A 57,671-nucleotide genomic window follows, 5' to 3' on the forward strand; every position below is an offset into this window, starting at 1 on the left:
CTATTTTTTATATGCGGATGTGGCGGAATTGGCAGACGCGCTAGAATCAGGCTCTAGTGTCCGTTAAGGACGTGGGGGTTCAAGTCCCTTCATCCGCATCTTTTCATTCTATTCCGAGCGGAAGTAGTTCAGTGGTAGAACATCACCTTGCCAAGGTGGGGGTCGCGGGTTCGAATCCCGTCTTCCGCTCCATGGGGCCTTAGCTCAGCTGGGAGAGCGCCTGCTTTGCACGCAGGAGGTCAGCGGTTCGATCCCGCTAGGCTCCATCTTTTAAAAAAAGAGTCCTTTTATAGGGCTCTTTTTTTTGTTGTTTTATATCACCATACAATAAAATCATATAAGGTTTGATGTTTATGCATTTCATCTCATTTCACTTCCCGCCGATTGCCTTTCGCATTAATCAATTAGCAGTTCCTTCCTAATGCCAACATAGCCTTTGATAAAATGATAAGCTTGCTAAAGATATATTCAGGAAAGTAAATTTATAAATATTGAAGGAGGCACCGCTATGAACATTCTAATCGCAATGGACTCTCTTAAAGGCAGTCTATCCTCAATTGAAGCTAATAAAGCATGTGAGGAAGGATTTTTGCAAGCTGACTCTCGCTTTAGGATAGAAACCGTTCCGGTAGCAGATGGAGGGGAAGGGACTGTAGAAGCGCTTGTCTATGCGGCAGATGGCCAGTTTTTTGAAGCAGAAGTAACTGGGCCGCTCGGGAAAATAGTGAAGGCAAGGTACGGAATACTCGGAGGAGGCAGGACAGGAGTGATTGAAGCTGCTGAAGCTTGCGGGCTGCCTCTTTTAAAAAGGGATGAACGGAATCCGATGGAAGCGACTGCCTTTGGTCTTGGCGAGCTGATTCATGAGGTCATTGAGAAAGGATGCACTGAAATTATTGTAGGCCTTGGCGGGAGTGCAACCAATGATGCAGGAATTGGCATGCTTCAAGCGCTTGGGTACCGGTTTTTGGATGATAACGGCGAGGATGTCCGCTTTGGGGGGAAAGAGCTGATTCGCATCTCGGAAATTGATGACAGCGGAGTTTCAGAAAGGCTAAAAGACATTAAGTTTCGGGTAGCGTGCGATGTTACCAACCCATTATACGGAATGCAGGGGGCTGCACATGTTTTTGCTCCTCAAAAAGGAGCGGATCCGGAAATGGTGCTGGAACTTGATAAAGGGCTGGAGCACTTTGCGCAGGCAGTCCTTTCCCAGCTGCAGATAAACCTGCAGGAGATAAGGGGTGCAGGGGCAGCAGGAGGCCTGGGAGCAGCATTCGCCGGGTTCTTGGACGCAGAACTTGAGTCAGGCATTTCATTAATTTTAGAGCAGACAAAATTAAAGGAAAAACTATTAAAAACAGAACTTGTGATTACAGGGGAAGGCAAGCTTGACGGGCAGACGTCCATGGGAAAGGCACCGGCAGGGATTGCTCAGCTGGCAAAAGAAAAAAATATTCCAGTGATTGCTCTTGCCGGTGATGTTTCGGAAGGGGGAGCAGCACTTTACGAGGCAGGAGTGACAGCCTTTTTTTCTATAGTAAGCGGCCCTGTTGATCTTGAGACAGCCCTGGATCCAGAAGTAGCGCGTTCAAATATAAAAAGAGCAGCAGAACAAATCGGCAGAGTATGGCGGCTAAACAAGAGTGCAGGGCTGTAATGCCCTGCACTCTCTGTATGTTTATACATATTTTTGTCGAGTTGAGTCAAAGCCCTCAGAATAGTTAAAATTGTTATACAAAGGTAAGAGGAGGGTTTAGAAATATGACAACTAAAATTTCGATCATCGGTGTTCCGATGGATTTAGGGCAGACAAGGCGCGGGGTTGATATGGGGCCAAGTGCTATTCGTTATGCGGGGGCTGCAGAGCTTTTGGAAAGACTTGATTTTACGATTGAGGACTTAGGCGACATTCAAATAGGGAAAAGGGAAAGAAACAGCGAAGAATTGAATCACAAGCTGAAAAATTTGAAAGCGGTCGCAGAAGCAAGCGAGCAGCTGGCAGCGAAAATTGACCATGTGATTGCAGACGGTTCTTTTCCGCTTGTATTCGGAGGAGACCACAGCATTGCAATTGGGACACTGGCAGGGGTAGCGAAGCATTATCAGAACCTCGGCGTCATCTGGTATGATGCCCATGGCGATTTAAATACAGAGGAAACTTCTCCATCAGGGAATATTCATGGCATGCCGCTCGCTGTCAGCCTTGGATGGGGTGATAAAACCCTTACGGAGATAGCGGGGGCGGGACCGAAAATCAAGCCTGAGAATGTTGTGATTATCGGGGCCCGCTCACTTGATGAAGGAGAACGCGAGCTGATTAAAAAGCATGGCATCAAAGTATACACCATGCACGAAATAGACAGGCTCGGCATGACCGCTGTGATGGAGGATGCCATCCGCTATTTGAAGGACAAAACAGACGGTGTTCATCTGTCCCTGGACCTTGACGGGCTTGATCCGCTTGATGCTCCAGGTGTTGGAACCCCTGTTATCGGCGGCATCAGCTACAGGGAAAGCCATCTTGCCATGGAGATGCTTGCGGAAGCCGGCATTATTACTTCTGCTGAATTTGTTGAAGTGAATCCGATCTTGGATGAACGGAACAAAACAGCAACTGTAGCCGTTGCTCTTATGGGTTCTCTTTTCGGAGAAAAACTGCTGTAATGAATAAAAGCCTGGCTTTAAGCCAAGGCTTTTTGCTTTATATTGAAAATCTCCAGCATTTTCCGCCATTTCCTTCACAAAGGAGTAATAATTTCAGTCTCCGCCCCTCACCATAATTTGTTAAAATATTTCTATAATACCTTGAAACTATTTTATATGAAAATCGTATACAAACAGACCCGCTAAGAGATGAGGGCAATAAAAATGGAAAATTTAGTTAAGGCTCGTATATTACAGGTGAAAAAGGGCGACAAGAACGCATTTGCTGAAATTGTCAGCCTTTATAAAGACAAAATTTTTCTGCTGTGCTACAGGATGCTTGGAAATGTTCACGAAGCAGAGGATATGGCACAGGAAGCTTTTATTAAAGCCTATATTAATCTTCATACATTTAAGATGGAAAAGAAATTCTCTACCTGGCTCTACCGGATCGCGACGAATCTGTCGATCGACAGGCTGAGGAAAAAGAAGCCTGACTTTTACTTGGACCAGGAAATTGCGGGTACAGAAGGGCTTACGATGTACTCTCAGGTTGCTGCAGACATTGCTCTTCCGGAGGATGAAGCAGAGTCGAGAGAGATGGCGTCAGCTATTCATAATGAAATTATGGCGCTTCCGGAAAAATACCGAAGTGCGATTATTTTAAAATACCTGGATGAACTGTCATTAAATGAAATCAGTGAAATTCTCAATATCCCGGTTGGAACCGTGAAAACAAGAATACACAGAGGAAGGGAAGCATTAAGAAAGAGGCTGAGGCATTTATGATTGAGGTGAAGAAAAAGTGAGCTGCTTGAAAGAGATCGTTCCCCTTATGCATAAAGAACTGGATGAAGAGATTACCGAAGAGGAGAGAAAAACCCTTCACCGCCACTTGCGAAGCTGCGGGCCCTGTACCCTTCATTTTGCAGAATTGAAGAGGACGATCGCTCTAGTAGAATATGCCCGTTCTGCTTTTGCAGCTCCTGATAGCTTTACTCATACTGTGATGAGCGGTCTTCCACAACATAAAGAAAGAAGCGGGGCGGTGATCTGGCTGAAAAATCATCCGATTTTGTCAGCTGCTTCCCTGTTTCTCTTTTTCATGGCGGCAAGCTTTCTTTCAGCCTGGTCGGATGACCACCATTTCAGTGTAAGCAAGCAGCCGAATCTTTTAGTGAAAAACAAGGTTGTTACCGTTCCGGAAGGCGAAACAGTAAAAGGCGATGTGACGGTGAAAAATGGCATGCTGCGGATTGAAGGCACTGTTGACGGGAATGTAACGGTTATAAATGGCGAAGAATATAAAGCGTCAGCGGGCCGGGTTACCGGCAAAATGGAAGATGTAGACGAACTTTTTGAATGGCTCTGGTACAGAATCAAGTCAGCGGAAAAAGAAACAGCAGCCATGTTTCATTAAGCAGAAAAGGCCTTTTCACCAGGCCTTTTTCCGCATTTCTATCCATCTCTGGAAATGTGCTATAATGGGGTAGTTGGTGAGAAATGAATTTATTTGAACTTATGGAGGAACGAGAATGGCAACAGTATTTGAGGCGAACCCGATACTGCATTACCTCGTCAATGCCGTTGATATTCTCCTTGTTTGGTTCGTTATTTATAAATTGATAATGGTTATACGGGGAACCAAAGCCGTCCAGCTTCTAAAAGGAATAACGGTCATTGTACTCGTTAAATTCCTTAGCTCCACTCTTGGGCTTAATACCTTGAGCTGGTTAATGGACCAGGCGATAACATGGGGTTTTCTGGCGATCATCATCATTTTTCAGCCTGAACTTCGGAGAGCATTGGAGCAGCTTGGCAGGGGAAGCCTCTTTTCCCGGAATGGGGTTCCTCAGGAGGAACTGCAGCAGCAAACCGTTGAAGCCATTGTGAAAGCAACCTCCTATATGGCGAAGCGGAGAATCGGTGCATTAATGACAATAGAAAAAGATACCGGGATGAGCGATTACATAGAAACCGGTATACCAATGAACGCTAATGTGTCTTCTGAGCTGCTGATTAATATCTTTATTCCGAATACTCCTCTCCATGACGGAGCGGTTATTCTGCAAAAAGGTCAGGTAGCGGCCGCAGCGTGCTATTTGCCGCTTTCGGAGAGTCCTTTTATTTCAAAGGATTTAGGTACCCGCCATCGAGCTGCAGTCGGCATCAGCGAGGTTACTGACAGCGTGACGATTGTCGTTTCAGAGGAAACAGGCAATGTCTCAGTAGCAATCAACGGCGAGCTGCATAAGGAATTGGATGATCAAGCGCTAAGAGAACTGTTAACAGAAGACAGTTCTTCTTCCTCAGCCCGCTGGCAATGGAGGAGGAAGAGAAATGGATAGGTGGATCAATAACAACTGGTTTGTCAGGATCATTGCGCTGTTCCTTGCACTCCTGCTGTACATATCTGCCCCTGAGAATACCAATCCGCTTGTGCCAAGAACCCAGCAGCAGGAAAGAGGCGAGGTTCAGCAGCAGAGCGGCAAAAGCGCAGACCCTGCATCCTATACAGAACGAGTGGTCACAGGCATCCCAATTAAAGCTGTATATGACGATGAACGCTATATTGTGTACAACCTTCCGAGTGAAACAGCCGTTACACTCAAAGGACCGATCAGCGATGTCACAAAATCGTCTGTGCAAAAGGATTTTGAAGTGTATGCTGATCTTGAGGATTTAAAACAGGGAACTCATAAAATTAAGCTGAAATACAGAAATCTTAACCCTAACTTGAAAATGGATATGAACCCTTCGGATGTTTCTGTCACGATTGAGAGAAAGGTTACGAAATCATTCCCTGTGCAGGTTGACATAGTGAATGCAGACCAGATCTCACCCGGCTATGAAGCAGGTACTCCTGCAGTAAAGCCAAAAACAGTCGAAGTAACCGGCCCTGAGCGGGACATTGAACGGATTGCAGAAGTAAAGGCAAGAGTGAATCTGCAAGGGGCAAAGGATGACATTTCTCAGACAGCCGATATTACGCTGTATGATAAAAATGGCAATATTGTTCCTGCAACAAAGGTTTCTCCATCATCTGTTTCCATTACGGTACCGGTTTCCAGTCCTGGAAAACAGCTGCCGGTCAGCATCGTACAGAGCGGCACTCCTAAGGACGGAATTACCATTAAAGAGATAAAGGCTGAGACGGATCAAATCACGGCATATGGTCCTGAAAAGGTACTGAGTGACCTGAAAAAGATTGATGATATTCCGCTTGATGTGAGCGGCATTACGGATAATGCAACAGTAACGCTTGATGTACCGGTTCCTGACGGGGCCACTGAAGTTTACCCAAAGCAGATTAAGGTGAGGGTAACCGTTGACAAACAGCAGGCAGAAGGAGACGTCCCGGCACAGGCAGAAAAACAGGAGACAAAGGTTTTAAAAGGCATCCCTATTAAAACAACAGGACTCGAGTCTGACAAAACGCTGGATTACATCAGTCCTTCTGTTGATGCCGAAGATATAACTGTAACAGGAACAGCAAGCGAGCTGAATAAAATATCCTCAGCCGATTTCAGTCTTTCCATTGACGCATCAGGACTTGAAGATGGTGATCATACAGTGAAAATCAATGCATCCGGACCTAAAACGGCATCCTGGAAGCTTTCCCAGGAAGAAGCGAAAATTCAAATATCTACACAGCAGACAGATTCTTCACAATCTTGATGAACAGATAAAAGGAGCGATTCTAAAATGGGCAAGTATTTTGGAACAGATGGAGTAAGAGGAGTGGCAAACAGCGAGCTGACACCTGAGCTGGCTTTTAAGATCGGACGCTTCGGCGGCTATGTGCTGACAAAGGACAAAGACCGTCCGAAAGTTATTATCGGCCGTGACACGCGCGTTTCAGGACATATGCTTGAGGGTGCGCTTGTTGCGGGTCTGCTTTCCATTGGAGCAGAGGTCATGCGTTTAGGCGTTATTTCTACTCCAGGAGTGTCCTACTTGACGAAGGCACTTGGCGCTCAGGCAGGCGTTATGATTTCAGCCTCTCACAACCCGGTTCAGGATAACGGCATTAAGTTCTTCGGCCCTGACGGCTTTAAGCTGTCTGACAGCCAGGAGCTTGAAATTGAAGGATTGATGGATCAAGAAGATGACGGTCTGCCAAGACCTGTCGGAAAAGACCTAGGCCAGGTGAATGATTATTTTGAAGGCGGCCAGAAATACCTGCAGTTCCTTAAGCAGACAGTAGATGAAGATTTCACAGACATCCATGTTGCGCTCGACTGTGCACACGGTGCGACTTCATCTCTTGCGACACATTTATTCGCGGATCTTGAAGCGGATGTTTCCACAATGGGCACATCTCCAAACGGACTGAATATCAACGATGGAGTAGGCTCTACGCATCCTGAAGCACTCGCTGCCTTTCTGAAGGAAAAAGGAGCAGACGTCGGTCTTGCTTTTGACGGAGACGGCGACAGACTGATTGCAGTGGATGAAAAAGGCGAGATCGTTGATGGCGATCAAATCATGTACATATGCGCAAAGCACTTGAAAGATCAGTCCCAGCTTAACCAGGATACTGTTGTTTCAACTGTGATGAGCAATCTTGGCTTCTATAAAGGACTTGAAGCAGCAGGCATCAAGAGCATTCAGACTGCTGTCGGCGACCGCTATGTAGTAGAAGAAATGAAGCAGAACCAGTACAATCTTGGCGGAGAGCAGTCAGGGCATATTATCTTCCTTGACTATAATACAACCGGTGACGGCCTTCTTACGGCTATTCAGCTGGTGAATATTATGAAGGCAACAGGAAAGCCCCTGTCTGAGCTTGCAGGAGAAATGAAAAAATTCCCTCAGATCCTTGTTAATGTGAGAGTATCTGATAAATACCATGTAACCGAAAATGAAAAAGTAAAAGCGGTTATTGAAGAGGTAGAGAAAGAAATGAACGGAGACGGACGCATTTTGGTTCGGCCTTCAGGCACAGAGCCTCTTGTAAGAGTAATGGCAGAAGCGCCGACAGAAGAGCAGTGCCGCGGCTATGTTGACCGGATCGCTGCTGTAGTAAAAGAAGAAATGGGAATTGAATAAGTGGAAGCACACAGAGCGGGCCTGTCCCGCTCTCTTCCTTTTTTAAATGGGAATTATGGGAATTTCGCCCGTCCATTCTCCCTTTTTTAAAAGAAAAAGCAAGACCCTTTGCCAGGCAAAATGCCCCTTGCAAAGCAGTGCCGCGGCAGTACTTTAAAGATTTACACAAAATATAGGTTTAATCGGGATAAAAATCGGGAATAAAACATCTTGTCCTTCCAGAAAGACAGGTTTCACGGAACTGGCTGCAGAAGCATATACTAACGGGACAGTGTGAAATCCTAGCTTTGTAAGGAAATATTACGATTGACGTTTTTCTTTGTTGTATTGTAAGATAAACCTTGTATTTCACATTAGTCAAATACAGAAAGGTGGACCCGAGGTTACAGAGCTTCATAAAGCGCCTGGACTTTTACCCGAACGGAATGGGTTTAAGTTGACGAGGAGGAGGGTTATCGAATTTTCGGCGGATACCTCCCGGCTGAACGGTTACAGCCGCAAGTCCTTCCTTAAAACGCTGAGGCAACTCATCGTACAAAGGGAAGGTCATCAATCGATACCAACTAATTAAACTAAACATGTGTGAGGGGACATGTGAAGGTCCCCGACTGTCGGTCTTCCTGTCCCCGTACACACTACTGGGAGGAACTTTATTATGTGCGGAATTGTAGGATATATTGGACAAAATGACTCGAAGGAAATCTTGCTTAAAGGCCTTGAGAAACTGGAGTACCGCGGATATGATTCAGCTGGTATCGCTGTATCAGACGGTAAAGAGGTCCATGTTTTCAAAGAAAAGGGCCGGATTGCAGAGCTTCGTGAAATTGTTAACAATGATGTCTTTGCTACAGCTGGGATCGGTCACACACGCTGGGCAACACATGGTGTGCCAAGTACGCTGAATGCCCATCCGCATCAAAGCGCATCAGAGCGTTTTACTTTGGTTCATAACGGTGTCATTGAAAACTACGTTCAGCTGAAACGCGAATATCTGGAAGATGTGGAACTGAAAAGTGAAACAGACACAGAGATCGTGGTTCAAGTCATTGATAAACTGGTTAATCAAGGCAAAGAAGTGGAAGAAGCGTTCCGCGAAACTCTTTCCATCCTGAAGGGCTCATATGCCATCGGCCTTTTGGATAACCAGAATCCTGATACAATTTATGTTGCGAAAAATAAAAGTCCATTGCTTGTCGGCCTTGGAAATGGCTTTAATGTTATTGCTTCAGATGCAATGGCCATGCTTCAAGTAACGGACCAGTATGTTGAGCTGATGGACAAAGAAATCGTTCTTGTCACCCGCGAAGCAGTGGTCATCAAGAATCTTGCCGGAGAAGTCGTTGAACGCGCTCCATACAAAGCAGAACTTGATGCAAGCGATATTGAAAAAGGAACATATCCTCACTACATGTTAAAAGAAATTGACGAGCAGCCGCTTGTTTTGCGTAAAATTATTCAAAAATACCAAAACGAATCCGAACAGCTTACAGTAGATCCGGAAATCGTAAATGCGCTGCATGAAGCAGACCGCGTCTATATCGTAGCCTGCGGAACAAGCTACCATGCAGGACTTGTCGGCAAACAGTTCATTGAAACTTGGGCAAAAACACCGACAGAAGTGCACGTAGCAAGCGAATTCTCTTACAACATGCCGCTATTGTCTGAAAAACCGCTGTTTGTATTCATCTCTCAAAGCGGTGAAACAGCAGACAGCCGCGCTGTGCTTGTACAGGTGAAGGAGCTTGGCCACAAAGCGCTGACAGTAACAAATGTACCTGGTTCTACCCTTTCTCGCGAAGCAGACTACACATTGCTATTGCATGCAGGCCCTGAAATTGCTGTGGCATCTACCAAAGCTTACACAGCACAGCTTGCCGTTCTTTCTATCCTGGCAGCAGTAACAGCTGAAGCAAAAGGCCTTGTATCTGAAATCAACCTTGTAAAAGAGCTTGGTATCGTTGCAACTGCAATGGAAGCTTTATGCGACCAAAAAGAAGAGATGGAGTACATCGCACGCGAGTACCTGTCCACAACACGCAACGCCTTCTTCATCGGCCGCTCTGTTGACTACTATGTTGGACTTGAAGGAGCTCTGAAACTGAAAGAGATTTCCTACATCCAGGCAGAAGGATTCGCAGGCGGAGAATTGAAGCACGGTACGATTGCATTGATTGAGCAAGGAACGCCTGTTATCGCACTTGCTACTCAAGAACATGTCAACCTGAGCATCCGCGGAAACGTAAAAGAAGTAACAGCACGCGGTGCAAACCCATGCATCATCTCTATGAAGGGCCTTGAGCAGGAAGACGACCGTTTCGTTCTTCCAGCCGTTCACCCAACTCTTTCACCACTTGCAGCGGTTATTCCGCTTCAATTGATCAGCTACTTTGCTGCACTGCACAGAGGCTGTGATGTTGATAAGCCGAGGAATTTGGCGAAGAGTGTGACAGTGGAGTAAGAAGTTTTAGCTTATTTAAAAAGCTGTAGTTTTATAAAAAAGATTAATCACTTTAAACAAAGTTCGCTTATTTAAAAATATAGATTGATTAAAAATAACCTCAATGGATGTGATATCCATATGAGGTTATTTTTTTGTTGTCTTTAGGTCATGCAACAATACAAATAACCCCTATTTATATCGATCGTTGGTCTTAAGTGTCCAAATAGAAATGAAAAACATGCAATATATTAATATAATTTAATAATAAATAAAACTCGCAATAATATAGTAAATATAAATTAAGTGATTAACTGTGACTAAACAAATGGAGAGGATATTTTTAAAAGTAGAATATCCTTTCTTTTTTACAAGAAGGTAAATTACAAGGAAAAGGCTAACTATAACAAATTGTATGATGATGGTTTTATAATAATATGGTTGTATAGATTGCCCTCCTCCAATGTAACAACCTACAATCGCTAGCCCTATACCTGCTAATCCAAGTATCGCAGCAATATTATTAAGGCTGTTACTTTTAAATTGGACTATCCTAACGGAAAAGATTGATATTCCTAATGTACATAAACTTATCAGTATATCCAGTATAAGCCCTGCCACAATACCCCCTTATCTTCTCCGAATCCCATTCGAAGATCTAATTAATTTAGTCTTTTAAGATTTCTTTTCGCTTTTTTTATTCTCTTCTTAACAATTCTAGCATAATATTTTGATAACTAGCTTGGTTTTTCCATTTATTCACTTGCGAGTTGGCTCTCCTAGAGGGACCATTCACAGTTTAATCGCTTAGCAAAAATTGAAAAAAAATCCCCTTCTGCGGAGGAATACAGCTGGATGAGCCGAATAAATCAATGTCGGAGTAAATTTGAAGCTGGATGATTGGATCCCCTTGTGTATCCCTTTTTAGATACATAGTTAGAATGATGAACTCTTCAACTGTTAAAAATGATATTAAATCGTGAGGAGATGGGTATTATGCAGGTTATCACCAATATGTTTTTAGAGCAGCTCGACATGCATTTCAATGAAAATGAGTGGTTTGCCTCCATAAAGCAGGGGCTGAATGAAGTCAGTGCAGCCGAAGCAGCATGGACAAGCCCTGGCAGCAATTCAATTTGGCAGATTGTCAATCACCTGATATTTTGGAATGAAGACGCGATCCATAGAATTAAGGGAACAGAGAATCCGCATAAACCAAAAGATAATGAAGAAACCTTTGGACACCCGGGGGATCCAGAAGACGAAATGGGATGGTCCGAATCAGTGCAGCGCCTTGATGAAGTCATGAATAAATTAAGAACAGTCATTGCAGAACTGGACGACGAAAAGCTAAAAGCGCCGTATGCAGCTGACAGGTACTCTATTGAGCGTTTACTCAACAATATCATGATGCACGATTCGTATCATCTCGGCCAAATTGTGCTGCTCCGAAAGCAGCAATCCTCTTGGGTCGGTGTGTAATTCTAACGCCATATAGTTCAGCCGCCAGCCTGCATTTGAAATCGCGAACTCCTGCAGCGGAAATCAACAGAAAATTAGAAGTGAGCTCAATATATTAATAAAACCCGGAGGGCATCATTCAATGATGTTCTCTTTTTCTTTGCCTTTATGTAAAGTTCCGCTATCGTATTCAGATTCTTCGAAAAATTGTATATGATAAAAAGAAAACAGTCCTTTTGGAGGGGTCAATTTGATAGCTGAAGAACTGTGCAGAGTATTAATTGTGGATGACGAGCAGTTAATCAGAAGAGGAATGATTCATTATTTGGATTGGGAGCGGGAAGGTTTTACGGTCGCCGGGGAAGCGTCCAACGGGCAGGAGGCGCTTCAGCTGATTGAGCAGGTTCGTCCTCATATCATTATCACGGATATCGTCATGCCTGTGATGGACGGGGAGGAGCTGACGAGGCTTGTGAAGGAGCGGTATCCGGAGATAGAAGTGATCGTGCTAAGCAGTTTTGGAGAGTTTGATTATGTGCGGTCCACCTTTCAAAATGGCGCGGTGGATTATATATTAAAGCCTAAATTGGATGCCCAGTCCCTGCTGAAGGGGTTGAGAACAGCTTCAAGAAGAATTCCCTCGTTTCATTCTTCAGCTGGCAGGGTGCAGCAAAACCGCTCCTTCGGGCAGCTGCTCCAACGGATGATAGAAGGATATGAAACGGCAGAGCCCGGTAAATTGCCTTTTTCGCTGGATACTTTCTGCTTATTAGGGGTTGATTTCGCCCCTGACGAAATCAAAAAGAAATTGGAGCCGATTTTTCAGGAGCTGAAAACAGAGGGGTATTCCTTTATAGCGGATCAGAAATGGCTGATATACCTCATTAACACGGACGATTTTCAAGCAGTTTATGATAAAATCAGCCGTTTTGCTGCTGCTGAGCCCAGCTGCCGTTTTATTTTATCCGAGCCGTTTCATGACGTTTCAAAGCTGCGGCAGGTTTATCTGGAAAATGTGCCGAAACTGCAAAACGCCCATTTTTATTTTCCCGGGCATGCGGTGCTGACAAAGGCTCATCTTCCTGAAGCAAAGCAAGCGGTTGAACAGTTTAATTTGGAATGGTTTACAGAGGAGTTAAAGCGCAGCCGCTTTGAGGATGCCTTTCAATACCTGAAGAATCATGCCGGGAAGCTTTCAGGTGCTTACTGGATTGATCTTGCTGACTTCAAAGCGTTTTACACCAATATTATCTTCACCATCACCATTCTCCTTGGCAATATGAAATACAATACGGCAGAACTTGAAAGTTCTAGATATGTTTATTTAAAAGAGATCGAAGAAGCAGAAACGGCGCAGAAGACGATTAACCTGCTCAGCGCCTTTTTGGAAGAGGCAAAACATAGTCTAGAGGGCATCCATCCTGAAAATCGCCAAATCAAAAAAGTGGCCGCTTATATTAAAGAGCATTATGCAGAGCCGCTGACCTTAACAGACATTGCGAAGCAGTTTCACTTTCACCCTTCGTATCTCTCAAGCTCTTTTTCCAGCCATATGCAGGAAGGGATGATTGAATATCTTAACAAGGTTCGTATTGAAAAAGCCGCTGAACTTCTGATTGAAGATGAAAAGACCATTTCTGAAATCAGCGAGGCCGTCGGTTTTTCGGACCATAGTTATTTTTGCAAGGTTTTTAAAAAGGTGAAAGGACTGCCTCCGAGCAAGTACAAAAGGCAGCATGCCATCAGGTAACCCATATGATGAAAACCCTTAAGCGCATTCGGCATGTGCGGCTGTTCAGCATCATGTTTCTTTTTACCGTGATCATTATCATAGGGGTTTCTATTACGATTACGTGGACAACGATCAACATGTCGGAGAATTTTTTTATCGAAAAGTACAGCTTGATGAACGGAAAAGTCATGAATCGGATTCAAAACAACCTGGAGTCATTTGATAACCAGGTGGTACTGGCTTCGAACAATCTGCTGCAGAGTGAAACCATTAAGCAGATGCTTACCGAAAAGCATTCTGACTCGGAGAAGATGAGCGCCTACTACACTCTTGGGCAGAAGATGCAGTACATTCATTCTCTTTTGCAAACAGATCAGCTGGGCATTTTCATTTTAGGGAAAAATGGTACGGTTTATGCCTCAAATCGATCCTTTTGGCCTGTTACAGATGAGCAGCTAAAAATTAACCCTGTTACCCGGAATACGCTGGACAAGCCGAAATGGCTGCTCTATCAGTATGATGATAGTACTCAAAGCTTCGGCAGCGGGAAGTACATTGTGGCTTCGAGAGCTTTTATGGACAGGGGTTCAGGGCAGTTATACGGCTCTATGTATTTTGCTCTTCCGGAAAGCCTGTTCAAAAATTTTTACTCGAGTTATACAAGTCTTGGGAACAATGTTTATTTGGTCAATAAGGAAGGAATCGTTGTTTCAAGCAGTGATTCAGAGCTTATTGGGCAAAAACAGCAAGCCCTGCTTAACTTTTCAGAAGAAATGAAGAAAAACGGCCAAAAATTTATGATCCAGCATTACAGGGGGAAGGATCAGATCGTGCTGGCAGACGAAATTCCCTACTTGAATATGTATCTCATCAACCTGGTTGATAAGCAGGAAGCAATCGGCGATTTAATTGATAAAAAAGCGATTGCCATGATTGTGATGCTGATCGTCCTGGCCGCATTGGCAATGGTGTATTTCTTCTCAAGGAGGCTGACAAATTCCCTTTCCCGTCTTGTCAGGCAAATCAGCAATTCTCCAAAATCGGATTTTACTCAATATGTAGCCGAGTCAGGAATTTATGAAACGAGGCAGATTGGAAAAGCATTTAATACGATGCTGGATGAGTTAAAGGAGTACGTTGACAAGCTTTTGCTCGCCCAAAAGCAGCAGCGGAATGCCGAGCTTGCCGCCCTGCAGCAGCAGATCAATCCCCACTTTTTGTACAACACGCTTACGACCATTAAATTCATGGTGCATCTTGGCGATAAGGCCGGGATGGAAGCAACCATTTCAGCCTTGATTTCTCTTTTGCAGAACACGATTGGCAGTGTCAGTGAAACGATCACGGTTCAGCAGGAGCTGGACAACCTGAAGAACTATGTTTTGATTAACCAAAAGCGCTATGGAACCAGAATTAAAGTAAACTATTTTGCCTTCCCCGATAGTCTGGACGTTCCGATTCCAAAATTAATCCTGCAGCCCTTCGTGGAAAATGCCTTCTTTCATGGATTTAACAAAAAGCAGGAAGGGACGATTCACATTCTTATCTGGCAGGAGGAAGAAAAGCTGATCTGCGAGGTCGTGGATAACGGCGATGGCATGGAAGCCCATGCTGAGGGGGAGCTGCCAAAGACGAAAAGAAAGCAGCAGCTTTTTTCGGGAATCGGCATTAAGAATGTGCACGAGCGTATTCAGCTCATATATGGAGATCCTTTCGGCGTATCTGTCACAAGTGAGCTTGGCAGAGGGACAAAGGTTCGAATTGAACTGCCTATTCCTCCAAAATAAAAAATCTCCTAAAATCCAAAAAATTTACCAATGGGCTTTTTGGACATATGAAAATAGTGCAGGAACAGCGAAAGATATTCCTAACCTCCCAAAAGCAGGCGGTGCTAACATAGGTATATGAAAGCGTTTGCAATATAAATGGGGGGATACGATGAAAAAGCTATTGGCCATTTTCTCTGTCTTGGCACTGCTGTTACTGGGAGCCTGTTCAGCAGGCGGCAGCAAAGAAACGTCAGGAGATTCCAAGGATGTAAACACGATCACCATTTGGGCATGGGATCCGAATTTCAACATCAAAGCGCTTGAAATTGCAAAAGAGGCTTACAAATCGACAGACGCAAAACTTAAGGTCAATGTTGTCAACATGGCGCAGGCGGACATTGTTCAAAAATTAAACACGAGCTTAAGCTCTGGAACAACAAAAGGTTTGCCGAATATCGTCCTAATTGAAGATTATCGTTCTCAAAGCTTTTTAAAAGCCTATCCGGATATGTTTAAGGATGTAACAAGCTCCTTTAAAGCAGATGACTTTGCAAGCTATAAAGTGGCAGCTGGAACATACAACGGCAAAAATTACGGCGTTCCTTTTGACACAGGTGTAACAGGACTTTATGTGAGAAAAGATTATTTACAAAAGGCAGGCTATACAGTTGATGACCTGCAAAACATAGATTGGAATCAATACATTGAAATTGGTAAAAAAGTAAAAGCTGCAACCGGCAAGGATATGCTTACACAGGATCCAAAGGACCTCGGGCTGATCCGAATGATGATTCAATCAAGCGGCTCCTGGTATTCAAAAAAGGATGGAAGCGCTCCTGATCTCGCCGGCAACGAATCATTAAAAGAAGCGTTCAAAACATACAAAGCCTTAATGGATGCGAAGATTGTCAAGCCGATCTCTGACTGGAGCCAGTTTGTTGCAGGCTTTAATAAAGGAGATGTAGCAAGTGTTCCAACAGGAAACTGGATCACGCCTTCTATTAAAGCGGAAGCCTCCCAGTCGGGCAAATGGGCGATCGTGCCGCTTCCGAAACAAGCGGGTGTGCCGAATTCCGTTAACGCCTCCAACCTTGGCGGAAGCTCCTGGTATGTTCTGAACATTCCAGGCAAAGAAAAGGCAGCGGATTTCCTGGCAAAAACATTTGGATCTAACGTTGATTTCTATCAGGATATCGTCAAGCAAATCGGGGCAATCGGCACTTATAAGGCTGCTTCTAAATCAGAGGCCTATAACGCTCCAGATCCTTTCTTTAACAACCAAAAAACGATTCATGACTTTGCAGGATGGACGGAAAAAATCCCGCAGGTCAACTACGGCTTAAACACATATGCCATTGAAGACATTCTTGCTGTCAGCGCGCAGAATTATTTAAAAGGAAAAGACTTGGATCAAGTTTTAAAAGATGCCCAAACCCAAGCAGAGCAGCAAGTGAAATAAGAGAAGCAGAAGCCCCGGCGAGTTCCATTTCCTGAGAAAGCATCAGGCGAGGGCTCCGGGGCTTTTTATTAGGAAGGGAGCTGATCAACATGATGCCAGCACGGGTAAGCCAGGATATGGCCGTTTCAAAATCAGGACGGAATCTTAAGATGAAAAGCACGCTGATCGGATGGTCCTTTATCGGGATTGCGGCGATTATGATCGGACTGTTTTACTTTTATCCAATGATCAAGGCATTGCTGCTGTCTTTGCAAACAGGAACAGGAACAAATTTAAGCTTCGTTGGTTTGGCCAATTACGGCAGGCTTTTTAAGGATCCTGTCTTTATAGAAACCGTTAAAAATACAGTCATTTATCTCATCGTGCAAGTGCCGGTTATGATCGTCCTGGCTATGGTCATTTCCGTTTTGCTGAACAATAAAAAATTAAAGCTGAAAGGGCTTTTCCGTACGGCCATTTTCTTGCCCTGTGTCACTTCATTGGTTGCCTATTCCGTTATTTTTAAATATTTATTTGCCGATGATGGCATGATCAATCTGCTGCTATTAAAGGTACATCTGATATCAGGGCCCATTCCGTGGCTCACAGATCCTTTTTGGGCGAAGATGGCCATTATAGCAGCCATCACATGGCGCTGGACAGGCTATAACATGATTTTCTTTTTATCAGCGTTGCAGAACATTGATGAATCGATATATGAAGCAGCGAGAATGGACGGCGCATCAGCTATTCAGCAGTTTTGGAAAATTACTGTTCCGCTCTTAAAGCCGATCATCCTGTTCACAACCATTACCTCCACCATTGGCACGCTTCAATTGTTTGATGAAGTGATGAACATCACAAAGGGCGGACCGGGAAATGCGACGATGACCATTTCTCAGTATATCTATAATATTTCGTTTAAATATACCCCTGATTTCGGTTATGCAGCGACTGTTTCCTATGCGATTGTGATCTTGATTGTCTTCTTCTCCATTATCCAGTTCAGAGCGGCGGGTGAAAAAAATGCATAAAGTTCAGCAAGCAGCAGGCTATCTGTTTTTGATTGCCGTCTCGGTAGTATCTGTTTTCCCGTTTTTATGGATGATTGTCAGTGCAACGAATAAGTCACTGGATGTGACGAAAGGAACCCTTCTTCCAGGAAGCCACTTTGCTGAAAACTTACAGCATCTTTTAGAGCAGGCAGATATGGGAAGGGCCTTGATGAACTCAGCTGAAATTTCGATTATCACAACAGTCCTGTCTCTGGTTATCGCCTCATTGGCAGGCTATGGCTTTGAAATTTACAGAAGCAAAGCGAAGGATATTGTCTTTAACATCCTGCTTCTGTCCATGATGATCCCGTTTGCCTCGCTCATGGTGCCCTTGTACCGGATGTTTGCCTCTGTTTCGCAAACCTTTCCGGTGATTGGCATTGATACCTTTGCAGCGGTTATATTGCCGACAGTAACGACTGCTTTTCTCATCTTTTTCTTTCGCCAAAGCACAAAAATGTTTCCAAGGGATATTCTCGAGGCGGGAAGGATTGACGGGTTATCAGAGATTGGGGTGTTTTTCCGCATTTATGTGCCGACAATGAAAACCACCTATGCCGCCGCTGCCATCATTACGTTCATGGCGAGCTGGAACAGCTATTTATGGCCGCTCGTTGCGCTGCAGTCTCCGGAAAACCAGACGCTGCCGCTGCTGATTTCCAATCTTGGATCAAGCTATTCTCCTGACTATGGCGTCATCATGACAGCCATTGTGATTGCCACCCTTCCTGCTGCCATTTTATTTTTTATAATGCAAAAACATTTTGTAGCTGGTATGTTAGGGTCAGTGAAGTAATAGGGAAGGAGTTTTAGATATGACGAATATTCCAAGCATTAACTGGCTAACTGATTTGACAAAATTTGCGGTAAACCGGCTTCCTGCACATTCAGACCACCGTTACTATGAAACGATGGAAGAAGCTGCAGAGAAAAAAGAAATGCCGCTGCGGCACAGCCTGAATGGACATTGGAAATTTCATTATTCGGAAAATCCTCAGGTTCGTCCGGAAAACTTTCACCAAGTTGAATTTGATGTGAGCGGATGGGAGAGTATTAAAGTTCCTTCCCATATCCAGCTTCAAGGGTATGGAAAGCCGCAATACGTTAATACGATGTATCCTTGGGACGGGCATAATGATATTCGGCCTCCAGAGATTCCAATGGACCACAACCCAGTTGGAAGCTACGTGAAAGCGTTTTCTGTTCCGGAAAATATGAAAAACAAGCCTGTTTATATCTCCTTTGGAGGAGTAGAGTCTGCCCTTTACCTTTGGGTAAACGGCGAATTTGCCGGCTACAGCGAAGATTCCTTTACACCTTCAGAATTTGATCTGTCTCCTTTTCTAAAAGAGGGAGAAAACAGGCTGGCAGTCGAAGTTTACCAGCGCAGTACAGGGAGCTGGCTTGAGGATCAGGATTTTTGGAGGTTTTCCGGCATCTTTCGTGATGTTTATCTCTTTACTGTACCGGAAGTACATATTTATGACCTGAAAGCAGAAACCGAGCTTGATGATGCGTTTACAGAAGGAAAGCTAAAGCTTTCGATGAAAACGCTGGAGGGAGCTAAATCTCCTGGAAGAGTAACGGCCCTGCTTTATGATGCAGATGGCCAATTACAGGCTGAAAAAACAGTTGAGGGCACAGAGGCTCTTTCGCTTGAGATTCAGCAGCCGAAGCTTTGGAGTGCAGAGGATCCTTATTTGTACAGATTGCTTCTGCAAGTATATGACGAAGATGGGAAGCTAACCGAGGCCATTCCTGAAAACATCGGGTTCAGAAGGTTCGAGATGAAGAACCGCGTTATGCTGCTTAATGGCAAGCGGATCGTTTTCAAAGGCGTCAACCGCCATGAATTTAATTGCCGAAGCGGGCGGACTGTCACAAAGGAAGATATGCTGTTTGATATCAAAACAATGAAGCAGCATAACATCAATGCCGTTCGGACCTCTCACTATCCAAACCAAACCTATTGGTATGAACTGTGTGATGAATACGGCCTCTATGTGATTGATGAAATGAACCTGGAAACGCATGGCTCGTGGCAGAAGATGGGCGAGGTTGAGCCATCCTGGAACATTCCGGGCAGCAAGCCGGAATGGCAGGAGATTGTCATGGACAGGGCTGTCTCCATGCTTGAGCGCGATAAAAATCATCCATCCATTTTAATTTGGTCCTGCGGGAATGAATCCTATGCAGGAGAAGTGATTCTGAACGTTTCAAAATATTTTAAACAGGCTGATCCGTCAAGGCTCGTTCATTATGAGGGCGTCTTTCATAACCGTGCTTTTAACGAAACGAGCGATATGGAAAGCCGGATGTATGCAAAACCGGCCGATATTGAGAAGTACTTGTCTGAAAACCCTGACAAACCGTATATCAGCTGTGAATACATGCACGCGATGGGCAACTCTCTAGGCGGCATGCATAAGTATACCGATCTCGAACAGAAGTATGAGCTGTATCAGGGCGGCTTCATTTGGGACTACATTGATCAAGCATTGATGAAAAAGGACCGATTCGGAAAAGAGTACTTAGCCTATGGCGGAGATTTTGATGACAGGCCGACAGATTATGGCTTTTGCACAAATGGGCTTGTGTATGCGGATAGAGGCTTGTCACCGAAGCTGCAGGAGGTCAAGTATCTGTATCAAAACGTGAAGCTCCTTCCGGGGAAAGAAGAAGTGGTCATTAAAAATGAGAATCTTTTCACCAGCACAGAAGAATATGATCTGGAAAGCATTCTGTATTTTGAAGGAAAAGAAATTTATCGTCAAAAAAGCTCGGCTGTGGTTGAGCCGCAGAGTGAAAAGAGAGTGGCGCTCCCAAATTTTGAGGCTCTTGCGAAAAAACCTGGAGAGTATTGTGTTCACACAGTGCTGAAGCTGAAAGAGAGCACGCTTTGGGCTGAAGCAGGACATGAAACAGCATTTGGGCAGTACGTATTCCGGAAAGAAGGGAACGCGGAACCAGAGGCAGTCAGCGGACAGCTTCGCACTGTTCAGGGAGATGTGAACATAGGGGTGCACGGCCCTGATTTCTCCGTAATCTTTTCAAAGCAGGCAGGCAGTCTTGTATCACTGAATTATGCCGGTAAAGAAATGATTTCACTGCCTCCTGCCCCGTTGTTCTGGAGAGCATCAACGGACAATGACAGGGGCTTCGGACAGGATTATCATTCCGGCATGTGGTATGCAGCAAGCCTTGCCAGAAAATGCACCAATATAGAGGTAAAAGAAGAACAGGATCATACTAGTGTGCTGTTCAGCTACAGCTTTTCTGTGAGCAGAGAGGTAAAAGCAGCGATCAAGTACACGGTTTACCCTGACGGCCGTATTCTTGTGAAAGCTGATTACCATGGAGCAGCCAATCTTCCACAGCTTCCGATTTTTGCGGTTTCATTTAAAATTCCGGCTGATTATGAGCACTTGGAATGGTATGCAATGGGACCTGAAGAAAATTATGCTGACCGGAACAAGGGAGCGAGACTTGGAACTTTTCAAAATAAAGCTGCGGACAATCTGTCAGGTTATTTAATGCCGCAGGAAACAGGCAACCGGACCGGCGTCAGAAGGGTCGCTATCCAAAACGGAAACCAGGAAGGAATCTTGCTATCTTCTACCGAAAAGCCGCTGGAATGCTCCATTCTGCCTTATACAGCATTTGAACTGGAACATGCCAGGCATCAGTTTGAATTGCCAAACGTGCATTACACCGTTGTTACAGTAGGGGGCAGGCAAATGGGTGTTGGCGGGGACGACAGCTGGGGGGCGCCTGTGCAGGAGGAGTATCTGCTGCAGGCTGAAGAAGATCTCAGCTTTGAATTCTTAATAAAGCCACTTTGAAGGATGAAGAGTTCATTTTGAGCAATTAAAGTGAACTCTTCTTTTTATAGGGATGGTATAATTTTGAAATAACAGGTGGAAAGCGAGGGGATTGGGTTGAAACAAGCACTGCTCGTTATCGATGCACAGCAGGATTTAATAGAGGGAAATCACGAGGAACAGGAAGTCTTTCAGAAAGAAGTCCTGATCGCAGCCATTAACAAAGTGATAAAAGAAGCAAAAGCAAACGGGGCATACATTGTGTTTGTCAGGGATCTGGACGTAGCAGGCGGAGAAGGAGCGGGCTTTCAAGTCCATAGAGACATCGAGGTTCCAGACGATGCGGCAATTTTTGATAAACAAGCAACCAACTCTTTTTACAAGACAGGCCTTCTTCCATATTTAAAGGAAAAGGAAATCAGCCATCTCGTCATCATGGGATGCAAAACAGAGCATTGCATTGATACAGCGGTTAGAACAGCGACAGTTGAAGGCTTTGACGTAACACTTGCAGGGGACGGCCACTCTACGGCAGATACAGCCGTTTTGTCAGCTGAGCAGGTGATTGCCCATCACAATCAGGTTCTTCACGGCCACTATAACGTAGATCACTTTTCCATCGTTAGACATTCGGATGAAAAGCTGTTTGAGCCTGAGCATGATAAGTACCGAGAGTAATACTGCAGATCCCATTGCTTGAGCAGTGGGATTTATTTATGCCGGGATACAACCTTTTGGATGGGTTTCTTATCTAACAGAGGTAGAAATGGTAAAAGGAGGGGAAGGGTTGAAGCCGGTTAGTGTTTTAGTAAATAAGGCAAAAAAAGGGGATGGAGAGGCATTTGTCACGCTGGTCAAGCAGTATGAACAGGTTCTATACAAAGTGGCAAGCAGGCTTCTAAGAAATGAGCAGGATGTGGCAGATGCGATGCAGAAGGCCGTGATTAAAAAGCCGCATATAAATGCTGAAGCCTGCACGTAACCGCCTCAACCTGCATGGGAACGCCACAACCCGCATATAAAATTCCAAAACCCGCATATAAAATTCCAAAACCCGCATATATTTTTCCAAAACCTGCAAATAAATTCTTCATACTTGCAAATAAAATCCGCTAACCCGCATATAAACCGCCTTTTTTAAGTGCTGAGCAAGCCTAAAACTTGGAAGCAGGCTTAAAATGGGTTCCTTTTTGAACATTTTTGCTCTTTTTTGTTAAAATTCCCTTTAAATTCAGTGAAAATCAACCAGAATTAGCGACGCAGCCTTTTGCTTCATTTTCCGCTAATAACTTCCGCCCCTTTAACAAACAATATACTTGATATTCCTTTAGAATATCAGCTTTCTAAATCCTACCCTTGAGGTGATGAGGCAATGAGTTACCGTGATCAGTTAGATATGCAGTCAGAGAAATTTCATCATAACTGGACAAGGCCGAAGCGTTCCAAGTCACAGGTGAATGGGCATACGGAGATGTCACAGACGAACATCATCCTGCGCAGCAATGCCAAAGCCCATCGCTGGTAAGGAAATAGATAGGTGCATAAGGAATAACAGCTGACCAGGGGAAACTCCCTGGTCTTTTTGTGTCATACAGCCTGCACTTGTTGAATAGGCTTTAAAAAAACAAAGGGGGTATGCAGGCGGTGGCAGAATCAAAAGGACGCTTATGGGTTTCATATGTTTTCAGCTGGCTGGTTATTCTCTTTATGCTTTTTGATAGCATAATGAAGTTTGTTAAACCTGCCGAGGTTGTGAAGGGTACGGCAAGTCTCGGGTTTAAGGAGCATCACCTTGCCGTTATTGGTTTACTGGGTCTCATTTCTGTCATCCTTTATCTTTTGCCGCGGACTTCCTTTTTTGGCGCTCTGCTGCTGACAGGTTATTTCGGAGGGGTAATGGCTGTACAGGTCCGGCTGGATGCGCCGCTTTTCAGTCATATTCTGTTTCCGGTTTACTTGGCCATTCTCATGTGGGGAGGATTATGGCTGAGAGACAGCAGGGTAAGAAATTTATTTTTACAAGGAAGGCAAAAATCAAAGGGGTTATAAAGGAAAGGAAGCATCGCCTAGGTGCTTCCTTTCGCGTTTGATGAATAATTTCCACCAGCAGGAAAATAATACTTCCAAAGTGAACGTGTTGGAGGATATCAGGATGAATGGCAAACAGAGAATGAATGCAGCAGAACTTGGCGCCCTATGGATGACCTATCAAAAAAAGACAACTATCCTGCGGTTTTTGGATGTTTTTATTGCAAAGTCAGAGGAGCAGGAAGCTAAGGCATTGATGATTGGGCTAAGAGATAAGCTTGATCCAAAGGTAGAAGAGCTGAAAAAACTTCTTCAAAATGAAGGAGCAGATATTCCAGTTGGTTTTACCATGTCTGATATAAATTTGGAAGCACCGAAGCTATTTGCAAATGGATTTGATATTCTGTTTGCAAGAATACTGAAGGAAATCAGCATGGGGCTCTACTCCTTGCATTTGGCGGTTTCGTACCGCACGGATATTATCAAGCTGTATATGGAGCTGACCCAGCTGACACAGTACTATTATCAGCAGTTCACCCATTACCTTGTGAAAAAAGAATATTTGCTCATGCCGGCTGTGATTTCCATGCCTCAATCAGAAGATTCCATTGATGATAAAAGCTATCGCAAAGGAACAAATCTGTTTGGAAAAAAGCGGCCATTAACAGCCATTGAATACAGCTATTTGTATCACAGCATTGAAACTAACCAAACCGGCATGCAGCTTGTGGCTGGTTTTGCTCAGACAACGAAGAATGAAGAGCTGAAAAAATACTTTCTTAAAGGTAAAAACTTAGCACAGGAAATTGCAGCAGGAACAAGAAAAATGCTGGAAAAAGAAGGGTTCCCGGTCCAGGATACTTCAAGCGGGATCGTCACCGGCTCAACAGAAGCGCCGTTTTCGGACAAGCTGATGATGTTCTGTGTCTATCTCCTGAGCAACTTCAGTCTTGGAAGCCAAAGCTTTGGCTTCGGTTTCAGCCTTCGCAATGATCTGGATATCCAATTTGGTTTGTTTGGGAAAGACATTGTGGCCTATACGCGCGAAGGGGTCAGTTTGATGATCAAAAACGGATGGCTTGAAGAGCCGCCGCGGATGGAGCAAAGCTGACGATCAGCTTGAGATTGGAAGATGCGATATGCATAATAACTGGGTCTCCATTATCCCTTTTTTAGTTGCCATCCCTATTGCGATGAAAACAAAGCAGGTGCTGCCGGGCCTGTTTGCCGGTCTTTTGGCAGGATCTTTTCTGATTGCTCCAGCGCCGCTCGGCGGGTTGTACAAAATGATTGATTTGCTTGTAAAAGGAATCATTGATCCAGGCAATATTAAAATCTTTCTCTTTCTTTACGGATTTACCGGATTGATCAGTATGATCAAAATTGCAGGCGGAGTCCGCGGGTTTGTTGAAGCAGCTTCCTCTAGAATTCAGACAAAAAAGCAGGCTCTTTTTTTGACGTATGTTTCCACCATCGGGACTTTTGCCGCTCCGAGCTTTCGGTTTGTGACGATCGCACCGATTATGCGGTCTCTGCTGAAAAAGGTGAACATGTCCACACAGGAGCTTGGATTTGTCATTGAAACAACGGCGACGCCAATCATTGTGCTGATTCCAATTGCGACTGCTTTTGTCGGATACATGACATCTCTTATTGATATGGCGCTTGTAACAGAAAAGATTAAAACAGATCCATATCAGCTGTTTTTGCAGAGCATTCCGTTTAATTTTTTCTCGCTCGTGTTAATTCTAGTCGGCATTTACCTAAGTTTTTTCCATCGTTCCAAATCAACGGAAAATAGCGATCCGGAGGAAATAGGCGGGGAAGAGGAGGATTGGCACACTTGCGATCCTTCTGTAGGGAAGGATCTCCCTGAGAAGCCATGGAATTTATTTTTGCCGCTCCTGCTTGTCATCGGCCTGACCTTTCTGATTACCTGGTGGGACGGGCATCAGAAAACAAAAGGGTTTTTTGCCGCGTTTGTCAAAGCGGATGTCATGAATGCCATGCTGACAGCATTGCTTGTTTCACTGATTATCACGTTTTTGTTTTACCGGTTCCAAAAACTGAAAACAGGGGAGATGCTGAACAGCTTTATAGCAGGCGGGAATGAGCTCATGTCGGTTATTGTGCTGCTTTCCTTTGTCTGGGGGCTGTCGTCAGCCAGTGAAGAGCTTGGGTTTTCAGCTTTTGTGACAGGGTATACACAGTGGATTCCGCCGAGCCTTCTTGTCCCAATTCTGTTTTTGTTCGGCGCGGCCGTCTCGTATTTTATCGGATCTGCCTGGGGCACGTGGGGAATTCTTATGCCGCTCGGTGTTTCTGTTGCTCATGCTTCGGGTATTCTTATGCCGCTTGTCATCGGCACCGTTTTTGCGAGCGGGACGTTCGGTGCCTTTGCTTCGCCTCTTAGCGATGACACGAATACGATTGCGAGAATTCTCAATTTGTCTGTCATGAAGTATGCCAGATATAAGCTGAAGCCCGCTTTGATTGCAGCAGGGATTACTGTTGTTCTTTACGGAGCTGTTTCCTTTTTTCTTTGAAAAAAGACTGGCCGGGTTATGTTCATCCGGTCAGTCTTTTTATGCATCTTCACAATTTTACTTTTTGTAGCCTTAAAGCATTCAGCACGACCGAAACAGAACTGAACGCCATGGCAGCACCTGCAAGCCACGGGGCGAGAAACCCAAGAGCTGCAACAGGGATGCCGAGCACATTGTACCCAAGAGCCCAGAATAGATTCTGCTTAATATTCCGAATGGTTTTTCGGCTCATTTCAAGCGCATCTGCCACACTGTTCAAGTCGCCGCGCATAAGCGTAATATCAGCTGCTTCCATGGCGACGTCGGTTCCGGTGCCAATGGCCATGCCTGTATGCGCTGTTGCGAGGGCCGGCGCATCGTTGATTCCGTCACCAACCATGGCAGCCTTTTTGCCGTTATTCTGCAGCCTGGCAATTTCTGCTGCCTTTTCATCCGGCAGCACTTCGGCAATGACATGGTCGATGCCAGCTTCACGGGCAATGGCCCGGGCTGTTTTTTCATTGTCTCCTGTCATCATGATTACGGAGAGTCCAAGATCCTTCAGCCGCTGTACTGCTGCTTTAGAAGTGACTTTAATCGTATCAGCAACAGCAATGAGTCCGCTGTATTCGCCATTCATGCTGACGAGCATGGCGGTCTTGCCTGCAGCTTCTAGTTTAGTCAGTTGTTCTGCTGCTTCAGAAAAGCTGATTTCATAGCGTTCCATCAATTTTCTCGTTCCAATAAGAATAACAGTGCCTTCAATAGAAGCTTTAATGCCATAGCCTGGCATCGCTTCGAATTCTTCTGTTTCCAAGAGCTTGATGCCTTTTGCTTTTATGCCGCTCACAATTGCATCTGCAATCGGATGCTCTGACTGACTTTCGCTGGAAGCAATCAGTGACAGCCATTTTTCTTCAGGCATGGTGCCGGCAGGAAAAAGATCTGTCAGCTCAGGCTTCCCGTTTGTGACAGTTCCGGTTTTATCCAAAACGACGGTATCAATCAGGTGAGCCTGCTCCAAATGCTCGCCGCCCTTAAAGAGTACGCCAAGCTCTGCCGCACGGCCGGAGCCGGCCATGATGGAGGTCGGTGTCGCAAGACCGAGGGCGCAGGGGCAGGCGATGACTAGAACGGCAATCAGCTTTTCAAGTGCTGCGGTAAAATTCCCCGGATCGGCCCAAATAAACCAAATCAGAAACGTGACAGCAGCGATGCCGACGACTATCGGGACAAAAATGCCGGAGATATTGTCAGCGAGCCGCTGGATCGGTGCTTTGGAGCCTTGAGCTTCTTCCACAACGCGGATAATTTGAGAAAGGACAGTATCCTTTCCGACTTTCTCTGCTCTGATTTTCAAAAATCCATTTTTATTAATGGCAGCTCCTGTAACGAGATCACCAGGCTCCTTATCAACAGGGATGCTTTCCCCGGTAAGCATGGCTTCATCAACGGAGGAACGCCCTTCAAGAATCACGCCGTCCACAGGGATTTTCTCACCGGGTTTTACAGTGAGGATGTCACCTGGAAGTACCTCTTCAAGCGGCACTTCTGTTTCCTTTCCGTTCCTGATCACAACAGCCGTTTTTGCCTGCAGTCCCATAAGCTTCTTGATTGCCTCAGAGGACCGGCCCTTTGCTCTTGCTTCAAACAGCTTTCCGAGAAGAATCAGGGTAATCAAAATGGCGCTCGTTTCAAAGTAAAGCTCAGGCATATAGCCGGGATTGCTGAGTGTTTTTATCGCCTGATACAGGCTGTAAAAATAAGCGGCAGAGGTTCCGAGCACAACGAGCACATCCATATTGGCACTTTTGTTCCGAAGCGCTTTATAGGCGCCTCTGTAAAACTGCCAGCCGATCAGAAACTGTACAGGCGTGGCAAGCGTGAACTGCAGCCATGGGTTCATTAGCACATCCGGAAGATAGAGGAAGGATAAAAACTGAAAATGGCCGGCCATTGCCCAAAGCAACGGCAAAGAAAGAACAGCAGATAAAATGAACTTCCACAGCTGTTTCCTTAGCTCTTTTTCACGGTAATCTGATCCTTCGTTTTTATCTTCCTTCCGAATGGCCCCGTACCCGAGCTTTTCTACCCTTTTGATAATGTCGTCAGGTCCTGTGATTGAAGGGCTGTATTCAACAGACGCGTTTTCAATGGCAAGGTTAACAGCTGCCTTATGAACGCCTTCCAGCTTGTTCAGTCCTTTTTCAATCCTTGCGGCACAGGCGGCACAAGTCATGCCGGTGATGGCGAACTCTGCTTTTTCAGCAGGCACATCATAGCCGAGGTCTTTAATTTTTGTTTCAAGATCGCCGGCTGAAACCTGTTCAGGGTCATACGTAACGGAGGATCGCTCAAGGGCCAGGTTAACATTGGCCGCTTTTACGCCATCCATTTTCTTCAGCCCTTTTTCAATCCTTGCCGCACAGGCGGCACAGGTCATGCCGGTTATCGGCATCGTGGTTTCCTTTAGCTGTTCTGCCATTGTCTATCACCTCTCATACCTATAGGGGGTATATTGATTTCCGAAAGAAGCGTGCTGTTATTTCAGCACGCGGCTCACTATTCTACATCATACCCCTGGTCATCAATTGTTTCTTTAATCTGTTCCAGTGAAACCTGATCTGGCTTAAACTGCACATCAACCGTCCCTGATTCAAGATTTACCTTTACAGATTCTACACCGGAAAGCTCTCCAACGCTTCCTTCAACTGCTTTCACGCAGTGTCCGCAGCTCATGCCGCTTACATTTAATGTTGTATGCATCATGTATCGCTCCTTCTTATTTTTTCATCAATTTGCCGATCGTTAAGATGAGTTCGTCCAAAATTTCCGGATCGCCTTCACCGATCCGTTCAACAACACATGTTTTAATATGGCCTTCCAAAAGCAGCTTTCCCACACTGTTTAAGGCAGATTGGGTAGCTGATATTTGTGTAATAACATCGTCGCAGTACGTATCCTTTTCAATTAAGCCTTTGATGCCTCTGATCTGGCCTTCAATCCGGTTCAGCCTGGTGATCAAATTTTTCTTTACTATTTCAGAATGGTGGCTTTTTCTGTCACTGGTCAGGCAATGTTCGAGGTTTTCGTCCAATTCGTTTTCCAAGAGAATCCCCTCCTTGCATTTAATATACCATACCCCCCTATAGTATGCAAGATTCAAAAAGGGAGACCCGTTTAGTTTTCTAAACTGAGGGAGACCCTGTTATTGAAGATTTGATTCTTGTTTTTAAAAACAAAGCTGTTATTGGAGTAATCAATGATCAGTTCATCGTCAAAAAAGTGGCTGAAATTCTCCCCTGTGATAAAGGTAAACCCATCTGCTTCGTACTTTTCTTCATAGCTTTCAGCCTGCCGTTCTTTTATTCCTTTTATAGTAGAAACAGTATTGGAAATATCGCAGCTGGATGGATCAAATGGCAGCCAGAAAACGGTGCCCTCAGGTGCTTCACTGAGCTTTCCTTTTGCGGCATCTGTTAACGTAATCATTGATTGAATCCTCCTCTGAATAACGATTTTAATTTTATTGTGATCCTGATAATAAGATTCGTCAACGAATACGCTTTCCCTTATAATTTCCATTTTTTATTGCATTCATCCAAATAACCTTTGTCAGGACCATGGGTTAATCCGTATAATAGAAACGGGCTGATGAATACTGAATTGATTTGCAAGATAGATAAAGATACATAGAGATGGTAACAAAGAAAGCTGCTTTGGGAGGAAAAGAGATGAATACATTAAGGAAGATTTGTGAATATGCTGGATAGTACTGCTGCAAAAAGAGAGTTCCTGCTTCTGATCATTCCGCTTTTAATCGTTGAATTTGTCAGAGGCGCTTTTATCATCAGCTATGTGCCTGACTTGTCAGTCCGCAACTATGGCATTTCTATTGCAGTTGTAGGGCTTGCCGTTTCTATACATTTTATCAGCGATGCGATTACAAACCTTGTCATTGGCTATGTGATCAAACGGATTGGAACAAAGCGCGTCATTCAATACAGCTTTCTGATTTCAACGATAGGATTGGTTCTTGTCTGTATCTGGATGAATAACTTTACCGTGCTTTTAGGCTCGCTGCTTCTTGGCATCGGCATCTGCCCGCTTTGGCTTGTGATGCTGACAAAAGCAAGCGGAGACAAGCGCGGTCAGAACATGAGCCTTGTGTATCTTGGTTGGCTTGGCGGACTTGGCGCCGGAACCATTCTCATGAACTATCTGCTGGAATTTAATAAGTTTCCGATTCTTTGGCTTCTGCCGTCTCTCATGGTTGTTGGATGGATTATTTTCAACATTGTTATAAGGGATGAAATTGATCCTCACCAAACAAGCTTGAAATTGCAATGGCATGCGACGATTGAACTTCTTAAGAAAAGCAGGCCTGTTATTCCGGGAACGTTATTACAGGGAATCTCTATGGGAATGCTGATTCCAATTCTTCCTTCTTTTATCATTAAGCAGATGGGGCTTTCCCACACGGAATATTCGCTGCTTCTTTTGCTCGGCGGGGGAATTGCTGTCGGGTTTCTTGTCCCGATGGGGAAGGTGGCAGATAATGCCAACAAAATTGCGATGGTCGTTCTTGGATTCGGCGTGAGCGGCACTGCTCTTTATCTCCTTGCCACAAGCAAAAGCTTTGGCGCAACCCTTTTGTATATCATCCTTCTCGGGCTGTTCTTTGCTGTGGTCCTCCCTGCATGGAACGCTTTTATCGCCGGTTTTATTCCGGAATCATTGAAGGAGGCAAGCTGGGGAATTTTCTCTGCTCTGCAGGGAGTGGGCGTTATGATCGGACCTACCCTCGGAAGTTTGCTTGCCCTGCAGAACAAAGCAGCCGGCACCATCCAGATCAGTGCGCTGATTTTTGTCGGCATCGCCATTTTTTACTTAGGATATTATGTGTTTGGAAAAGTAAAGCATAGAAGCGTTTCGCATTGAAAAAAGCTCCCGATTGGGAGCTTTTTTTCATTATGCAGGGCTTATTTCTGTTTCTGTAACCGTAAAAGTATTGGCTATTGTATTTAAATTAGCCAGAGCCCCGATTGGAATGGCAGCTTTGTAAAACCCATGAGCAGTTGTCACATTTGTCATGAGCGGCTTGCCTAATGGAACGACAAACTCATTGATCAAATCCTCATACGATTTTCCGTAAGCTGACCGGCATCCGGTGCATTCCCCAAGTACAATTCCGGCACAGTCATCAAATTTCCCAGCAGCCTTTAAATGGTTCATTAACCGGTAAACCTTGTTGACAGACTCATGGGTTTCTTCCAGTACAAGAATTTTTCCAGCCGTATCAATTTCAAAGGCAGTGCCGAGGCTATCCACAAAGGAAGCAAGATTTCCGCCCACAATGTCGCCCGTCACATTGCCGGGCACTCTGCTCACTTGAGGGATCCCCGGCGGATTGACAATCTGTCTTGGAGAGGTAAGGGCAGAAACGGCCTGGAAAAACTGATCATAGTTATAATCCGGTGTACCCGGCGCAAAATCAAGAAGCAGAAGACTTTGAAAGCTGATTAAATCTGCAAACTGATAAAGAACATTTAAAAGAATCGTAATGTCGCTGTAGCCAGATAGTATTTTCGGATTTTGATTAATCACCGTAAAATCAAGGAAAGGGAGAATACCAAGGACTCCGACACCGCCTCTTGTCGGAAGAATCAGCTTCACCTCATCCCGCAAAAACATTTTCATTAAATCAGAAGCACGGTCCTCATCCGTTCCGGCCAAATAACCATTTTTAGCATACACATGATCTCCGAGCACAACCTGATAGCCCAAATTTCTCAAAGCAGCGATTCCTTGATTAATCGTCCGGTCAGCAAGCGGGCTTCCGAGCGTGACAATTCCGATCGTATCCCCTTTTTGAAGAATAGGCGGCTTAATTGGCATATCGCATTCCCCTCTGCAGAAATTTGGACAGCTTATTTTAATCATATTAGGAGGGGGCGGGATTTATGCCGGGAGCAGGCAGGGCGGTGATTAGATGCTGCCGTGTAAAGAGGGGGAGGGAACCCGCATATGGGAGAGCTGGAACCCGCATATGGGAGAGCTGGAACCCGCATATGGGAGAGCTGGAACCCGCATATAAAAAAGCTGAACTGCATGGAAATGCTCTAACCCGCATATCCCAGCCTATTTCCGCATGTAAATTTTCAAAACCTGCAAATAAAATTTCAAAAGCCGCATATAAAAAACGAAAACCTGTAAATAAAACTTCGAAACCCGCATATAAACGCCCCCTGGAAGAGGATTTTTGCTGCTAAAAAGTGCTTCATTGAGGTAAAACAGCTCTAAAACGGTCGATTTTGAACAGATTTAGCTTAAAAGAGGCTAATTTACCCCTGAATCGATGATAAAATGGCAAAAACATGAAAAGAGAGAGAATATGAAATTTGTTTTGATATTTGGACCGCAAGCAGTTGGTAAAATGACAGTCGGGCAAGAATTAGACAGAATAACAGATTTAAAACTTTTTCATAATCATATGACGATTGATTTAGTCAGTCACTTCTTCGATTACGGCACGAAAGAAGGTCAGAGATTAGTCAATTTGTTTCGCCGGGAGATTTTTGAAGAAGTATCAAAGAGCCGGTTGGATGGAATCATTTTCACTTATGTTTGGGCATTTAACAGTCAGGATGACTGGGATTATATGAATCAAGTCTTTCAATTGTTTGAGTCCAGAGGAGGGACTGTTTACCTCGTGGAGCTTGAAGCAGATTTAGATGAAAGACTTGAGCGGAATAAAAGTCCAAATAGACTCCAGCATAAACCATCTAAAAGAAATCTGGAATGGTCTGAAGGCGATTTGATAAAATCGATGAAGGAATTCAGGCTGAATTCACTTGAAGGGGAAATGAATTATCCAAACTATATCAAAATAAACAACACAAACATCAGTGCAGAGGCCGCCGCTAAGTTAATAAGGGGAAAATTTCAGCTATAGAAAAAAGCGCCTGGATGCCCATGCGCTTTTTGAACGTAATCGATCTGATCTAAATCTCACTGCTTCCAAGTAATCCGCACTGGCTTGTTTTGCTTTTGTTCAATCGTGCGGCGGTCAATGATCTTTGTTTCAGAGGGAATCCTTTTGGTTCTTACAGAGCTGGTGACATTATGCAGCACTTCACCTACATCCTGAACAGATTCCAGAAGGGGATCAACGGTTTTCATTTTATCTTTGACGTCTTCTGTTACTTGGTTGGCTGTCTGGATAAACTGTTCTGCTTCGATTGAAATCCCGCCTACGGCATGGCGTACTTCAGCAAGGGTTTTCTTCGTTTCATTCAGCGTTACCATTCCTTTGCGGAGTGTCTGGATTAAGTAAACGGTGAGGAGAAGAAAGCCAATGGTGACAGCTGCGATGCACAATTGGATGATCATGGAGCAGCCCCTTTCACTTTGCTTACTGATAATGTATTCGGGAGCTGTCCATGTCATTCGGTAAATTAAGGCTTCAGAATAAAAAAGCAGGGTATCCAACTTTCCCAGATACCCTGTTTTCTACTTGTTCATATCGCTTAATCCAGGAGCATGCTCGTTCGGCAGCTCGCCAAGCTCAGGTACCGGGAAGCCTTGCGGTGGATCAATGACCTTCAGCTCTCCGCCGTTTCTGCTTGGAGATGTTTCTGAATATATTTCAGCTATTCTTGTCTGATCTAAATGGAAGTTGAATTGAGCGTTGTGATAGCCCATCTCAACAAACTTCCGGAATTCAGGCAATTTGCACGGATTCCCATTATAATGGATACATAACCAATTTTTATTGCATAGGGGGCAGGTTATGGAATTTTTGATTGTTGTTCTGATCGCGGTCATTTTCATCATATTTGCAGGGGTCTCTAAAAAGAAAAAACAGCCTGGGAAGAATTCCTTAGCAGCTGGAAATCTGCCTTCTCGTCTTGGAATCAAGGATGGCATGAACCTGGAGCATATCGTTGACAGGTTAGATGCTGCGTGGAACCAAGAATACTTTCAGCAGGTGAAAGCGCGCCTTATTGAAAAAGGCGAAATCCATCCTGCGGAATATGACTGGTATGAGCTTGAACTGAAAAGGTTCTTTATCTTGTCTGCCTTACTGAAAAATGTACCGATGTATAATGAGAAAACCGATAAGATTTGGCATGAAATGATGCTGTTCACTAAAAGCTACAGCAGGTTCTGCGAGGAGTTCTTTGGCCGCTTTCTCCATCATGAGCCGGAAACAGGGGAAAAGCCTGAAGAGCAAAAAGGGTTTGAGCGCGGACTGTTTGAATTTGTCTACATGCAGCTCTTTGAAGCACATATCAATTCAGAGAATATTTACGGGAAGTTTTTATCAAACAAGCTAAGCAGTGAGCAAATAAGAGCGATCGAAGAAAAAAGCGAAGCAGAACTGCTGAGGGATTTATTTCATCCGAATGTAGCAGAAGACTCCGAGACGGCAAGATTAACTGCTTCCAAGATGAAAGATGATATAAAAGAAGCCAGAAAAATTAATTTGCACAAGAGCTCTGATCAGCCTGTCCAAAGCAGAATCAGCAGCAATTCCGATGATTATTTAATTAACAATCTGCTCGTCTTTTCGATTTTTCACTATATGCCTGAAAATAAGGATGATGGAGGCTCGTACTTCGACCCGAATTCTGCCATAAACCACCATAATCATACCCATCATCACTCAGGTGATTCGTCAGGCTGCAGCAGTTCACATCATTCCTGCAGCGGAAGTTCATGCAGCTCAGGCAGTTCCTGCGGAGGGAGCTCGTGCGGCAGCAGTTCATAGAATCCATAAATAAAAGGGAGGAGCAGACGCTCTTCCCTTACTCTTTTTTTCCTTAATATAAGGGATTGGTCTCAGCTTTAATCCAAAGCTCTGATTGCTCAATCTGTCCGGCAAGCCTGAACAATAAATCCTCTCTGCCCCTGGCTGCCATGACTTGAACGCCGAGAGGGAGCCCGTCCTCTGTCAGATGGAGCGGAAGTGTCATTGCCGGCTGGCCTGTTAAGTTGGCAAGCTGGGTAAAAGGTGTCCGCTTCAGGTTGTTTTCAGCAATCTGGTCAACGATGCCGATTTTTTTCAGCACTTTGCCGGCACGAAGCTGTCCTGAAAGTTTAATAAGCATGGCTTCAGCTTTTCCGGGATTGAGTTCTCCAATCTTAGGTGCAGGGCAGGCAGTAGCTGGAGTTAGGTAAAAATCATAGCTTTCGTGGAAGGTTTCCATTTCATATGAAGCTTTATCCCATTCTCTTAGCGAGAGAATGAGTTCTTCCGCAGTCAGGGCTCTTCCAAGCATCCCCATCATCCAGGTGACAGGCTCCACGTCACTTCGCTTCGCTTTTCTGCCCAATACGCTTTCAAGTGAGGATAGCGAAGCAGCGACCTCCCCGAAGCACATCGTTAAATAGCTTTTGGCAATGATATTTCCATCTGGCGGGGCGGCTTTTTCAATAACAGTGTGCCCCTGCTCTTCAAGCCATGCCACGGTTTTTAAAACAGCTTTTACTGCTTCTGAATCAACCTCTGTGCCCATTGGCGATCGTGTGCTGTAGGCAAACGTATAAGCTTCCTGTTTCAGCTTGCATTCATTTAAATAAGAGCCATGGTAGGGAGGAGCGTGAAATGCGGCTCCTTTTTCATGAGTATGAATGGCGTCAAGCATAGCGGCGCTGTCCCGGACTGATCTGGACAGAATATGATCGATGGAAGCACCTTGCCAGTGCCTGCCGAGAGAAGGGCCGGCCGGTGTTCTTCCCCTTGTTGGCTTTAAGCCGAAAAGTCCTGTATAGGAGCCTGGAATTCGGATCGATCCGCCGCCGTCGCTTGCCCCTGCGATCGGCACCATCCCGCTCGCAACAGCTGAAGCGGAGCCGCCGCTTGAACCGCCTGGTGTATGGCCGCTGTTCCAGGGATTTCTCGCAGGTCCGTGATAAACAGATTCCGTAATGCCGAGCAGGGCAAATTCCGGCACATTCGTCTGGCCTGTGATGACAGCGCCTGTATTCCGAATGCTTTTTACATAGTTGGAATCCCGTTTTGCCCGGTAGTTATGAAAAACTTTAGATCCTGAGGAAATTTTCTCTCCTTCAATCTCCTGAATAATATCTTTTAAGAGAATAGGAACTCCTTTAAACGGCCCTTCCGGAAGCGGCTCTTTTAAAGTCTCTTCTGCCTGGGCATACATTTTATTAATAACGGCGTTTAAGCCTGGATTGTGCTGCTCAATACTTTCAATAGCTGCCGCAAGAATCTCTTCTGCAGAAACTTCACGGCTTTCAATGAGGGCAGCAAGCCCAAGACCATCATAGCTTTTATATTCCTGAACATTCACTTCACTGTCACCTGCTTTCTTTTCCTACTAATTCTTTAAGTAAGTGAAATACTCCTTTTTCATCAAATGCTTTCAAATTAAATAATTAGGGAAAAATAAAACAAACGTTTAATTGAGCTTTGCAAAACAGGATAGTTGAAGGATTTTAAGGAAATCTGGCACAATAGTGGACAAGAAGAAGGGAGCGATGGAAATGAAAGTTTTAGTTGTTGGAGCAAATGGACAGATTGGAAAACTGCTGATTGATAAGCTGAAAAACGACGGCAAACACACCCCCATTGCGATGGTGCGAAAACAGGAGCAGGCTGATGCTTATGCGGACAGCGGGGTAGAAACAGTAATGGCCAACCTGGAAGATTCAGTCGAAAATCTTACAGAAGCTGTGAAAGGGAAGGATGCCATCGTCTTCACCGCAGGATCAGGCGGCAGCACGGGAGCCGATAAAACATTGCTCGTTGATCTGGATGGTGCAGTAAAAGTGATGGAAGCTGGAGAAGCAGCAGGAGTGAAGCGATTTGTAATGGTCAGTGCGCTGCAGGCGAATAACAGGGAAAACTGGAATGAAAAGTTAAAATCCTACTATGTTGCCAAACACTACGCAGACAAAGCCCTTCAAGACAGCAGCCTGAACTATACAATTGTCCGGCCGGGAGGACTGCTGAATGATCCTGGCACAGGAAAAGTTTCTGTTGGGGAGCAGCTTGAGAGAGGCTCTGTTCCAAGAGAAGATGTTGCAGCGGTAATTGCAGCTTCTCTTGAAGAGGAGAAGACGTATAAGCGTGCGTTTGATCTTGTATCTGGGGATTCCTCTGTAGAGGATGCTGTAAAATCGCTATAAGTTTAACGAAAAAACCGTCCGCAGCCTGTGGACGGTTTTTTTTGTCGTGATGATGGGACGAATGTCTCGGCTCTTTTAGAGAAAGACAAGGGTATTAAAGTGGAAAACAGGGGTTCAAGAGGGGTGTTCAGTTTGGGGAGAGGGATTGCATCGGCAGCTGCCATTATCCTTTTTGGAGCAGTTGTTTTTCTGCTGCTGATCTCATATGAAAGGGTCAGGATCGATGAAGCGGGAAATTTGGTTACAGAAGGCAGGGATTACTTTTCTGGAAATGCGTATTTATTTTATGGAAGCAAAGCAAAGCCTGCCAGCTGGAAACTAACGGATGGCTGGGGTTCAGGCACACTTGAGACCAGGGGAGAAGGAACGCCGTTCGTACAAGCGGGATATGAACGGTTTAGAGAGACGGTAAGGGATGCTGCAGGCAAGCAGGGCTATGCTTTTACTGGCGTTCTGTTCAGTCTTCTTGTACTGCTGATTTCGAATCTCTATCAGCATCGCTTTAATGATAAAACGAAGTATTTCCAACTTAAGAGGCTTGCGATGATCTTTGGAGTCATTTCCCTTCTTTTGCTCATCCACTTCACTGCAATCACTTCCGTAAAAGCTAAATCTATTTATGAGAATATAGGTGATGCCTTTGAAAAATGCAAATAAGCTCTTGCTGAAGATACCGGCTACCATTATCAGTCTGCTTGTCTTAGCTGCTGCCATCTATTATTTATTCCATGCTACATCAACGGCGGAATTTAAAAACGGCACTTACATATCAAACGGAAAGGATCTGTTTTCTCAAGCAGGCTATCAAATCAAATTATCTCATAAAAATGAGTGGATCATTCGTCAAAAGGATGGCCAAACTGCCTCCTTCAGCGAAAATGACTATAATAAAAAACAATTAATGGAATTCAAAGAACATGTGGACCTTACTGTTAAAAATGAGATGGATGCAATAGTTGGGTGCTTAGTACAATTCCTTTTGCTTCTGAATCTTTTTATGTACAAGCCTAATCTTTTCAAACAAAGCGGCAGCACAGCTGTTGTTGCAGGATTCGCTGTTTGGATCTGCCTGAACGCACTCCTTTCCATCCATTCGGCCTCTAATGAAAGTGTAAAAGCTGAATACACCAGTAGGGTTCTAATGAAATAAATGAGTTCCGAAAGCTGAAAACATCTCTTATAATAAGAATAACTGATAACAAAGGAGACCGTCCCAATGTAAAAAAGCCCCTTTAAATAAGACAACAATTGAATAAAGGGGCTGGAACGATGAAATCACCATCTTTTCGTTATCTCTGGATCGGCCAGACGCTTGCTAATACCGGAGATATTTTCTACATTGCCGGACTGATTGCGGTTCTATACCAATTGACTGGTTCAGCCATGATTCTTGCAGCTGTTCCCTTGTGCATCACGATCGCCAAAATGATCAGCGGCCTTTTGGCTCCGTTATTGCTGGATAAGTTCCGGCTTGAGTCTTTGCTGTTTTATTCGCAAGGGGGGAAAACACTGCTGCTCTTAGTTCTTGCGGCGGAGAGCAGGAGCATGCTGTTTGTGCTTTTTACTTTGGTGTTCTGTATCTCTTTTTTGGATGGCTTTGCCGGTCCCGCCAGGAATGCAATGCTTCCATCATTGGTTGAACGGGAAGAGCTAATGAAGGCGAACAGCTTTGTCGCGACTTTAGATCAGGCGGTACAGCTCGGAGGCTGGGCTTTAGGAGGCGTTCTCGGAGCAGCTGTTGGGGGAATGCCGCTTCTCTGGATTACCATTCTGCTTTTTTTCACTTCCACTGCATTGATGAGAGCTGTCCGGATAAAGAAAAGCCCACAGGAGGCAGTCCCAGCTTCAAAATGGGAATCTGTGAAAGAAGGGTGGCAGGTTATTTGGAAAGTTCCGGCGTTAAGAACGATCCATATTCTCCTTATTTTAGAAACAGCTACAGGAGCTGTATGGATTGCCGCCCTTCTGTACATCTATGTGAAAGAACAGCTGCAAATGGGAGAAGAGTGGTGGGGCTACATTAATGCCAGCTTCTTCCTTGGCTTAATTGCAGGCGGTTTAATTAGTTTCCGATGCGCAAATTTCCTTGAACGGCATCTTAGGTTCTTAATCCCTGCTGGCGGATTTGGGATCGCCCTTTCCACATTATGGTTCGGTTTGACGGTATCGCCTGCAGCGGCTCTTACTGCCTCTGCACTCTTTGGTATAATGGAACAAGTGAAAACAGTCTGCATGACAACGGCACTTCAGCAATCAGCAGCACTGCATCAGATGCCTAAGGTTTACTCGGCTCAAGGCACCCTTATCGCTCTGGTGTTTGGAATGTGCTCGGCCATCACCGGCTTTGCAGCCGACAGAGCGCCGATTGGGTTTGTCTATGCTGGAGCAGCAGCTATCCTTGGTCTTTCTGCCTTATATTCAGCGGCAAAAAGACGGCAATTCGCTTAAATTGAGAAAGCGGCCGCCATCCTGATGGCCGCCGCTTTCTTTATGTCCAATTCATCCGCTTCCTAAGCTCAACAATATGCGCCAAATGGTGCTCACTATGCCAGGCATACAAAGCCAGCGTCACATCAAGCGGAATCACAGTCTCCATCTCAGGATGATAAAACCCTCTCTGAAAATCTTCCTCTGTCATCCCGTTGAGAAGGAAAACCCATCTCTGATGAAGTCCTTTCAAAAGCTGAAGAGACCAATCGGGATCAAGAGCTTTCGTATCTGGAAGCTCAGCCCACATAGCCTCATTGTAGCCTTTGATTATAGGCTCCTCCTCTGTTAAAGCAAGCTTAAACCGGATAAAGCTGTTCATATGGCTGTCTGCTGCATGGTGAATGACTTGCCGGATGGTCCAGCCTGAGGGGCGGTAGGGAGTGTCCAGCTGTTCAGCATTTAAATCTTTTACCGCCAATTTGAATTTTTCCGGTGCTGCCTGCAATACTTGAATCCATTCTGCCCGCTTATCTTGCGAACAGTCTTCAGGCTTTTGAAACTTACCAATGGGGTACTGAAGGTTTTTCATGGCCGTGTCTCCTTTATTAAAGTTTTTCTGCCGGTACATGCGTCTCTATTTCGCTTTGCACAACCGTGATGAACTTCACACCTTCAGCTAATTTTTTGTCAATCTCGATAGCAAAGGCTCTTGGCGTGGCATCAGCTGTGCACATGCCCTCTGGCTTTGACAGAGGAACCTTCAATGTTTTTTGATCATGGCTTTTTTTGATCTCATCAATGGTGTAAGGACAGCTCCCAGACTCCTGCACGCCGATGAAAAAAATATCTTTTTGATTCAGGTCCGGTTTCGGCATCTTCTCTTCAAATCCATACATAGCCCATCCCTTTGCAAATTCCGATGAAGTTGTGGCTCTTCTAACCAAGTATTCAAAATTAGGAGGAGTTTTTCTTTTAAAGGAAATATCGTAAAAGTTATCAGGCAAAGTTTTTTCGCTTGCTAGTATCCTAAATTTCTGATGTGCTGGGTGTTTCGATAAACCTGTGCATGCTGTTAAAGCTAAGAAAAGAGCAGCAGAAATGAAAAGAGTTTTTCGGATAGGCATGCTTCGTTTCCTCCTATTTACAAAGAATTAGTCGGGGAAAAAGGGATAAAGTTTCCATTAATATATAAAAGCAGAGCAGTCATTAGTCCAATATTCGCACCAAGCATAGCGTCTTCTTCATCCTTCTTTTCAGCCTGAAGAGAAGCTTGCTTTTCAATGCACCTGTTTCGGGTAATAATATAGTGCATCCAAATCCAGCAAACCAAAGTTATGTCGCACTAATCTATGACAAAGTTAGATTTCCTATTTATTGTATGTAACCGGTTAAAGGCCTAAGATTGAAGTAGGCTAGCATCAGTATATTTTAAGAAAGGAAGCGAGCAAAAATGGCTCAATCTAACATAAAAGTCGGCGTTCAGCGGTTTGGGAATTTCTTAAGCTCAATGGTTATGCCGAACATCGGTGCATTTATTGCCTGGGGTTTGATTACAGCACTATTCATTCCGACAGGCTGGTGGCCGAATGAAGCGCTAAATAAACTAGTAGGTCCTATGGTTACCTACTTGCTGCCGCTCTTAATCGGGTACACAGGCGGTAAACTGATTCATGACCAAAGGGGAGGCGTCGTTGGGGCCATTGCCACCATGGGCGTTATTGTAGGAACCGATAGCCCAATGTTCCTCGGTGCCATGATCATGGGTCCTCTCGGCGGTTATGTGATTAAAAAGTTTGACAAGGCTATTGAAGGAAAAATAAAAGCTGGCTTTGAAATGCTCGTCAATAACTTTTCAGCAGGTATTCTTGGCGGCCTTCTTGCTATTCTTTCATTTTTAGCAATCGGCCCAGGAGTCAGCATCTTTACCAGCTGGCTTGTCGCAGGGGTAGACTGGCTGATCAAGCTTGGTATTTTACCGCTCACAAGCATCTTTATTGAACCGGCAAAAGTATTGTTCCTGAACAATGCGATCAATCACGGTGTGCTTTCACCAATCGCAATCGATCAGGCGAAGCAGCATGGCCAATCTGTTCTGTTCCTTCTTGAAGCGAACCCGGGACCAGGCTTTGGTATCTTACTCGCTTACTGCTTCTTCGGAAAAGGTTCAGCGAAATTGTCAGCACCTGGTGCAGCAATCATTCAATTTATCGGCGGTATTCATGAAATTTATTTCCCTTACATTCTAATGAAGCCAATGCTGTTCATTGCAGCGATCCTTGGCGGTATGAGCGGTGTGTTCACACTTGTACTTTTAAACGGCGGATTGCTTGCACCTGCATCACCAGGAAGCTTTATCGCCCTGCTATTGGCAACACCGCATAATCCAGCAACCTACATCGCGAACATTTTAGGCGTTGCTGTTGCGGCTGCCGTATCCTTCATCGTTTCTGCTATCGTGCTTAGAACAAGCAAAGCAGAAGCAGGAGATCTTGAATCTGCGGCAAACAAAATGCAGGAAATGAAAGGCAAGAAAAGCAGTGTTGCCGGCACATTTGCTGCTAAAAATAGCGGTGAATTCCCTGCAGATGCATCAAAAGTTATTTTCGCCTGTGATGCAGGTATGGGTTCCAGTGCGATGGGTGCTTCTATTTTAAGAAAGAAATTGAAGGAAGCTGGATTAGATATCACATCTGTTAATTCTGCCATTTCAAATCTTCCGGCAGATGCTGAAATTGTCATCACACAGGAAGAATTAACACCAAGGGCTCGTCATAAAGTACCGAATGCGTATCACATTTCAGTAGATAATTTCCTTCAGTCTCCGGAATACGATAAGCTGGTAGAAGATCTGAAAAGCGGCGGTTCAGAAGCAGCAGCAGCGAAAGAAGCTCCTGAAGCACCTGCCGATCAGCCTTCACCGGAAACAGACGAAGTGCCTGCTCCAGAAGCAGATGATCAGGTTCTGCTCGAAAGGAACATTTTCATCAATCAATCTTTCAGCAGCAAAGAGGAAGCTATCCGCTTTGCAGGCAGAGTATTAGTGGACGGGGGCTATGTCAACGAATCTTATATTGACGCCATGATTGCAAGGGATGAACTGACATCTACCTACATGGGCAACGATGTAGCTATCCCTCATGGAACAGAAGATGCGAAAAAAGACGTGCTGCGGTCAGGCGTAGTGATTCTTCAAATTCCGGATGGCGTTGATTTTGACGGCAGCAAAGTAAGGCTGCTGTTCGGAATTGCCGGAAAAGACGGCACACATCTTGAAATTCTGTCAGGCATTGCTGTTACATGTTCTGATATGGAAAACATCGAGAAAATGGCTGCGGCAAAAACGACTGGTGAATTAATGGCCGTCATCGGCGGATTAAATAAATAAAAAATGGGCTAGAAAGGCGGTTTCCGCCTTTCTATTCCTGTTTTACCAAACAGTTGAAGGCTTAAGCGGAAATGAGTGGATGCGATGTTTGTTACTGCAAGGGAAAAAGCCATTATTGAAACGATAATCAAAACCTCTGGCAAGCATACAGCACACTCCATTGCGGATCATCTGCATGTCAGTGTGAGAACCGTTCAGCGCGATCTGAAAAATATTGAGCATCTTTTAGAACGGTTTGAATTGGAGCTTGTCAAAACAAATGAAAAAGGCTTTTCCATTTCAGGCAAGGATGAACGGATATTCCGGCTCATTCAGACACTTGTGATGGTGAAGCCGATTGATTTGTCGGCAGAGGAAAGGAAGCTTTTGATCCTGCTGCAGCTGATGGACAGCCATGATTCACTCAAGCTTGCTCCGCTGGCAGGAGATCTTGGAATCAGTGTTACAACGCTTGTTGCGTATTTAGATGAGCTTGCCTCATGGCTGAGCGCCTATGGAATGAAGCTCACAAGAAAAAAGGGAGTTGGAGTGGAGCTGCTTGCGACGGAAGAAGCCTGCAGAAAGGCTCTTGCCAATTTCTATCTGCTTTATTTTAATGAAGACTTGATTGAAACGCTATTTTCCCTTGCAGAGCAGAATCAGGAAGGGGAGGGCCTTGTTCTTCATTACTTCAAGCCAGGCTATCTTAGAAAAGCAGACCAGTGGCTGAGCGAAGTGAATGCTGGATTAACAAGGCTTGCAGATAATGATTACATGGGATTGCTTATTCACCTTTGTCTGACCATGCAGCGGAACGAATCAGGTTTTTTTCTGCCTGAAAAGGAAATGGACCAGTATGCGAAAGAATTCGAAGAGTACCGCCTGGCCGAAGAGATTGGCAGAAGGGTCAAGGATGAACTCGGCATCCCGATGCACAGTTCTGATTTTGGCTATCTTGCGCTGCTTTGGAGAGGGTCGAAGGTACAGGGAGCTGAAAATCTTTACTATGACAGCGTCACAATCGGCCGGTCGCTAAAAAAGATCATCCAGCATGTCTCTCAGCAGCTGAATGTAGACCTGACATCAGATTTTTCGCTGTTTCAGGGGCTGCTTGCCCATATGGAGCCTTCCTTGTTCAGAATTGGCCAGGGGCTGAGCTCCTTCAATCCATTGACTGAGGATATAAAAAGAAAATATCCTGTGCTTTTTATGGCTGTGAAGCAGGCCCTTGAGCAGGAATTTGCGGATATTGTGTTCCCGGAAGAAGAAACGGCCTATATTGTGCTTCATTTTGGATCAGCTCTTGAGCTTAGAAAGGAGACAGTGCCGATTACAGCACTTGTTGTCTGTCCAACGGGAATCGGCACCTCAAAGATGCTCGCGAGCAGGATTAAAAAAGAAATACCGGAAATTACATCTGTCCAGATCTCTTCTCTAAAAGAGCTGCAGGAAACAGATCATGAAGCATTTGACATTGTGATTTCGACTGTCCGCCTTCCCCTGATTCACCAGGAATACGTACTTGTCAATCCGCTTCTCAGGGACGAGGATATTCAGTCTATCCGGATACAGCTTGGCGAGAGCATTCAGCAGCTGACAAAGAGCCATCAATACACCGCTCAGCCTGATGCTGAAAAAGAGGAACCGGCAAGAGAATTGCCCTCGCTTCAAACAATGCTTCAGGATATGGAAGATACGCAAACAAGCATGAAGAGCATTCTGCAAAACCTTCAAGTAACAGACAGTGAAGGCGGCAGCGATTATCAGAGCATTTTGCTGAAGATGGCGAAGCGGTGCAAGGAAGATGGTTTGATCGGCGATGTAAGAGGTGTTTACGAACAGCTGCTTCAAAGGGAAAAACAGGCAGGTCTCGGCATTCCAGGGACGAGCATGGCACTGTTTCATTGCCGTCATGAAAGCATTAAAGAAATGGTCTTCAGAATTGCCCATCTTGGAAAACCGTGCACGCTGATGGGTATGGACAGAAGAGAAATGAAGGCAAGAAACATTCTCCTTTTGCTTGCTCCTGATGAAATGAGGGAAAAACAGCTGGAGATTTTAAGCATGGTCAGCACCGCTATTGTGGAGAGTGCTGAAAACATGCTCGTCTTCTCATCTTCCAATGAGCAGATGATTCGAAGAAAATTAGAAGAAACGTTTTATAGCTTTTTACAAAATAATCTTGTAAAGGAATGATGAGGATGAAAAACGCAGTACACTTTGGAGCAGGGAATATCGGAAGAGGCTTTATCGGCTCGCTGTTTTCACAATCAGGGTATCATGTAACATTTGTCGACATTGCTGATGAGATTATTAACCAATTGAATGAAGAGAAATCCTATAAAGTCAAAACAGCCGCAGACCAAGTCGAAGTAACAGACATTCATAATGTATCAGGCCTGAATAATATGAAACAGGAAGAAGAAGTAATCGCAGCAATCGGAACAGCGGATTTTGTCACAACAGCTATCGGTCCGAACATTCTTCCGCGCATCGCTCCGCTAATTGCAAAGGGGATCGCAGAGCGAGTCAAAAAAAGCGAACAGCCGCTGTATGTGATTGCCTGCGAAAATCAAATTTCTGCGACAGATATCTTAAAAGACCATATCCTGACCCATCTGGATGAAGAAGCAAAAGCAAGCCTTTCAGACAAAGTCTTTTTCTTCAATTCAGCTGTTGACCGCATTGTGCCGATTCAGGATAACAAAGGGTCGTTAGATGTCCTTGTAGAAGCTTATTATGAATGGGTTGTTGAAACAGACCGCGACATTCCTGAAGTTAAGGGCATGACAATTGTGCCGGAATTGGCACCGTTCATTGAGCGGAAGCTTTTCACAGTGAACACAGGGCATGCTGTTACAGCTTACTTCGGTTATCTTGCCGGAAAAGAAACGATTGACCAGGCATTGAATGATGAAGAAATCTACAGCCAGGTCAAAGCTACCCTTAAAGAAACAGGAGCCTATCTTGTTGAACGCTACGGGCTTGACGAAGGCGAGCATCAGCAATATATCGAAAAAATCATCGGACGCTTTAAAAATCCATATTTGAAAGACGGCGTCACAAGGGTTGGCCGCTCTCCTTTAAGGAAACTGGGCCACGAGGACAGACTGATTCGTCCGGCACTGGAAGCAAGCAAGCTCGGCCTTTCCTACGGCAATCTTGCAAAAGCAATTGCTGCCGCTCTTCTTTTTGACAGCAACGAAGATCCGGAAGCAGTGGAGCTGCAGGAAAAATTAGCTGAAAACGGTGTTCTTGGTGTATTGGAAGAAGTCAGCAAGCTTGATGAAAGCAGTGAACTGGCGAAGGAAGTTGCCCGTCAATATGATGAAATGAAAAAATAAGAATTGCTTAAAACCTCTCCAGGTCATGATCTGGAGAGGTTTTTTTATTTTCAATAAGTCACAGTTATGCTTCCGCTTTTCTTATTGACACTTTTAGCCAAATCCATTACTGTATTAAGTGTACTATAATGATTAATACATTTAATACAAAGGAGTGGCGATTTTGACGTTTCGGCAGCTTGCCCTGAACAATGTGTTCCGCAGCTTTAGGAACTATGCAGCCTATTTTTTCAGCAGTACATTCTGTGTGATGGTTTTCTTTATTTATGCCATGTTTGCCTTTCACCCGTCGCTTTCAGCTGGAAGGCTGAGAAATGCGGCTGTTGGCATGCATTTCGCGGAATTTATTATTTATGTTTTTACTTTTTTCTTTATCCTTTACTCCATGAGTACCTTCATCAAATCCAGAAAGAAGGAATTCGGCCTGCTGATTATGCATGGCATGACACCTATGCAGCTCAGGAAGCTGGTTTTTATAGAAAATCTGGCCATTGGTGCTTTGTCTATTGCTTTAGGAACAGGTCTTGGGCTTCTTTTTTCTAAAGGTATTTTAGTCCTTTCAGCAAAAATTCTAAATATGAAGGAAGCTCTGCCGTTTTACATTCCAGTTTATGCCCTTTTGCTGACATCCATCGCTTTTCTGCTTCTCTTTCTGATCATTTCGCTTTTTACATCTTTCTTTCTGCGAACCGGAAGACTGATTGAGCTGTTAAAAGGCTCTGAGAAACCAAGGATTGAGCCAAAAGCGGGGGCCATTCGCGCTGTGCTGGCAGCTGTTCTTCTGGCAGGAGGGTATGCGGCAGCCCTGATGGCGCGGGGAGAAGAGGTTGTACTGGCGATGATCCCTGTTTCAACTCTTGTGATTATAGGCACCTATTTGCTCTTTACACAGTTAAGTGTCTACCTGATCAACAAACTTCGAAGCAATGAATCGATCTACTTGCAAAGAACAAACATCGTGACTCTTTCAGATCTCGCCTTTCGGATGAAGGATAACGCCAGAATGTTCTTCATCGTAGCCATTGTTTCAACAGTGGCGTTTTCCGCTATTGGCACACTTGTCGGCTTCAGATCTCTTATGCTGAAAGGGACTAGTATTCAGGAAAAGCACGCGTTCACCTATTTGTCTGATGCAGGGAATTCTTTGTCTGATCAGCATCAGCTCCTAATAGAAAAGGAGCTGAAAAAGAATCAGTTTCCATACAGCAAGCTATCAGCGAAATATAAAATTTCCGAGGAGACGGGTTCTGGTGACATTTATACTGTTATAAAAAAATCAGATTACAACGCCTTTGCCAAAAATGCGGGGAAAAAGGAGATTTCAGCATCAAATAATAGAAATTACATTGTGCCGGCTGAGCTGCTGTATGCACAAGGCGTCCGTCAAACATACGAAAAGCCGATCTTTCTAAAAGGCTCCCCTCAAGAACTTGCTGTTTCAGGCGTTCAAAAGAACATCGTTTACCCAGGAAGACTGCAGGCGGGAGATGCCCTGATCGTCCCTGACAGGGTGTATGAGGGCATTCCTGGAAAAGAGCGCAGCGCTGTTTCCTATGATATAAAACAGCCTGAAAGAACTGGAAAAATTGCTCAAAAACTTCAATCAGCTATTGGAACATCTGAGGACAATGCCTATTCCTTCTCCTCCTATGCTCTGAAGATGCAGGAAACGAAGCAAGAAATCAATATCTTCTTATTTGTTGGATTGTTTATCGGCCTTGTCTTTTTTGCATCTGCCGGAAGCTTCCTGTATTTCCGGCTCTACGCTGATTTTGAAGAAGACTCTCTAAAGTACAAAGCGATCGCAAAGCTTGGACTGACTGGAAAGGAGCTTTCGAAAATCGTGACAAAACAAATCGGGCTTTTGTTTTTCGTTCCGGTCGGCGTGGCTCTTGTTCATGGCTTCATTGCTCTCATTGCTCTTTCCCATATGTTCAGCACAGAGCTTTGGAGTGAAATTGCCCTCGTTCTTTCATGCTTTGCTCTGTTCCAGCTTTTTTACTTTTTGTTCATCCGTTCCCAATACATTCGAAACCTGCTAAAAGCACTATAAAAGGAGTGATACCATGGCAAAGCTTACAGTAAAAGATCTGACAAAAATATATGAAGGGAAACTATCCTTTCAGGCATTGAAAGAAGTGAATTTTACGATTGAAGACGGAGAGTTCGCAGCAGTAATGGGGCCGTCAGGGAGCGGGAAAACCACCTTGCTGAATGTTTTATCAACCATTGATCAGCCGACTTCAGGCGAGGTGATCCTCGGAGAAAGCCATCCTCATCACTTAGCTAAAAACGAGCTGGCGCTTTTTAGAAGGAGAGAATTGGGATTTGTTTTTCAAGATTTTAACCTGCTGAACACTCTTACTGTGAAAGAAAATATGGTGCTTGGGCTTACGCTCGATGGCAGGAAGGTCAGGGAAATGAATGAGAAAGCGGGAGAGCTGGCAGAAAAGCTCGGCATAAGCAGGATATTGAATAAAAGGACGTACGAAATCTCCGGAGGACAGGCTCAGCGCACAGCGATCGCCAGAGCCATCATTCATAAACCGCAGCTCCTTTTAGCAGATGAGCCGACAGGAAATCTGGATTCAAAATCTGCGAGAGATGTTCTGGATATTCTTGCTAAAATTAATAGAGAGATACACACAACGATGATGATGGTCACCCATGACCCCTTAGCGGCAAGCTATTGCAGCAGGGTGATGTTTATGAAAGACGGGGTGCTTGTCAGCGAAGCAAGAAAGGGGAACAGCCAGGAAAAATTCTATCAGGAAATCATCCAGGAAATTTCCAGAATGGAAAAAACGAATGCCGTAATGTAAGGAAAACCTCATAGGACCCCCTTGTAAAAAAAGAATGGTGAAACGCCGTCTGTTTCTAAAGTCCAATTTTTTCCAAATAGGGTTTTAAAGTCCTGTGAAAATAGTGGCTATTCTTCAGCAGACAAGAGATTTCAGCAAAATGAGAGCAAATAGAAGTTATCTCGGCCTAATTCGATGTCAGGCAGTTTCATGCATGATACCGGAATAGGCTTTTTGCTTTCATAATCTATCGAATCCTGTCGTTTTTCGGGTAGTTAGAAAGGGATTATACAAACTTCTATTAGAAATACAATTGGAAGAAACCATACTGTTTCCCTATTTTGGTAATTTTTTAGGGTGATAGAATTTAGGTGTGAAAACGGCGGAGGGGAAAAGCCATTTTTGCAGTCAAAAAAAGACGGGGAGGTGAAATATATGAATTATGCAGCACCTGCAGTGGATTATTCTACGATGATGACCACAGCTGATCAAGCCTGGTTCCTGATTTTTGTTGCGGTTCTTCTTGCACTTGGCGCAACAGTTGTTCTTGGAGCAGCAGTATGGTGTGTAGCACACAACCACGGAAACTTTACAGGCGGTGTTCAGTTCAAGGACTTCGGTTTTAAAGTTAATATTCATTGTTCGAGATAGCTTTAGCATACTTACTGTTCTTCTGATCTTATAAAATGCAAAAAACACAAATTAAAGGAGGAAATTATAATGAATTATGCAGCACCTGCAGTGGATTATTCAACAATGGTGACCACAGCTGATCAAGCTTGGTTCCTGATTTTTGTTGCGGTTCTTCTTGCACTTGGCGCAACGGTTGTTCTTGGCGCAGCGGTATGGTGTATTGCCCACAATCATGGCAATTTCACAGGCGGAGTACAATTTAAGGATTTCGGACTGAAAGTAAACATTCATTGTTCGAGATAGGCATGCCCCTTTGATGAGCTTTGCAGCCTGGCTATCTGGCGGGATAGCCGGGCTGTTACTTACTTATGCCCGCAAAGGGACAGTGAAAAACCCATTATCTATTTTAGCAGGCGGTGCCGCGGTTCGCAAAACAAAGTTTAGGGGTGAGGGAAATGCTTGAAATCAGCCGTTTATCCAAAAAATACAAAAACCGCATCTGGGCTGTTAAAGACTTTGATTTATCCATCGCAGCGGGAGAAATTGTGGCACTTGCAGGGCCGAATGGTTCAGGGAAAACATCAATCATCAACTGCATGCACAACATTATTATTCAGACAGAAGGAGAAGCTTCCCTTGAGGGCTATCCGAATACAACGCCTGAATTCAAAAAAAATGCCGCTTATGTTCCTGATGATCTGCTTCTGCCGGAATCTTTGACGGCGAATGAATATTTAGATTTTGTTTGTGCCATGTACAGCCAAAAGCCCGTCTTAAAAAGAAAAAAACTCATTGAACTTTTTGATATGGGAAAAGCCTGTGACCACCCCATTGAAACTTATTCCCACGGCATGAGGAAAAAAACACAGCTGATCGCTGCTTTTATGCTCGAAAGCCGGCTCCTGACACTTGATGAACCATTTAGAGGGCTTGATGTGGAAGCCATTATTGTAACGAAAAAACTGATGGCTAAATATGCAGAAAACGGCGGGGGAATCCTTTTGTCAACGCATGACCTATTGGCTGCTGAGGCGATGTGCCACCGGATTGCCATTTTATCAAAAGGGCTGAAAAGGGCAGAAGGGACAGCAGCTGCACTGAAGAAAAAATACAAAAGTCCAAACATGGAGGAGGTTTTTATGAAAGCTTCCATGCTCGGTGAAAGGAGTGACCGGTTCGATGAAATCATTCGAAATTTCTAAAATGATGTTCACGATTTGGAAAAGGGAAGCAGGCAAGCTTTTAAACAACTGGTATAAAGTGCTGATTTTTGCTCTTGTGCTGATTTTTATCATTGGGCTTGCAGGCTTTGCCGGCTACAAGCTGACAAGCGAAACGCTTTCGGCCTTTTTGAATGGCGACCGAAAAACGCTCTCCCTCCTCACCTTATCCATGTGCCTGAACGCCTCGATCCTATCCTTTGTGTTTTTTATTCTCCTGAAAAGCGTAACACCGGATCAGGACATCTTTTCTCATCAGCTCAGCTGGTTTCCGGTTCGAAAGGCTGAAAAGAATTTAGGCTATCATATTCCGCTTTTTCTCATCATATCCGCGATGATTTTGTTTATTTCTGCCATCATTCTAGGTCCAGCCTTTTTGGCAAAAGGCCTTTCTCCTATTATCGGGTTTGGGTTTTTCCTGACTGTCCTTTTGCAGTCGATTCTTGCCATTGCGGTTCTACAATTCTTATATAATCTTTTTTACTATATCTCAGGAAAAATGCAGGTGCCGTTTAAGAAATTTGTTTCTCTGTTTGGGGTGATCTCAGTTTGTTTTCTTTACGGAATGCAGTCGATCAAGTTGGAAAGCATGCTGGAATCATATGGTAACTTTGACTACAATGTGACATACCTTGCTCTGCCTGTCTTCTTTCTGATTGCTGGAGGAATTTCTGCCATAAAAGTAAATCTCGGGGCTGCTGCCTTGATGGCTGCCGGCATTCTATTCCTTTCCTTTTGCACGCTGTTCTTTTCCTATGATTCGATGGAAAAGCGGCCGCCGGTCTTTCTCCGGTTTATCAAAATGCCATCTCACAAGTATGGAGCCATATTTCTGAAGGAAATAAAGATGCAAACACGGAACGAAGAAAACATTCTGAATTTTTTACTGATGCTCGTCTTTGTTCTGATTTTAAAATTCCAGTTTCATTTGGAAGGAAATGAACTGGTGCTGCTGATCCTGTCCGGTGTGTCCGGCATGGTGGCACTTAATTCGTACGGCAATGATAAAAAGCTGTTTCTGCTTTATAAATCCTTTCATCTGCATCCAGGCCTCTTGACAGCCAGCAAATTTGCCGGACTTGCCATCTTATCGCTGCTGCAGTTCGCCCTGTTTTATGCCATCATGTTTCACCCAGAAGCGGATCATACAGGCCTTTGGAGGACAGCACTGATTATCCTGAATGGGGCGGCCGTCTTTTTTCTCCTCGGCACCCTGATTCCAATTGACCGGAATAACCCGTATGTCGGCATGCTGTCATTCGGATTTCTCATTTTGCTCCTGCTGCCGCTTTCTTTTATTGCGAGCTACTTGTTTGGCCAGGCCTCAAGCCTTACTCAGACCGGCGCACTCCTTACAGGAGAGATGATCCTTGCTGTTTTTCTCTACTTTACGTTCAAATGGAGGTTCAAAAATGAGTAGAACCGAGCTGATTCCTTATTTTCCGGAAGGCGTGGCAGTGAAAGGGAAATTTATTCATGATGAAAAAATCAGTGCCAAGCTTCCTGTTAACCAAACAGCAAAAGCCATATTAGAGGAAGTGGACGGCAAAAAGAACATTGATGAAATCATTGAAGCCGTAACAAAAAAATTCAAAGTGGACAAAGACCGAATCTTCCAGGATACAGCAGCACTCTTTGCCGGACTGAACGAAAAACACTTTCTAAATTGGAAATATGCATCAAACAGCAAAGTTAAGGAAGGACTGGCGAACTTTTTCGCCCAGTACAAACGGGGCTATCACGAACGCTTTCCATCTGAGGGGAGCTCTTTTCCGGCCATCTTTCTGCTGATGCTTTCAGCTGTGACTAAGAAAATCGCCATCTTCTGGCTCTTTGTTATGATTTTATCTGCTGCAGGATACATCATCGCGCCAACACCCTTCATCCTCTGGCTCGCTTATTATATAACCGTTGTTTATGCCGGATTGATGGCAAGCTTTGCCGTTCACGAGGCAATGCATGCCTCCATGCATAGAAAAATGGCAGGCAGTCTCGGTTCCGGATATCTTGCAGCCGACTTAATGAGCATTAAGTTTGTCCGGCCGGCCGCTGCTCAATACGAACTCAAGTACATCTGGATCACACTCCTCGGACCTATTGTACCGGCAGTCATTGGCATCGTTGGCTATACTTTGTCCATGACACTCATGGAAGGTGGAACTCTCGGCAGCACATGCCAGGCGCTGTCCCTCACATTTCTCATTCATATACTATATTTGCTGCCGTTTATCGGCGACGGCAAATCCGCTGTCAAACAGCTGCTGTTCCGAAAGGCAGCCTAAACTAAGGAGGAGATTCAATGAGTTCAAGCATGAAGAATTCCCTGATTTTTTCATCCATTATCAGTTTTATCGCCTATCCGCTGCTCACAATCGGACTGGTTTTTTACACCATTTTTTCAGGGAAAGCCAATCAAAGCATCCTTTTTAACAGCGCAGAAGTAACGGTTGATGGAGATTCCTCTTTTTCTTTCACTCTGACGCCATCCTTTTTTGGAATGGTCTTTGTGATTTTTCTCATTTCGTTTGCCGCTGTGTGGGGAATTCATCAATTGAAGAAAAAGGACAGAGCCAGCCGTTAAGATTTGCGTGTACAAGGCACTTTTGTTTTATGAAGCAGCTTCATGCTTAGGAAATGACTAAAGTTTTAGTCCTGAAGAGATTTAATATTTCTTTGAAGAATAAGCAGAATAGAAGGATGTTATAATGAAGATAAAAGAAGGAAAATGGCGGTGATGGACTATGTGGTCGCACCAGGATATCCTGCAGGTATTTTCAATAAATTTGAACCAATGGTCAAAAAGTTTTGGAGTGAAAAGAATTGGATTGTTCGGTTCCTACACCCGCAATGAACAAATTGAATCCAGTGACATTGATGTCATTGTCGAGTTTAATGATGATTGCTTGTCCTTTGATAACTATATGGATTTGAAGTTTATTTTGGAAGACATCTTTAAAAAGCAAATTGATTTGGTTATTTCAGACGATATTAAGCCTGCTATAAAACAGAATATCCTCAGGAGCGCTAAGTATGCAGAGGGAGCCTAAAGTATTTCTGGAGGATATTTTAGAGGCAGCAGCTAAAATATGTAAATATACAAAAGATTTATCCTATGAGGATTTTTTGGAAAATGATTTAGTATCCGACGCAGTAATTAAAAACATACTGGTGATTGGAGAAGCTGCAAAAAATATTCCTTCTGAAATTAGACAAGCGAATACGAATATAGAGTGGAGAAAAGCAGCCGGAATGAGGGATATGCTGATCCATGGATATTTTTCCATTAACTACCGTATAGTTTGGGATGTTGTACAAAATAAGATACCGGTATTAAAAAAACAAGCAGAAGAGCTGCTGAAAAATTTGTAAGTAATTAAAAGAACACCAGCATAGACGAAAGGCCCGCCAATCCAGGCGGGCCTATTTATATCCCCATAGAGAGCCCGCCTTTGAGCCCTCCTAACAAAAACAAATGAAATAAGGCCTTGAGCAGGATAGAAAAGAATGTATGTTCTATTATATAATGAGGTCTCAGCTTAAAAGAAAGAGGACCTCATCATGACAGGAAAAACACACATAATCGGCGGAGTAGCCACTGGACTTGCTCTTGCCCATTTCACAAACTATGACCCTGTACTGCTCACCGCGGCAGGGGCCCTCGGCGGCCTCATACCGGACATTTGCCACGGAGGTAGCAAAATCGGCCGAAAAGCACCGCTGCTATCCAAAATCATCAGCACGCTATTCGGCCACAGAACCTTTACCCACAGCCTGTTGTTTCTCATCATCATCAACAGCCTGCTCGCCGCCTTTTTGCCAAACGGCTCCATTAAGGCAGGAATCCTCGCTGGCATGATCAGCCATATCGTGCTCGATGCAGGAACAAAAAAAGGAATCAAACTCTTTTATCCCTTGAAAATTCCAGTCAGACTGCCGCTGACCACAAGAACCGGAAGCGCCGCAGAGCAAGCCGTATTTGCTTTGATCAGTGCTGTTGCTATTTATTATGGGCTGGAGGCTTTTGGCGGATACCGGTTGTTTTGAGGAAGCGTCTCTTTTTGAAGAGGCGTTTTTTTTGATCAGTTTGTCTTTAGGGTTTTGTTAATAGTCCCTGTCCCCCTTTACATTAGGTGCCTGTCCCTTGATGCATTGCCTCACTGAAGGACAGAGGCAGTCATATGGAATTGTTGGTATAGAGCCATTTAAATGACAGGGGGACACACCTTCAATCCTTTACAAGACTGAGGGACAGGTACCGGGTTGGGCTAACCTGTCCCTTGTTCCGTTAAAGGAATAAAGGACAGAGTAAAGGTTAATAAAAGCCATACATATCAAGGGCTATAAGGGGTGGGGACAGAGCTTTAGTCTATTAACGAAGTGGGGGACAGCTCCCTATTAATAATGGGGACAGAGACCTGGTACTAAACCACACCTAAAACCAAGAACCCCAAGAACCCCAAAGAGCCAAAGAGCCAAAGAGCCAAAAAACCAAAGAGCCAAAAAACCAAAGAACCAAAAAACCAAAGAACCAAAGAACCTCCAAACCCAAAGACAAACCCCAAAACCAAAAAAAGCACCCTCTTTAAAGGGTGCTTAATCTCCATTCAAACCGTAACCGCCCGAAAAGCCAAAATCTTCTCCCCAAACTCTCTCAATTCCTCATCTGTCGCATACCGGCAATTGTTCAGCCGCATCGGCTGGTTTTCTTCTGCAAGGCAGGCTGCAGTGAGGTCCTGGAGACTGTTCTCTGAGAGTCCGTCCTGTGAAACTTCCAGTGTGATCGGTAAGCTTTCGATTAGCTTTTTGCAGGCGGCGGCCCCTGCTTTAGCCAGTTCAGTTTCTGCTTCGAACTGATCTGTCACGCCCAGTGCCCTTGCGGCTTTGGCGAATACAGCTGTTCTTGGGCTGTCGAGGTTCCAATCGTAAGTATGGTGCAGAGCGATGGCCACTGCTCTGCCGTGGTGCAGTCCGCCTACAGTGCTTAGGGCATGCCCGATGTTGTGGGCGATGCCTGTACCGCCGTGCTCGATGGCAATGCCGGCTAGCATGGAGCCGATCAGCAGATTTCCTCTTGCGTCCATGTCGTCATTTTTTTCAATGGCAATGGGAAGGTTTTCTGCTACGAGCCTGATGGCGTGCAGGCCGACTGCTTCGATGACTGGATTGGTGCTCTGTCCTGTGATGGCTTCCAAAGCATGAACGAGTGCGTCGATGCTTGTGGCTGCTGTCAGGAAGTTTGGCAGCTTGGCTGTGAGAACCGGGTCAAGGACAGCGATCTCCGGCAGCATATCTGTGTCCCATGCCCAAAGCTTGCGGTGCTTTTCATCTGAATAGACGGTTGTGCTTGTCACTTCGGCACCTGTTCCTGAAGTTGTCGGAATGGCGATGGTGAGCACTTTTTTTTCAGGGAACGGGTTGGCCATGAGAGAGTAGTGGCCAGCTCCATTGTCACCGCCTGCCACAAGAGACGCTGTTTTCGCTGTGTCGAGCGGAGAGCCTCCGCCAATTCCAATAACAGCGCTCGCTCCGAATGACTTGATCAGGGCTGCTGCTTCATCAATGTTTTGAAAGTCAGGATTGCTTTTAACATCGCTGTAGACTTTTGTTTCGATGCCTTCCTTTTGAAGAGCCGCTTCGATTGGTGCTATAAAGCCGAGTTTGACGAGTGATTTATCTGTGACGATAACGGCTTTGTTCCTGTCAGAGTATGCTTTAATGTGCTCTGCCAGCTCCAGTGACTTGTTTTCACCATAGATTACCTTTGTTTTTAAGAAGTATTGAAAGTCCTTCATGTCTCAGGTCTCCTTTTGGTTGGATTGTTAAAAGTCAAGGTAGACGGTCTTTTTCTGGAGAAATTCTTCAAAGCCGTATTTACCGTCATCACCGCCGATGCCTGATTGCTTCCAGCCTGCGTGGTAGCCCTGGTAGGCTTCGCCTTGCTGGCGGTTAACGTACACTTCGCCTGCTTCAATTTGGGTGGTCAGCTTCATGACGTATTGGTAGTTGTTTGTGTACACATTTGAAGTAAGCCCGTAAATCGAGTCGTTTGCAAGCTGAATGGCTTCATCTATATGGCTGAATGTCACGATTGGAAGAACAGGTCCGAATACTTCTTCCTTGACGATTTTCATGTTTTGGCTGCAGCTGTCAAGAAGTGTAGGCGGGTAAAAGGCTTCGCTTAAATTTTCAATAAAATGGCCGCCTGTTATCACTTCTGCCCCTTCAGATTTTGCTTCTTCTACGAGCTTATGAACGCGCTTTGCTTCGTTTTTGTGTACCATGCAGCCCATCTGCACATCAGGGTTTTCAAAGCCGTCGCCAATGCTGCAGGCTTCAAATTCGGTTTTCAGTTTTTCTAATAATTGGTCTTTAATGCTTTTGTGGACATAGACTCTTTCGGTATTGCTGCATACCTGTCCGCTGTTCGCAAGCCTTCCGCCTGCAATGCTTTTGGCTGCAAGGTCAAGATCTGCGTCTTCCATAACGATGGCCGGCGCTTTTCCGCCGAGTTCAAGCGAAGTGCGCACCATATTCTTGGAGGCGCGCTCTGCGATCATTTTTCCTACCTTCGTGCTACCGGTAAAGGTAATCATGCTGATTTTGTCAGAAAGAGTTAATGCATCACCGGCAGTTTCGTCTGTGCCGGTGACGATGTTGACGACTCCTTTTGGAAAGCAGGCTTTTTCAATCAGCTCAGCAAATACCAGCGCGGAAACGGCCGATTTGCAGCTCGGCTTGGCAACGATTGTATTGCCTGC

General features: G+C 44.7%; 54 protein-coding genes, 3 tRNA genes and 1 pseudogene (1 of these 58 running past the window's edge). 46 read left to right on the forward strand and 12 right to left on the reverse strand.

Going from position 1 to position 57,671, the window contains the following annotated elements; translation table 11 throughout:
* Nucleotides 1-13: 13 nt before the first annotated feature.
* The 24 genes from LRR81_RS17240 (at nucleotide 14) to LRR81_RS17355 (ending at nucleotide 25,985) form a co-directional block, all read left to right on the forward strand.
* Nucleotides 14-98, forward strand: a tRNA-Leu gene (locus LRR81_RS17240).
* 19 nt (nucleotides 99-117) lie between these two features.
* A tRNA-Gly gene (locus LRR81_RS17245) sits at nucleotides 118-192 on the forward strand.
* Between the two features lies 1 nt (nucleotide 193).
* Nucleotides 194-266: transfer RNA gene (locus LRR81_RS17250), tRNA-Ala, on the forward strand.
* Nucleotides 267-508: 242 nt separating this feature from the next.
* Nucleotides 509-1,660, forward strand: coding sequence for a glycerate kinase family protein (locus tag LRR81_RS17255; RefSeq protein WP_231790642.1), 1,152 nt, complete (start codon nucleotides 509-511; stop codon nucleotides 1,658-1,660).
* Between the two features lie 104 nt (nucleotides 1,661-1,764).
* Complete coding sequence (gene rocF, locus LRR81_RS17260; RefSeq protein ID WP_231790643.1) at nucleotides 1,765-2,667, forward strand: arginase; 903 nt, start codon at nucleotides 1,765-1,767, stop codon at nucleotides 2,665-2,667.
* 204 nt (nucleotides 2,668-2,871) lie between these two features.
* Nucleotides 2,872-3,435: an RNA polymerase sigma factor SigW gene (gene sigW, locus LRR81_RS17265; protein ID WP_231790644.1), complete on the forward strand. Its 564-nt coding sequence runs from the start codon at nucleotides 2,872-2,874 to the stop codon at nucleotides 3,433-3,435.
* Nucleotides 3,436-3,451: 16 nt separating this feature from the next.
* Nucleotides 3,452-4,066 (forward strand): zf-HC2 domain-containing protein, encoded by a 615-nt coding sequence (locus LRR81_RS17270; protein WP_231790645.1) that lies wholly within the window; start codon nucleotides 3,452-3,454, stop codon nucleotides 4,064-4,066.
* A gap of 115 nt (nucleotides 4,067-4,181) precedes the next feature.
* On the forward strand, nucleotides 4,182-4,994 hold the full coding sequence (gene cdaA / locus LRR81_RS17275) for a diadenylate cyclase CdaA (protein ID WP_231790646.1): 813 nt from the start codon (nucleotides 4,182-4,184) through the stop codon (nucleotides 4,992-4,994).
* Nucleotides 4,987-6,324, forward strand: coding sequence for a CdaR family protein (locus LRR81_RS17280; RefSeq protein ID WP_231790647.1), 1,338 nt, complete (start codon nucleotides 4,987-4,989; stop codon nucleotides 6,322-6,324). The genes cdaA and LRR81_RS17280 overlap by 8 nt, the downstream gene beginning before the upstream one ends.
* 27 nt (nucleotides 6,325-6,351) lie before the next feature.
* Complete coding sequence (glmM, locus tag LRR81_RS17285) at nucleotides 6,352-7,698, forward strand: phosphoglucosamine mutase (protein ID WP_231790648.1); 1,347 nt, start codon at nucleotides 6,352-6,354, stop codon at nucleotides 7,696-7,698.
* Between the two features lie 655 nt (nucleotides 7,699-8,353).
* Nucleotides 8,354-10,156, forward strand: coding sequence for a glutamine--fructose-6-phosphate transaminase (isomerizing) (gene glmS, locus LRR81_RS17290; RefSeq protein ID WP_231790649.1), 1,803 nt, complete (start codon nucleotides 8,354-8,356; stop codon nucleotides 10,154-10,156).
* A 975-nt stretch (nucleotides 10,157-11,131) separates the two neighbouring features.
* Nucleotides 11,132-11,617, forward strand: coding sequence for a DinB family protein (locus LRR81_RS17295; RefSeq protein WP_231790650.1), 486 nt, complete (start codon nucleotides 11,132-11,134; stop codon nucleotides 11,615-11,617).
* A 229-nt stretch (nucleotides 11,618-11,846) separates the two neighbouring features.
* Nucleotides 11,847-13,346, forward strand: a complete 1,500-nt coding sequence (locus LRR81_RS17300; RefSeq protein WP_231790651.1) for a response regulator — start codon at nucleotides 11,847-11,849, stop codon at nucleotides 13,344-13,346.
* A 5-nt stretch (nucleotides 13,347-13,351) separates the two neighbouring features.
* Nucleotides 13,352-15,115, forward strand: a complete 1,764-nt coding sequence (locus LRR81_RS17305; RefSeq protein WP_231790652.1) for a sensor histidine kinase — start codon at nucleotides 13,352-13,354, stop codon at nucleotides 15,113-15,115.
* Nucleotides 15,116-15,266: 151 nt separating this feature from the next.
* Complete coding sequence (locus tag LRR81_RS17310; protein ID WP_231790653.1) at nucleotides 15,267-16,556, forward strand: ABC transporter substrate-binding protein; 1,290 nt, start codon at nucleotides 15,267-15,269, stop codon at nucleotides 16,554-16,556.
* A 149-nt stretch (nucleotides 16,557-16,705) separates the two neighbouring features.
* The gene (locus tag LRR81_RS17315) at nucleotides 16,706-17,569 is read left to right on the forward strand and encodes a carbohydrate ABC transporter permease (RefSeq protein ID WP_408631621.1); all 864 of its coding nucleotides are present in this window, start codon (nucleotides 16,706-16,708) and stop codon (nucleotides 17,567-17,569) included.
* Complete coding sequence (locus LRR81_RS17320) at nucleotides 17,562-18,386, forward strand: carbohydrate ABC transporter permease (protein WP_231790655.1); 825 nt, start codon at nucleotides 17,562-17,564, stop codon at nucleotides 18,384-18,386. Before LRR81_RS17315 ends, LRR81_RS17320 begins: the two co-directional genes overlap by 8 nt.
* Before the next feature lie 19 nt (nucleotides 18,387-18,405).
* Nucleotides 18,406-21,432, forward strand: coding sequence for a glycoside hydrolase family 2 TIM barrel-domain containing protein (locus LRR81_RS17325; protein ID WP_231790656.1), 3,027 nt, complete (start codon nucleotides 18,406-18,408; stop codon nucleotides 21,430-21,432).
* 96 nt (nucleotides 21,433-21,528) lie between these two features.
* Nucleotides 21,529-22,089, forward strand: coding sequence for a cysteine hydrolase family protein (locus tag LRR81_RS17330; RefSeq protein WP_231790657.1), 561 nt, complete (start codon nucleotides 21,529-21,531; stop codon nucleotides 22,087-22,089).
* 109 nt (nucleotides 22,090-22,198) lie between these two features.
* Nucleotides 22,199-22,393 (forward strand): RNA polymerase sigma factor, encoded by a 195-nt coding sequence (locus tag LRR81_RS17335; protein WP_231790658.1) that lies wholly within the window; start codon nucleotides 22,199-22,201, stop codon nucleotides 22,391-22,393.
* A 390-nt stretch (nucleotides 22,394-22,783) separates the two neighbouring features.
* Nucleotides 22,784-22,936: a YpzG family protein gene (locus LRR81_RS17340; RefSeq protein WP_231790659.1), complete on the forward strand. Its 153-nt coding sequence runs from the start codon at nucleotides 22,784-22,786 to the stop codon at nucleotides 22,934-22,936.
* Between the two features lie 119 nt (nucleotides 22,937-23,055).
* Nucleotides 23,056-23,460, forward strand: a complete 405-nt coding sequence (locus LRR81_RS17345) for a DoxX family protein (protein ID WP_408631620.1) — start codon at nucleotides 23,056-23,058, stop codon at nucleotides 23,458-23,460.
* 103 nt (nucleotides 23,461-23,563) lie between these two features.
* Nucleotides 23,564-24,550, forward strand: a complete 987-nt coding sequence (locus tag LRR81_RS17350) for a DUF3231 family protein (RefSeq protein WP_231790661.1) — start codon at nucleotides 23,564-23,566, stop codon at nucleotides 24,548-24,550.
* A gap of 28 nt (nucleotides 24,551-24,578) precedes the next feature.
* Nucleotides 24,579-25,985, forward strand: a complete 1,407-nt coding sequence (locus tag LRR81_RS17355) for a Na+/H+ antiporter NhaC family protein (protein WP_231790662.1) — start codon at nucleotides 24,579-24,581, stop codon at nucleotides 25,983-25,985.
* A gap of 49 nt (nucleotides 25,986-26,034) precedes the next feature.
* On the opposite strand, the gene LRR81_RS17360 is transcribed toward LRR81_RS17355, so the two are convergent.
* The 4 genes from LRR81_RS17360 to LRR81_RS17375 form a co-directional block, all read right to left on the reverse strand.
* Nucleotides 26,035-28,449 carry a heavy metal translocating P-type ATPase gene (locus LRR81_RS17360; protein ID WP_231790663.1) on the reverse strand — a complete coding sequence of 805 codons (2,415 nt, stop codon included), beginning with the start codon at nucleotides 28,447-28,449 and terminating at the stop codon, nucleotides 26,035-26,037.
* Between the two features lie 77 nt (nucleotides 28,450-28,526).
* Entirely contained in the window at nucleotides 28,527-28,733 is a 207-nt protein-coding gene (copZ, locus tag LRR81_RS17365; protein WP_231790664.1) for a copper chaperone CopZ, read from the reverse strand.
* Between the two features lie 13 nt (nucleotides 28,734-28,746).
* The gene (locus LRR81_RS17370; RefSeq protein ID WP_231790665.1) at nucleotides 28,747-29,073 is read right to left on the reverse strand and encodes a metal-sensitive transcriptional regulator; all 327 of its coding nucleotides are present in this window, start codon (nucleotides 29,071-29,073) and stop codon (nucleotides 28,747-28,749) included.
* Nucleotides 29,074-29,144: 71 nt separating this feature from the next.
* Nucleotides 29,145-29,456 (reverse strand): iron-sulfur cluster biosynthesis family protein, encoded by a 312-nt coding sequence (locus LRR81_RS17375; RefSeq protein ID WP_231790666.1) that lies wholly within the window; start codon nucleotides 29,454-29,456, stop codon nucleotides 29,145-29,147.
* A 270-nt stretch (nucleotides 29,457-29,726) separates the two neighbouring features.
* On the opposite strand from LRR81_RS17375, the gene LRR81_RS17380 reads away from it, so the two are divergent.
* Nucleotides 29,727-30,905 (forward strand): MFS transporter, encoded by a 1,179-nt coding sequence (locus tag LRR81_RS17380; RefSeq protein WP_231790667.1) that lies wholly within the window; start codon nucleotides 29,727-29,729, stop codon nucleotides 30,903-30,905.
* Nucleotides 30,906-30,935: 30 nt separating this feature from the next.
* On the opposite strand, the gene LRR81_RS17385 is transcribed toward LRR81_RS17380, so the two are convergent.
* Complete coding sequence (locus LRR81_RS17385) at nucleotides 30,936-31,862, reverse strand: S66 peptidase family protein (RefSeq protein ID WP_231790668.1); 927 nt, start codon at nucleotides 31,860-31,862, stop codon at nucleotides 30,936-30,938.
* 65 nt (nucleotides 31,863-31,927) lie between these two features.
* Between LRR81_RS17385 and LRR81_RS17390 the strand changes: the two genes are divergently transcribed.
* Both LRR81_RS17390 and LRR81_RS17395 read left to right on the forward strand, forming a co-directional pair.
* Complete coding sequence (locus tag LRR81_RS17390) at nucleotides 31,928-32,236, forward strand: hypothetical protein (RefSeq protein ID WP_231790669.1); 309 nt, start codon at nucleotides 31,928-31,930, stop codon at nucleotides 32,234-32,236.
* Nucleotides 32,237-32,358: 122 nt separating this feature from the next.
* Entirely contained in the window at nucleotides 32,359-32,919 is a 561-nt protein-coding gene (locus LRR81_RS17395; RefSeq protein WP_231790670.1) for a DEAD/DEAH box helicase family protein, read from the forward strand.
* A 56-nt stretch (nucleotides 32,920-32,975) separates the two neighbouring features.
* Here the strand turns inward: LRR81_RS17395 and LRR81_RS17400 are convergent, their stop codons facing one another.
* Together LRR81_RS17400 and LRR81_RS17405 are read right to left on the reverse strand one after the other, a co-directional pair.
* Nucleotides 32,976-33,356, reverse strand: a complete 381-nt coding sequence (locus LRR81_RS17400) for a DUF948 domain-containing protein (protein WP_231790671.1) — start codon at nucleotides 33,354-33,356, stop codon at nucleotides 32,976-32,978.
* Nucleotides 33,357-33,476: 120 nt separating this feature from the next.
* A pseudogene (locus LRR81_RS17405) lies at nucleotides 33,477-33,698 on the reverse strand (manganese catalase family protein); the annotation flags it as partial.
* 58 nt (nucleotides 33,699-33,756) lie between these two features.
* Between LRR81_RS17405 and LRR81_RS17410 the strand changes: the two are divergent.
* Nucleotides 33,757-34,737 carry a glycine-rich domain-containing protein gene (locus LRR81_RS17410; protein ID WP_231790672.1) on the forward strand — a complete coding sequence of 327 codons (981 nt, stop codon included), beginning with the start codon at nucleotides 33,757-33,759 and terminating at the stop codon, nucleotides 34,735-34,737.
* 52 nt (nucleotides 34,738-34,789) lie between these two features.
* On the opposite strand, the gene LRR81_RS17415 is transcribed toward LRR81_RS17410, so the two are convergent.
* Nucleotides 34,790-36,283 (reverse strand): amidase family protein, encoded by a 1,494-nt coding sequence (locus LRR81_RS17415; RefSeq protein ID WP_231790673.1) that lies wholly within the window; start codon nucleotides 36,281-36,283, stop codon nucleotides 34,790-34,792.
* 193 nt (nucleotides 36,284-36,476) lie between these two features.
* Here LRR81_RS17415 and LRR81_RS17420 point away from each other — a divergent pair, with 193 nt between their 5' ends.
* The 4 genes from LRR81_RS17420 (at nucleotide 36,477) to LRR81_RS17435 (ending at nucleotide 39,569) form a co-directional block, all read left to right on the forward strand.
* Nucleotides 36,477-37,121 (forward strand): SDR family oxidoreductase, encoded by a 645-nt coding sequence (locus tag LRR81_RS17420; RefSeq protein WP_231790674.1) that lies wholly within the window; start codon nucleotides 36,477-36,479, stop codon nucleotides 37,119-37,121.
* 132 nt (nucleotides 37,122-37,253) lie between these two features.
* Nucleotides 37,254-37,778 carry a hypothetical protein gene (locus LRR81_RS17425; protein ID WP_231790675.1) on the forward strand — a complete coding sequence of 175 codons (525 nt, stop codon included), beginning with the start codon at nucleotides 37,254-37,256 and terminating at the stop codon, nucleotides 37,776-37,778.
* Nucleotides 37,762-38,271 (forward strand): hypothetical protein, encoded by a 510-nt coding sequence (locus LRR81_RS17430; RefSeq protein WP_231790676.1) that lies wholly within the window; start codon nucleotides 37,762-37,764, stop codon nucleotides 38,269-38,271. Before LRR81_RS17425 ends, LRR81_RS17430 begins: the two co-directional genes overlap by 17 nt.
* A 119-nt stretch (nucleotides 38,272-38,390) precedes the next feature.
* Nucleotides 38,391-39,569 (forward strand): MFS transporter, encoded by a 1,179-nt coding sequence (locus LRR81_RS17435; protein WP_231790677.1) that lies wholly within the window; start codon nucleotides 38,391-38,393, stop codon nucleotides 39,567-39,569.
* A gap of 40 nt (nucleotides 39,570-39,609) precedes the next feature.
* On the opposite strand, the gene LRR81_RS17440 is transcribed toward LRR81_RS17435, so the two are convergent.
* A complete protein-coding gene (locus LRR81_RS17440; protein ID WP_231790678.1) occupies nucleotides 39,610-40,140 on the reverse strand; it encodes a YfiT family bacillithiol transferase in 531 nt (176 codons plus the stop codon).
* A gap of 16 nt (nucleotides 40,141-40,156) precedes the next feature.
* Complete coding sequence (locus LRR81_RS17445) at nucleotides 40,157-40,675, reverse strand: hypothetical protein (RefSeq protein WP_231790679.1); 519 nt, start codon at nucleotides 40,673-40,675, stop codon at nucleotides 40,157-40,159.
* Between the two features lie 326 nt (nucleotides 40,676-41,001).
* On the opposite strand from LRR81_RS17445, the gene LRR81_RS17450 reads away from it, so the two are divergent.
* The 14 genes from LRR81_RS17450 (at nucleotide 41,002) to LRR81_RS17515 (ending at nucleotide 54,957) form a co-directional block, all read left to right on the forward strand.
* Nucleotides 41,002-42,936 carry a PTS mannitol transporter subunit IICBA gene (locus tag LRR81_RS17450; protein WP_231790680.1) on the forward strand — a complete coding sequence of 645 codons (1,935 nt, stop codon included), beginning with the start codon at nucleotides 41,002-41,004 and terminating at the stop codon, nucleotides 42,934-42,936.
* An 84-nt stretch (nucleotides 42,937-43,020) separates the two neighbouring features.
* On the forward strand, nucleotides 43,021-45,111 hold the full coding sequence (locus tag LRR81_RS17455; protein ID WP_231790681.1) for a BglG family transcription antiterminator: 2,091 nt from the start codon (nucleotides 43,021-43,023) through the stop codon (nucleotides 45,109-45,111).
* 5 nt (nucleotides 45,112-45,116) lie between these two features.
* Entirely contained in the window at nucleotides 45,117-46,259 is a 1,143-nt protein-coding gene (locus tag LRR81_RS17460; protein WP_231790682.1) for a mannitol-1-phosphate 5-dehydrogenase, read from the forward strand.
* A gap of 163 nt (nucleotides 46,260-46,422) precedes the next feature.
* Nucleotides 46,423-48,312 carry an FtsX-like permease family protein gene (locus LRR81_RS17465; RefSeq protein WP_231790683.1) on the forward strand — a complete coding sequence of 630 codons (1,890 nt, stop codon included), beginning with the start codon at nucleotides 46,423-46,425 and terminating at the stop codon, nucleotides 48,310-48,312.
* A 13-nt stretch (nucleotides 48,313-48,325) separates the two neighbouring features.
* The gene (locus tag LRR81_RS17470; RefSeq protein ID WP_231790684.1) at nucleotides 48,326-49,081 is read left to right on the forward strand and encodes an ABC transporter ATP-binding protein; all 756 of its coding nucleotides are present in this window, start codon (nucleotides 48,326-48,328) and stop codon (nucleotides 49,079-49,081) included.
* A 414-nt stretch (nucleotides 49,082-49,495) separates the two neighbouring features.
* A complete protein-coding gene (locus LRR81_RS17475; protein ID WP_231790685.1) occupies nucleotides 49,496-49,711 on the forward strand; it encodes a hypothetical protein in 216 nt (71 codons plus the stop codon).
* A 69-nt stretch (nucleotides 49,712-49,780) separates the two neighbouring features.
* Entirely contained in the window at nucleotides 49,781-49,996 is a 216-nt protein-coding gene (locus LRR81_RS17480) for a hypothetical protein (protein ID WP_231790686.1), read from the forward strand.
* A 152-nt stretch (nucleotides 49,997-50,148) separates the two neighbouring features.
* Nucleotides 50,149-50,895 carry an ABC transporter ATP-binding protein gene (locus LRR81_RS17485; protein ID WP_231790687.1) on the forward strand — a complete coding sequence of 249 codons (747 nt, stop codon included), beginning with the start codon at nucleotides 50,149-50,151 and terminating at the stop codon, nucleotides 50,893-50,895.
* Entirely contained in the window at nucleotides 50,873-52,333 is a 1,461-nt protein-coding gene (locus LRR81_RS17490) for a hypothetical protein (RefSeq protein WP_231790688.1), read from the forward strand. The genes LRR81_RS17485 and LRR81_RS17490 overlap by 23 nt, the downstream gene beginning before the upstream one ends.
* Nucleotides 52,326-53,195 carry a PqqD family protein gene (locus tag LRR81_RS17495; protein ID WP_231790689.1) on the forward strand — a complete coding sequence of 290 codons (870 nt, stop codon included), beginning with the start codon at nucleotides 52,326-52,328 and terminating at the stop codon, nucleotides 53,193-53,195. Before LRR81_RS17490 ends, LRR81_RS17495 begins: the two co-directional genes overlap by 8 nt.
* Before the next feature lie 17 nt (nucleotides 53,196-53,212).
* Nucleotides 53,213-53,494 carry a hypothetical protein gene (locus LRR81_RS17500; protein WP_231790690.1) on the forward strand — a complete coding sequence of 94 codons (282 nt, stop codon included), beginning with the start codon at nucleotides 53,213-53,215 and terminating at the stop codon, nucleotides 53,492-53,494.
* Nucleotides 53,495-53,654: 160 nt separating this feature from the next.
* Nucleotides 53,655-53,960, forward strand: a complete 306-nt coding sequence (locus LRR81_RS17505; protein WP_231790691.1) for a nucleotidyltransferase family protein — start codon at nucleotides 53,655-53,657, stop codon at nucleotides 53,958-53,960.
* On the forward strand, nucleotides 53,944-54,282 hold the full coding sequence (locus tag LRR81_RS17510; protein ID WP_231790692.1) for a HepT-like ribonuclease domain-containing protein: 339 nt from the start codon (nucleotides 53,944-53,946) through the stop codon (nucleotides 54,280-54,282). The genes LRR81_RS17505 and LRR81_RS17510 overlap by 17 nt, the downstream gene beginning before the upstream one ends.
* A 189-nt stretch (nucleotides 54,283-54,471) precedes the next feature.
* On the forward strand, nucleotides 54,472-54,957 hold the full coding sequence (locus LRR81_RS17515; protein ID WP_231790693.1) for a metal-dependent hydrolase: 486 nt from the start codon (nucleotides 54,472-54,474) through the stop codon (nucleotides 54,955-54,957).
* 560 nt (nucleotides 54,958-55,517) lie between these two features.
* Here LRR81_RS17515 and LRR81_RS17520 read toward each other — a convergent pair.
* A complete protein-coding gene (locus tag LRR81_RS17520) occupies nucleotides 55,518-56,705 on the reverse strand; it encodes an iron-containing alcohol dehydrogenase (protein WP_231790694.1) in 1,188 nt (395 codons plus the stop codon).
* A 27-nt stretch (nucleotides 56,706-56,732) separates the two neighbouring features.
* Nucleotides 56,733-57,671, reverse strand: the 3' portion of a protein-coding gene (gene aldA, locus LRR81_RS17525; RefSeq protein WP_231790695.1) for an aldehyde dehydrogenase. Its footprint extends 501 nt past the window's final position; the window shows 939 of its 1,440 coding nt (coding positions 502-1,440); its start codon lies off the right edge, out of view; it ends in the stop codon at nucleotides 56,733-56,735.

The sequence above is a fragment of the Metabacillus kandeliae genome (genome assembly GCF_021166585.1).
Classification (GTDB): domain Bacteria; phylum Bacillota; class Bacilli; order Bacillales; family Bacillaceae; genus Metabacillus_B; species Metabacillus_B kandeliae.

Bases quoted from the DNA above. Each gene is read 5' to 3' on its own strand.
- LRR81_RS17485 (WP_231790687.1), top strand. From the start codon at position 50,149: ATGCTTGAAATCAGCCGTTTATCCAAAAAATACAAAAACCGCATCTGG.
- LRR81_RS17385 (WP_231790668.1), bottom strand. From the start codon at position 31,862: ATGCCAATTAAGCCGCCTATTCTTCAAAAAGGGGATACGATCGGAATT.
- LRR81_RS17495 (WP_231790689.1), top strand. From the start codon at position 52,326: ATGAGTAGAACCGAGCTGATTCCTTATTTTCCGGAAGGCGTGGCAGTG.
- LRR81_RS17310 (WP_231790653.1), top strand. From the start codon at position 15,267: ATGAAAAAGCTATTGGCCATTTTCTCTGTCTTGGCACTGCTGTTACTG.
- LRR81_RS17375 (WP_231790666.1), bottom strand. From the start codon at position 29,456: ATGATTACGTTAACAGATGCCGCAAAAGGAAAGCTCAGTGAAGCACCT.
- LRR81_RS17380 (WP_231790667.1), top strand. From the start codon at position 29,727: ATGCTGGATAGTACTGCTGCAAAAAGAGAGTTCCTGCTTCTGATCATT.
- LRR81_RS17340 (WP_231790659.1), top strand. From the start codon at position 22,784: ATGAGTTACCGTGATCAGTTAGATATGCAGTCAGAGAAATTTCATCAT.
- rocF (WP_231790643.1), top strand. From the start codon at position 1,765: ATGACAACTAAAATTTCGATCATCGGTGTTCCGATGGATTTAGGGCAG.
- LRR81_RS17350 (WP_231790661.1), top strand. From the start codon at position 23,564: ATGAATGGCAAACAGAGAATGAATGCAGCAGAACTTGGCGCCCTATGG.
- LRR81_RS17325 (WP_231790656.1), top strand. From the start codon at position 18,406: ATGACGAATATTCCAAGCATTAACTGGCTAACTGATTTGACAAAATTT.
- LRR81_RS17470 (WP_231790684.1), top strand. From the start codon at position 48,326: ATGGCAAAGCTTACAGTAAAAGATCTGACAAAAATATATGAAGGGAAA.
- LRR81_RS17320 (WP_231790655.1), top strand. From the start codon at position 17,562: ATGCATAAAGTTCAGCAAGCAGCAGGCTATCTGTTTTTGATTGCCGTC.
- LRR81_RS17480 (WP_231790686.1), top strand. From the start codon at position 49,781: ATGAATTATGCAGCACCTGCAGTGGATTATTCAACAATGGTGACCACA.
- LRR81_RS17280 (WP_231790647.1), top strand. From the start codon at position 4,987: ATGGATAGGTGGATCAATAACAACTGGTTTGTCAGGATCATTGCGCTG.
- glmM (WP_231790648.1), top strand. From the start codon at position 6,352: ATGGGCAAGTATTTTGGAACAGATGGAGTAAGAGGAGTGGCAAACAGC.
- LRR81_RS17390 (WP_231790669.1), top strand. From the start codon at position 31,928: ATGCCGGGAGCAGGCAGGGCGGTGATTAGATGCTGCCGTGTAAAGAGG.
- LRR81_RS17450 (WP_231790680.1), top strand. From the start codon at position 41,002: ATGGCTCAATCTAACATAAAAGTCGGCGTTCAGCGGTTTGGGAATTTC.
- LRR81_RS17435 (WP_231790677.1), top strand. From the start codon at position 38,391: ATGAAATCACCATCTTTTCGTTATCTCTGGATCGGCCAGACGCTTGCT.
- LRR81_RS17515 (WP_231790693.1), top strand. From the start codon at position 54,472: ATGACAGGAAAAACACACATAATCGGCGGAGTAGCCACTGGACTTGCT.
- LRR81_RS17490 (WP_231790688.1), top strand. From the start codon at position 50,873: ATGAAATCATTCGAAATTTCTAAAATGATGTTCACGATTTGGAAAAGG.
- LRR81_RS17510 (WP_231790692.1), top strand. From the start codon at position 53,944: ATGCAGAGGGAGCCTAAAGTATTTCTGGAGGATATTTTAGAGGCAGCA.
- LRR81_RS17520 (WP_231790694.1), bottom strand. From the start codon at position 56,705: ATGAAGGACTTTCAATACTTCTTAAAAACAAAGGTAATCTATGGTGAA.
- copZ (WP_231790664.1), bottom strand. From the start codon at position 28,733: ATGATGCATACAACATTAAATGTAAGCGGCATGAGCTGCGGACACTGC.
- LRR81_RS17505 (WP_231790691.1), top strand. From the start codon at position 53,655: ATGTGGTCGCACCAGGATATCCTGCAGGTATTTTCAATAAATTTGAAC.
- LRR81_RS17455 (WP_231790681.1), top strand. From the start codon at position 43,021: ATGTTTGTTACTGCAAGGGAAAAAGCCATTATTGAAACGATAATCAAA.
- LRR81_RS17410 (WP_231790672.1), top strand. From the start codon at position 33,757: ATGGAATTTTTGATTGTTGTTCTGATCGCGGTCATTTTCATCATATTT.
- LRR81_RS17420 (WP_231790674.1), top strand. From the start codon at position 36,477: ATGAAAGTTTTAGTTGTTGGAGCAAATGGACAGATTGGAAAACTGCTG.
- LRR81_RS17440 (WP_231790678.1), bottom strand. From the start codon at position 40,140: ATGAAAAACCTTCAGTACCCCATTGGTAAGTTTCAAAAGCCTGAAGAC.
- LRR81_RS17475 (WP_231790685.1), top strand. From the start codon at position 49,496: ATGAATTATGCAGCACCTGCAGTGGATTATTCTACGATGATGACCACA.
- glmS (WP_231790649.1), top strand. From the start codon at position 8,354: ATGTGCGGAATTGTAGGATATATTGGACAAAATGACTCGAAGGAAATC.
- LRR81_RS17295 (WP_231790650.1), top strand. From the start codon at position 11,132: ATGCAGGTTATCACCAATATGTTTTTAGAGCAGCTCGACATGCATTTC.
- LRR81_RS17355 (WP_231790662.1), top strand. From the start codon at position 24,579: ATGCATAATAACTGGGTCTCCATTATCCCTTTTTTAGTTGCCATCCCT.
- cdaA (WP_231790646.1), top strand. From the start codon at position 4,182: ATGGCAACAGTATTTGAGGCGAACCCGATACTGCATTACCTCGTCAAT.
- LRR81_RS17445 (WP_231790679.1), bottom strand. From the start codon at position 40,675: ATGCCTATCCGAAAAACTCTTTTCATTTCTGCTGCTCTTTTCTTAGCT.
- LRR81_RS17460 (WP_231790682.1), top strand. From the start codon at position 45,117: ATGAAAAACGCAGTACACTTTGGAGCAGGGAATATCGGAAGAGGCTTT.
- LRR81_RS17360 (WP_231790663.1), bottom strand. From the start codon at position 28,449: ATGGCAGAACAGCTAAAGGAAACCACGATGCCGATAACCGGCATGACC.
- LRR81_RS17255 (WP_231790642.1), top strand. From the start codon at position 509: ATGAACATTCTAATCGCAATGGACTCTCTTAAAGGCAGTCTATCCTCA.
- LRR81_RS17395 (WP_231790670.1), top strand. From the start codon at position 32,359: ATGAAATTTGTTTTGATATTTGGACCGCAAGCAGTTGGTAAAATGACA.
- LRR81_RS17500 (WP_231790690.1), top strand. From the start codon at position 53,213: ATGAGTTCAAGCATGAAGAATTCCCTGATTTTTTCATCCATTATCAGT.
- LRR81_RS17400 (WP_231790671.1), bottom strand. From the start codon at position 33,356: ATGATCATCCAATTGTGCATCGCAGCTGTCACCATTGGCTTTCTTCTC.
- sigW (WP_231790644.1), top strand. From the start codon at position 2,872: ATGGAAAATTTAGTTAAGGCTCGTATATTACAGGTGAAAAAGGGCGAC.
- LRR81_RS17305 (WP_231790652.1), top strand. From the start codon at position 13,352: ATGATGAAAACCCTTAAGCGCATTCGGCATGTGCGGCTGTTCAGCATC.
- LRR81_RS17315 (WP_408631621.1), top strand. From the start codon at position 16,706: ATGAAAAGCACGCTGATCGGATGGTCCTTTATCGGGATTGCGGCGATT.